This is a genomic window from Azonexus hydrophilus, from assembly GCF_001956855.1.
Taxonomy (GTDB): domain Bacteria; phylum Pseudomonadota; class Gammaproteobacteria; order Burkholderiales; family Rhodocyclaceae; genus Azonexus; species Azonexus hydrophilus_A.
On sequence record NZ_MTHD01000003.1, the window covers coordinates 282,074 to 338,187 of the forward strand.

Genomic DNA, 56,114 nt, shown 5'->3' on the forward strand with positions numbered 1-56,114 from the left:
CGTGTCCCGGCTTTCCCAGTCTGCCCGCCAGGCTTCGATGCTCCGGTTCAGGTCTTCGCGCTCTTTGGCCCAGTCGTCAAGCGACAGCCATTCGACGCTGTTGCTGATGATCACCGGCGTCAGCCCGACCTGCAGGTTGCTGCGGATGGCTTCCAGATCCTGGTTGGTGAGCACGACGCAGCCGTCGGACGCCAGCGGTGGCCGGGCAAAAGTGTCGGATGGCGTGCCATGCAGCCAGATGCCGCTGCCGCCGCGTCCCTGGCGCCGGTCCCACTCGTTTGGGTAATTGATTGGAAAGGCGCCGTTGCCGTAAAGGTCGGGCAGCTTCTGCCGGGAGAGATCGGCGGTGACGTGGTAAACGCCGATCGGTGTCTTCTTGTCGCCTTCGACGAACTTGTCGGCGCCGAGCTTGCCCTGGGTAATGTAGTAATCGGCGACGAAGCGTGGCCGGCCGCCATGGCTCAGGTCGTTCTCATACAGGTACAAGCGTGAGCGCGCGGTATCGACGACCACGGCGTAGCGCTGGTCCGGCCGCATCTGCAGCAGGTAGCGTGGGACAAAATCGGCCGGCGGCTTCTCGCGGTAGGCCTGCAGGCGTTTGAGCGCCTCGGCGCGCAGGTCGTTGATCTGTTCGGCGGAAGCGCCCTGGGCCGCACCGAATCCCTGGATGGGGCGGGCACGTGCCAGCAGCAGGTCACCCTTGATCAGGTGGGCAAGGCGGTAGTTCGGATATTGCAGCAGCAGGGATTCTGTCTGTTGCAGCGCATTGCCGAGATTGCGTCCCTCGATCTCGCGGAAAATGCGCGCCAGCTGTGCTTCCGGTCCGGCATCGGAGACGGTTGCGGGCAACGCATCGCCAGCGGGCTCGGTGGTGCCGCGTACCGGCCACACAGGTAGCGGGTCATTCGCAAGTTGCGTGACCGGTGCCGGTGCAGCAGGGGGTTCGCCCCGCCCGAGAAAAAATACCGCGGCAGCAACAACTGCCAGGCCAGCCAGGCCTGGCAGTACCAGCTTCAACTTGCGCATCAGCGGGCGTTTTCTTCCTTGATCAGCCACTTGCTGCCAGACCGCACGAAGACCAGGGTCTTGTTGCTCGAACTGTTCAGCCCCGGTGCCTTGTAGTGCTGACGGAAGCGAACCGTGGCGCGATCACCGTTAACCGAGATGCTCGGCTGGTCGTAAGTAACTGAAATCTTGCCGGGACGATCGCCGATCCGTTGCTGGCGCTCTGCTTCCCAGGCCTTGCGGCCAACACCCTTAGGGGTGTTGAAATCACTGGCGTAAGCAGCCAGGTAGGCCTTCATGTCCTTGCGCGTCCAGGCGCTGGCCCAGGCGGCGAGCGCCTTGGCCACGTCGTCGCTGGCGCCGTCCCTGGCCGGTGAGCTGGCTTGCACCGGTGCCGGCCGGGTTTCGCTGGCGATCGGCGCCGGGGTCGGCGCTGCTGCGCCAGGCGTGGTGGCGACGATGGTTGCGCTCGGGGTGGCGGCAGGTTTCGTCTGGGCCGGTGCGATCGTTGCTGCGACCGGGGCTGTGGCAACCGGGGCAGCTGCTGGGGTAGCAGCGACAGGCGGCATCGCCGGCGGCCTGACATTGCCCTTGCCGGAGGTGGTGATCAAGTCACGGATCAGGGCCAGCTTGTTCTGCGTCGTGGCGTTGGCACCATCCAGTTGCAGTGCCTTGTCGTAGGCCTGGCTGGCCAGCTTGGCGTAGACGTCGCCGAGGTTTTCGTAGGCGATGGCGTAGGACGGGTGCGTGCGGATGGCCATTTCAAGGGCGGTCCGGGCCTTGTCGTACTGCTTCTGCTGGGCGTAAAGGACGGCCAGGTTGTTGTAAGGCTCGGGCAGTTCCGGGTAATCCTCGGATAACTTGGTGAATACGCCGATGGCATCCGTCGGACGATTCATCTCGGTCAGGATCAGGCCCTTGAGGAAGCGCCCCTGGGCGTCCTTGGGGCGGCTGCTCAGGTAAACATCGACCTTTTCCAGGGCCTGTGCGTGCTGGCCCTGCTTGATCAGGCGCTGGATATCGGGCAGGTTGTCGGCAAAAACCGGAGCGGCAAAGCCGATGGACAGGCCGAAAGCCAGGGCGCGGAGCGTCCGGAAGCGAGGCTGGAGCAAGGATTTGGTGGTCATCGCCGTGCTATAATTTCCGAGATTTTTAATCGCCCAATTCTATCAAAGAAGCTGGCGAATCCATAGGTTTGCATGGGTTTCGTTCGCATCTTTTCATTCCGTCATGCTAAAGATATTCAACTCACTCAAGCGCGAAAAGCAGATATTCGAACCAATCGAAGCCAACAGGGTTCGCATGTACGTTTGCGGAATGACGGTTTATGACTACTGTCACCTCGGTCATGCCCGGGTCATGGTGGTTTTCGACATGGTCTATCGCTGGCTCAAGGCCTCCGGTTACGACGTGACCTACGTCCGCAACATCACCGATATCGACGACAAGATCATTCGTCGGGCGCAGGAAAACGGCGAGACGATCCTGCAGTTGACCGACCGTTTCATCGCCTTCATGCATGAGGATGCCGACGCCTTGGGCGTTCTCCGGCCGGATCACGAGCCGCGGGCGACCGAGTTCGTGCCGCAGATGCAGGACATCATCCGCCAGCTCGAAGCCAATGGCCTGGCGTATCAGGCTGCCGACGGCGACGTCAATTACGCGGTGCGCAAGTTCCCCGGCTACGGCAAGCTCTCGGGCAAGTCGCTCGACGACCTGCGCGCCGGCGAACGGGTCGAGGTGGACAACGCCAAGCAGGATCCGCTCGATTTCGTGCTGTGGAAAAACGCCAAGCCGGGCGAGCCGGCCTGGGAGTCGCCATGGGGCAACGGCCGCCCGGGCTGGCATATCGAGTGCTCGGCGATGAGTTCGTCGCTGCTCGGCAAGCACTTCGACATCCACGGTGGCGGCCAGGATCTGCAGTTCCCGCACCACGAGAACGAAATCGCCCAGTCCGAAGGTGCCAACTGCTGCAGCTACGTCAATTACTGGATGCACAATGGTTTTGTCAGGGTCGACAACGAAAAGATGTCGAAATCTCTGGGTAATTTTTTCACCATCCGCGAGGTGCTGCAGAAATTCGACGCCGAAGTCATCCGTTTCTTCATCCTGCGTGCCCACTACCGCAGTCCGCTGAACTATTCCGACACCCATCTCGACGATGCCAGGCGTTCGCTCGACAGTCTCTACTTCACGCTGCGCGACGTGCCGCCGCTGCCGGTCGACATCGACTGGACGCAGGATTTTGCTGCCCGCTTCGCCGCCGCGCTGAATGAGGATTTCGATTCGCATGGGGCAATTTCGGTACTGTTCGAACTGGCCGCCGAGGCCAATCGTCAGAAATCCGGCGAACTCTCCGGTCTGTTGAAGGCGCTCGCTGGTGTCATCGGTCTGCTCGAACGCGAGCCGCTGGTCTACCTGCGTGCCGGGCCGGCGACCGGTGGGCTCGACGAAGCAGCGATCGAGGCACTGATCGTGCAACGCGCCGAAGCCAAGAAGGCACGCGACTTTGCCACGGCCGACCGGGTGCGTGACGAATTGAAGGCGGCCGGCATCGTCCTCGACGACAGCGCACAGGGAACGAGCTGGCGCCGAGCCTGACTTGGCGCAGAAACAAAAACGGCCCGTGCAAACGGGCCGTTTTTGTTTGTATACCGCAGGATTTTCAGCGCAAGACCTTGCCGCCCGGGCCGATCACGGTCAGTTCGACAAAGCGCGAACCGTAGCGCGCCGTCGGCGAGTAATTCATCCGGTAACCGCCGAGGTCTATGTTGCTCAGCGTTTCCAGCGTGGTGACCAGCTTGTCGCGCGTCAGGTCCCGACCGGCACGGCGCAGGCCTTCGACCATGGTGCGCGCCGTGAGATAGGCTTCCAGGCCGTAGTAGGAGTAGCTGCCCGGTTTGGCGGCGATCTTCTGGTAATCGCGGACGACCGGCACGATATCGTTCCAGGGGTAGGGTACGACCTGCGAGATGCCGATGCCACGAGCCTCCGGGCCGAGTTCCTGGACCAGCTGCTCGGTGCCGACTGGCGACAAGGTCATGAACATCGGGTTCTGGCCGGCGCGTTTCATCGCCCGGACGAAGGCCGCGGTTGGTTTGTATAGCGTGACCATGACCACGGCTTGCGGATTGCTCTTGGCGATTGACTGGACCGCCGCATTGACGTCGAGCGAATTGCGCTCGATGGTGCCGACGGCGGAAGGGGTCAGGTTGTGCTTTTTCAGTGCTGCCGTTACCCCGTCCAGCCCGGCCTTGCCGAAACCGTCGTTCTGGTAGAAGACAGCGATGCTGCGCAAGCCGATCGACACCATCTGGTTGACGATGGCTTCGGTTTCGTCGGCGTAGCTGGCGCGCACGTGGAACATGTAGCGCGAGTTGGCGTTGGCCTGGATTGGCTGGCGCAAGGTGGCGGCACCGGAAATGGTGCCGACCAGCGGCACTTTTGCCGGTCCGAAGACGCTGTTCATGGCTTCGGTGGTCGGACTCGACCCGTAGAACGAGAGCAGCGCGAACGCGTTTTTATCGTTGATCAGGCTGCGCGTATTGGCCACAGCGCGTTCGGTCTCGTAGCCGTCGTCCAGCGCAACCAGCTGGAGCTTGCGACCATTGATGCCGCCGCCCTTGTTGATCTGCTCGAAGTAGGACTGGATGGTCTGTCGCATGTCTTCGCCGTAGGCCCCGTTGGGGCCTGAGAAGGGGGCGGACATGCCGAGGGTGATGGTGGTGTCGGTGACGCCGGGCTCTGCCCAGCAGGCGGTCGAAAGTGCGATGGCGCCGGCAGCCGCAAGTTTTCTGAGAACCTTCATTGTCGAGCCTCTCCCTGAAACATTGCCTGATTCTAGCAGTGGAAGGGCGATGCAGGGCAGTGGCGACGATACATTGTGACCAGCTGCCCTGTCTTTACAAGGAATCCGGCATCATTCGCCGAAGAAAGCCTTGACCTTGTCCATCCACGACTTGGCGCGGGGATTGTGCTTGTTGTCGGAATCCTTGCTCGATTCCTCCAGCTCGCGCAGCAGTTCCTTCTGGCGATCGGTCAGGTTGACCGGGGTTTCGACGACGACGTGACACATCAGGTCGCCATGGGTGTGGCTGCGCACCCCCTTGATACCCTTGCCGCGCAGGCGGAAGACCCGGCCGGACTGGGTTTCCGGTGGAATCTTGATGGCCGCGGCACCGTCCAGCGTCGGGATTTCGATTTCACCTCCGAGTGCTGCAGTGGTGAACGAAATCGGCATCTCGCAATGCAGGTCGTTGTGGTCGCGGGTGAAGACGGTGTGCTGTTTCAGATGAATCTGCACGTAGAGGTCGCCCGGTGGGCCGCCGTTGACACCATGCTCGCCTTCGCCGGCAAGCCGGATGCGATCGCCCTCATCGACCCCGGCGGGAATTTTCACGGCCAGCGTCTTGTGCTGCTTGATGCGCCCCGCACCGCCGCAACTCTTGCAGGGATCCGCAATGAAACGACCGGTACCGTGGCACTTGTGGCAGGTCTGCTGGATCGAGAAGAAACCCTGTTGCAGTCGGACCTGGCCGGAGCCACCGCAGGTCGGGCAGGTCTTTGGCTGGGTGCCGGCCTTGGCGCCGGTGCCGTGGCACGGCTCGCATTCTTCCATGGTCGGAATGCGGATCTTGGTTTCCGTGCCATGCGCTGCCTGTTCGAGCGAGATTTCCAGGTTGTAGCGCAGGTCGGCACCGCGGTAGATATTGGAACGACCACCGCCACCACCACCGCGTCCGCCAAATATTTCGTCGAAGATGCCGCCGAAGGCATCAGCAAAGCCGGCACCGTTACCACCGCCACCGAAGCCTCCCATGCCAGCCTGCGGATCGACGCCGGCGTGGCCGTACTGGTCGTAGGCCGCACGCTTCTGCGCATCGGAAAGGATTTCGTAGGCTTCCTTGGCTTCCTTGAATTTCTCCTCGGCTGCCGGATTGTCCGGATTGCGGTCCGGGTGGTGCTTCATGGCCAGCTTGCGGTAGGCCTTCTTGATTTCGTCGTCGGCCGCATCGCGGTTGACGCCGAGAATCTCGTAAAAATCGCGTTTAGACATGTCTTCTACCCGTCAAGTGACAAAGGCGCCGAGTACCGCCGGGAGTTCCGGAAGGCTCGGCGCCGGGCTGTTGCGTCAGGAAATTACTTCTTGTCCTTGTTCACTTCTGTGAATTCGGCATCGACGACATCGCCTTCAACGGTCTTCTCGCCACCTTCGGCTTGTGCACCGGCGGCGCCGGCTGCCGCGCCTTCGGCCTGCTGCTGGGCGTACATCTTTTCACCCAGCTTCTGCGCGGCGGCAGACAGTGCTTCGGTCTTGGCGGTGATGACATCCTTGTCGCCGTCACGCAGCACGTCTTCGACGTCCTTGATCGCGGCTTCGATGGCTGCCTTCTCGCCGGCGTCGAGCTTGTCGCCGTACTCGGTCAGCGACTTCTTGACCATATGCACCATGCCATCGGCCTGGTTGCGTGCATCAGCCAGTTCGTGCGCCTTCTTGTCGTCCTCGGCGTGCAGTTCGGCATCCTTCACCATGCGCTGGATTTCTTCCTCGCTCAGGCCGGAGTTGGCCTTGATGGTGATCTTGTTTTCCTTGCCGGTGGCCTTGTCCTTGGCGGTGACGTGCATGATGCCGTTGGCGTCGATGTCGAAGATGACTTCGATCTGCGGCGTGCCGCGCGGGGCCGGCGGGATGCCTTCCAGGTTGAACTGGCCGAGGCTCTTGTTGCCGGAAGCGACTTCGCGTTCGCCCTGGAGGACGTGGATGGTCACCGCGCCCTGGTTGTCGTCGGCGGTCGAGAAGACTTGCGAGGCCTTGGTCGGGATCGTCGTGTTCTTCTGGATCAGCTTGGTCATGATGCCGCCCAGGGTTTCGATACCGAGCGACAGCGGGGTCACGTCGAGCAGCAGCACGTCCTTGACTTCGCCCTGCAGCACGCCGCCCTGAATGGCGGCGCCGACGGCGACGGCCTCATCCGGGTTGACGTCCTTGCGCGGTTCCTTGCCGAAGATTTCCTTGACCTTCTCCTGCACCTTCGGCATCCGCGACTGGCCGCCGACGAGGATGATGTCGTCGATGTCAGTGATCTTGCAGCCGGCGTCCTTCAGGGCCATGACACAGGGGGCCATGGTGCGTTCGATCAGTTCATCGACCAGCGATTCGAACTTGGCGCGGGTGATCTTCAGCGCCAGGTGCTTCGGACCCGACGCGTCGGCGGTGATGTAGGGCAGGTTGACTTCGGTCTGCTGGCTGGACGACAGCTCGATCTTGGCCTTTTCGGCAGCTTCCTTGAGGCGTTGCAGCGCCAGCACGTCCTTCTTCAGGTCGACGCCGGATTCCTTCTTGAACTCGTCGATGATGTAGTCGATCAGGCGCTGGTCGAAGTCTTCGCCGCCGAGGAAGGTGTCGCCGTTGGTGGCGAGCACTTCGAATTGCATTTCGCCATCGACGTCGGCGATTTCGATGATCGAGATGTCGAAGGTGCCGCCGCCGAGGTCATAGACGGCGATCTTCTTGTCCTTGCCGGCAACCTTGTCCATGCCGAAGGCCAGTGCTGCAGCGGTTGGTTCGTTGATGATGCGCTTGACTTCCAGACCGGCGATGCGGCCGGCGTCCTTGGTCGCCTGGCGCTGGCTGTCGTTGAAGTAGGCCGGTACGGTGATGACGGCTTCGGTGACTTCTTCGCCGAGATAGTCTTCGGCGGTCTTCTTCATCTTGCGCAGCACTTCGGCGGACACCTGCGGCGGCGCGATCTTCTTGTCGCGCGCTTCGACCCAGGCGTCGCCATTGTCGGCCTTGACGATCTTGAACGGCATCAGCGCGATGTCCTTCTGCACTTCCTTCTCTTCGAAGCGGCGGCCAATCAGGCGCTTGACGGCGTACAGCGTGTTCTTCGGATTGGTCACGGCCTGGCGCTTGGCCGGCGCGCCGCACAGGATTTCGCCGTCTTCGGTATAGCCGATGACCGACGGGGTGGTGCGTGCACCTTCTGCGTTTTCGATAACCTTCGGCGTGCCGCCTTCCATGATGGCAACGCAGGAGTTGGTGGTGCCGAGGTCAATACCGATGATCTTGCCCATGATGTTTTTCCTAATGTGAATTGCTGATGTTCGTGAGTTGGGGACGGAGGCGCCCATTTCAAGTGATTTGTTGCGGTCGACCGCAATAAATCGTCAATTTTCGCTACTTGCCCTTGGCCACCATGACCAGCGCCGGACGCAGCACGCGGTCGGCGATCAGGTAGCCTTTCTGCAGCACGCTGACGACGGTGTTGGCTTCCTGCTCCGAGTCGACCATGCCAATGGCCTGATGCTTGTGCGGATCGAATTTCTCGCCGGCCGGGTTGATCTCGATCAGTGCGTTCTTGTCGAAGGCAGAGACGAGTTGCTTCAGCGTCAGTTCGACGCCGGCCTTGAAACTGTCGACGGTCTGTTCCGGCACGGCCAGCGCGGCTTCCAGGCTGTCCTTGACGGCCAGCAGTTCGCCGGCGAATTTCTCGACGGCAAATTTGTGCGCCTTGGAAATGTCTTCCTGGGCACGACGGCGGATGTTTTCGCCCTCGGCCTTGGCGCGCAGCCAGGCATCGTAATGTTCGGTGGCCTTCAGTTCGAGCTGACGGAACTGTTCCTCGATGCTCGGCAGGGTGTCGGTATGGCTTTCGGCGACAGTTTCGCCGGTTTGTTCATTTTCAGGCAGGTTTTCCTGCGGGATTTCCGGGTTGGACATGCACATTTCTCCAAAAAAGCTGCAGCAGTATCTGGGGGCGGAAAGCCTGCTTTCAAGAGCCCTTGCGGAACTTTTTCTCCACATTTGTTTACAGTTGTTTTTTACCTCGCGTGCTAGCATCGTCGAACGAGTTTTTCCGACATACCGGGCATGGAAACGATAGGAAAATACCGCGTCATTCGCGAACTGGGCAAAGGGGCGACCGCCACGGTCTACCTGTGCGATGACCCGGACAACAACCGGCAACTGGCGGTCAAGGTAATCCGTTTCGGACAGGATTGCGCGGCCATGTCGCGGCGCATGCGCAAATTGTTCCAGAACGAAGGGATGGTCTCGAGACGCCTGGATCACCCGAACATCGTGCGCGTCTACGATGCAGTGGTCGAGGACGAGTTCGCCTATCTGGCGATGGAGTTTGTCGACGGCTTCAGTCTCGAACAGCATTGCCGGATCGACAAGCTGCTGCCGATGCACCGGGTCATCGGCATCATTTTCAAGTGCTGCATGGCGCTCGATGCCGCCTACCGGCAGGGCATCATCCATCGCGACATCAAGCCAGCCAACATCATGGTGGCGGCCAACGACGAGGCGAAAATCGCTGATTTCGGCTTGGCCCTGAACATGAACAAGGACATGGACCGGGATTCGACCTTCATCATGGGTGTCGGCTCTCCTGCCTATATGTCGCCGGAGCAGATCAAGGGCTATCCGCTCAACCAGAAGACCGACCTCTATTCGCTCGGCGTCGTCATGTTCCAGTTGCTGACCGGGCGCCTGCCGTACCGGGCGAACAACCAGGCGACCCTGGTGTACAAGATCGTCAATACCGATGCGCCGGCGGTGACCTCGCTCAACCCCAACCTGCCGGAAGGGCTAAATGCCATTCTGCGGAAAGCGTTGGAAAAGGATCTGTACAGCCGTTACCGCAATGGGGCGGAAATGGCCAAGGACCTGTCGGCGGTGCGTTACCAGATCCTCGAAGAGGATGAAACGGCGCAGGACAATCGCCACTTCGAGCAATTGCGCCGTACCGATTTTTTCACCGAATTCGAGAATATCGAGCTGTGGGAGGTGCTGCGCGTTTCGGTATGGCGTGAGGTCGCCGCCAATGTGGCGCTGATCCGCGAAGGTACGAACAGCAAGTTGTTCGGTGTCCTGATTTCCGGTTGCGTGGAAGTGTCGATCGGCGGCAAGTCACTGTGCCGTCTCGGTGCCGGTGAGCCGGTCGGTGAAGTTGCCTTCCTGCACCCGTCCAGCGACTTGCGTCATGCCACCGTGGTGACGCTGGAGCCGACACTGTTCGTCGAGATCAATGCTTCGGCGCTGGCGCTGTCTTCGGAAGAGTTGCTCGAGCGCATGCGGAACGCACTGCTGTCACGGATGATCCGGCGTCTGCGCGAGGTCAGCAAGATCGCCGCCGGCCTGGGTCAGGCGGCCGTGAATCCGGCAACAAGCTCGCAGTACGGCAGCGGCATCAACCTGGAACTTTCACCCGACTAGCGCTGCCTGCGGTGCCATGGCTGGCGACCGCAGGTTCCTGTCCTCAGACCTTGAAGCGGCCGACCAGATTGGCCAAGCCTTCGGCCAGGCGTTTCAGGTCGTGCGCGGCGCCGGCCGTCTGTTCGACGGCACCGGTATTGTCGCGGGCCATGCCGGCTATGGCTTCGATGCTCGATTCGACATCGCTCGAGAAGCGACGTTGCTGATCCGTGGCGGCCGCGATGGCATCGAGTCCGTGGCCGACTTCGCTGACCGAGCCATTGGTTGCCTGCAACACGTTGGAGACCGAAGCGACGGCAGCCTGACTGCTTTCCAGATGATGCATGCCTTCCTCGATGCTGCGGCGGACGGCAACCGACTGGGCACTCAGGCTGGCAGTGATGGTGTCGATTTCGCTGGCCGAGCGGGACGACTTTTCTGCCAGCTTGCGGACTTCATCGGCGACCACCGCGAAGCCGCGCCCCTGCTCGCCGGCGCGGGCGGCCTCGATGGCGGCATTCAGCGCCAGCAGGTTGGTCTGCTCGGCGATGTCCTTGACCTCGCGGGTCATCAGCGTGATCGACTCGGTGTTCTTGACGAAATTGTTGACCGAGTCGGCCATTTCCTTCACCGCACGCTCGACGACATCCATTTCGCCGAGCAGCGTCTGCAGGTTGCGGCTGCCTTCATTGGCGCGGGCCAGGCTTTCCTGCGACTGATGCTGGACATGCTCGGCACTTTGGGCGATGGACGAGATGCTGGAGACCAGTTGCTCGACGGCCGTTGCCGCGTCGTTCGATTTTTCGTTTTGCTGATGCGAACTTTGCGAAACCTTGTCGGCGCTGTCCGACAGAGCGGCAACACGCGCTGAAACCTGGCTGGCTGAATCGCGGACCTGGCTGACCAGTTGCTGGAAGTTCCCCATCATCTCGTTGAATACCTGAGCGGCCTGACCGACTTCATCCTTGCCGCTGACCGGCAGGCGTCGGGTCAGGTCACCCTCGCCACGGGCGATGTCGCGCAGTCCCTGGCGCAGGTGGTCGAGCGGTTCGGTAACGAAGTGGTGGGTCAGGAAGTAAATGATCAGCAGCAGTGCGCCGAGGGCGCCCAGTGCGGCTCCGGCGATCTTCAGGCGGAAACTGGCCACTTCTGCTTCGACGGAATCGAGTGACACTTTCATGCTGACCAGGCCCAGCACCGTACCCTCAGGTACCTGGTGACAGACCAGGCAATCCTTGCCGAGGTAATTGGCCGAGGCATTGGTCGGGTTGATGACGCGCAGGAACGAACTGCCGCCTTCATGGCCGATCGCGACATATGGCTTGCCGTCAGACATCACCTGCTTTTCCAGCGGGTCCAGTTCGCGATTGCTCTTGGTGTCCGGACCGTACAGCTTGACCACCGCCTCGCTGCGGGCAACATGCAGATCCTTGATGATCGACAACTGCTTGATCTGGTCGAGGAAGACCTCACGCTGGCCGACGGTACCGGTGATCATCATGCCGGTCAGGCCGGCCATGGTCATTTCGTGAATGCTTTTCGAGAAATCCTGGGCCTGCTTGATTGCCGTATCGCGATTGACCTGGGTCATCCAGACGATTGCGCCGGCCCAGATCAGTGCGAGAACAACCCAGATGGCAGCAGTCAGACGAACCCATATTTTCAAGTCGGCAAAACGTGGCATGTCTCAAACCTTGTTATAAGAGTGTGGGACAGTCTGCGTCAGACTGTCAGGTCTATCTGCTGAATTGTGCCAGCCATCCCACTCTCTTGCAAAAATATTCCGGAACTACGAATCTGACCAAGCAGTTGGTTGTCATTTCCCTTCAGGTCGAAGGGGGTTGAAATATGGGCCAGCGAGATGGCGCCGACGCCGCTTTCCTGCAGCGTCCGGAGTTGTCCTTCGCCGTTGGCATCGGGCTGCCACAGTCGCAGTTCCGAGAAGGCACGGTCGTTTTCGTCGATCCAGCCGTTGCCGTCGTCGTCGAGGGCGGCGAGTTCGCTGAAGCCGTCGCCGCTGGTCGGTCCGAACATTTCCTTGCCGTCGTTGATCCGGCCATCGCTGTTGCGGTCGAAAACCAGGTAGGCGCTGCCGCTGGCCAGGCGGGCGATCTGTTCTTCCTTGCCGTCGGCGTTCAGGTCGAACGAGAAGCGCTGATCGACCAGGCTGGCGGCGTTACCGGAGAAATTGAGGACCAGCGGGTCGATCTTGCGTGCGGCATCGCCGAGACGCAGGCTGACCGAACTCTCTTCGTGGTAGAGACGCGACATTTCAAGTTCGAGGTTGAAGCTGATTTCCCGGCCGTCGGCGGTCTTTACCGTACCGCTGGCGGAAAAGCTCGTGGTTTCGGCCTCGGTGTACGATTCGTGGCGATCGTATTCGATGCCGAAGCCAGCCGGTCTGGCTGCCGCATCGGCGACATTGCCCCGGTTTCCCGCTGCCTGCACGTTGGCCTTTTCTCCCTCGCCAAGATCCTTCTGATCGAAGACACGGAATGATTTTCCAGTGAGCATTTCCAGCATCATGCGGATCAGTTTCGTGCGCGGATCGTTGTCGATTGCTTCAGCGATATCGTCGCTGGTTTCGGCTGCGGCTGCAGCCTTGCCGGCATCGGAGAGGACGACGCTGTCGCGCACGGCAGGGCTGGGCCGGGTGCCGCGGTTCTCGAAATCAGGCCGCTGCGGGCCGACCCACATCCTCAGTGATTCGCTGACTTCCCGGCGCTGCATGCTGCTGTGCGAGGACTCCATCTGCAATTCGGCGCTGGCGATTTTCATGGGGGCCTCCGGGTAATGTGGTTTGACACATTGTTAACGGCGGCCCGAAAGGAAAGTTAAGCCTTGCGGATATGTGGCTGCAGCCAGCGTTTCAGCGCGGCGAGATCGAGTGCGCCGCTTTGCCGGGCAATCTCGCGGCCCTGCAGGAACACCGCCAGCGTCGGAATGCTGCGGATGTTGAAGCGGGCAGCCAGTGCCTGTTCTTCCTCGGTATTGATCTTGATGAAGCGAAAATGTGGTTCGAGGTCGATCGCTGCCTGGTGGAAATTCGGTGCCATCATCCGGCAAGGCCCGCACCACGGTGCCCAGAAGTCGACGACCAGCGGCAGATCGCTGCGGGTCAGGTGGCGTTCGAACGCATTGCTGTCCAATTCGATGGGTTCGCCGTTGAACAAGGCCTGCTTGCACTGGCCGCAGTTGGGTGCGTCGGGCAATTTTGCCGCTGGAACGCGGTTGACCGCAGCACAGTGCGGGCAGACAAGGTGCAGGGATTCGCTCATTTTGCTCTCCGTTGTATCAGTAATTCCTGATATTTGGTCGAGTCGGCGGATTTCAAGTCCGGGCGCCGAATTTGAAGGCCTCGCGGGCCGAAGTCTCCAGTGCGTGCGGATCGAAAGCTGTCTTCGTCTCCCAGCCAGCCAGGTGGCGTTCGGCGATGTCGCCGAGCGCATGGATCCAGTCCGGGTCTTCGTTCAGCGCCGGGATGTAGTGATATTCCTTGCCGCCAGCGGCAAGGAAGTCGTCGCGGCCTTCCTGGGCAATTTCTTCCAAGGTTTCCAGGCAATCGGCAGAAAAGCCCGGGCAGATCACGTCGACCCGGCGAATCCCAGCGCCGCCCCAGGCGTGTAGTGTCGGCGCGGTGTAGGGTTGCAGCCATTCGGCCTTGCCGAAGCGCGACTGGAAGCAGATCTTGTATTGCTGCTCGGTGAGGCCGAGGCGCTCGGCGAGCAGGCGGCCGGTCTTGTGGCATTCGCAGAAATACGGGTCGCCGAGGTCGAGGCTGCGTTTCGGCAAGCCGTGGAAACTGATCAGCAGCCGGTCCTGGTCGCTGAGCGGGCCGTTGGCCTGCCAGTGACGACGCACCGATTTTTCCAGCGCGGCGAGGTAGCCGGCATCGTCGTGATAATTGCGCAGGAAGCGCATCTCCGGCTGGTTGCGGGTGCCCAGCAGCCAGCGTGCAGCCTCGTCGACGACGGTGGCGGTGGTGCTGGCAGCGTATTGCGGATACATCGGGATGATCAGGATGCGCCGCGCGCCTTCGGCTTTCAGGTGGTTGAGTACCGCCGGCACCGAAGGTTGACCGTAGCGCATCGCCCAAGTCACCGTGACCTGATGGCCGCGTTCGCCGAGCAGGCCCTTGAGCAGCTTGGCCTGGCGTTCGGTGTGCACGCGCAACGGCGAGCCTTCGTCCGTCCACACGGTAGCGTACTTGGCGGCGGATTTCTTCGGCCGGAGGTTGAGGATGATGCCGTTGAGGATCAGCCACCAGACAGGGCGGGGAATCTCGACGACGCGCGGGTCGGACAGGAACTGCTTGAGGTAGCGGCGCAGCGCCGGAGCGGTCGGTGCTTCCGGTGTGCCCAGGTTGACCAGGACGACGGCGGTGCCGGCGGGGTTGCCGTGACGGTGCGGCGGTTCAGGCTGGAAGCGGGGCATCAGTTCTCGTTCTTGAAGGACAAAGCGGAAGACAGCAGGCGGGCGGTGATGTCGACGATGGGAATGACCCGTTCGTAGGCCATCCGGGTCGGGCCGATGACGCCGACCGAGCCGACGATCTGGCCGTCGACGCTGTACGGCGCGGCGATGACGCTGCATTCGTCGAGCGTGGCGATGCCGGATTCGCCGCCGATGAAGATCTTGACACCTTCGGCACGGTTGGAGATGTCGAGCAGGCGCATCAGGCTGGAGCGTTGCTCGAACAGGTCGAACAGTTCGCGCAGGCGCTTCATGTTGGACGACAGTTCCTCGACATCAAGCAGGTTCTTTTCGCCCGAAATCACATAGGGCTTGGCGTTTTCCGACAGTGCGGCGTCGCCGGCTTCCAGCGCCAGTGTCATCAGCGGCTTGATGTCCTCGCGCAATTGCTGGATTTCGCCGGCCAGGCGCTGGCGGATCTGCTCGAAATCGAGACCGGCGAAGTTCTGGTTCAGATAATTGGCGGCGGTTACCAGCTCCGACGGCGTGTAGGTCTTGTCGCTGCTCAGGATGCGATTCTGCACGTCGCCGTCGGTGGTGACGATGATCAGCAGGATGCGTTTTTCCGACAGGCTGAGGAATTCGATCTGGCGGATGCGGTTGGCAGCACGCCGCGGGGCGATGACGACGCCGGCGAAATGGGTCAGGCTGGACAGCAGGTGCGAGGCATTGGCAATGATCTGGTTCGACGGCAGGCCATGCAGCGCTTCTTCCATTTCGCCGCGCTGGCGGGCCTCCAGCGGTTGCATCGTGAGCAGGCGGTCGACGAACAGGCGGTAGCCGCGCGCCGTCGGCACCCGTCCGGCCGAGGTGTGCGGGCTGGCGACGAAGCCGGCCTCCTCGAGGTCGGCCATGACGTTGCGGATCGTCGCCGGCGACAGGTCGAGGCCGGAAAGTTTGGACAAGGCGCGCGAGCCGACCGGTTGCCCGTCGGCAATATAATGTTCGACCAGGGCCTTGAGCAGGGTGCGCGAGCGTTCATCAAGCATGGCGCTGATTCTACCGAAAAGCGGCGGGAGCACGGCAAGGCGTTTTTTATGCAAGAATTCGCACCCATGAGTCGCCTGCGCCAACCTCGCACCATTGCCCTCGTCGGCAAGTACCACAGTCCGGAAATCGCGGAGTCCCTGCGTCGCCTGGCCGAGTACCTGCATGAGCGCGGCGTGTCGGTTTTCGTCGAGCGGGAAACGGCTGAACATATCGGCAAACTGGTCGACCTGTCGCGCTGGGTGACCTGCGGCTTCAACGACATCGGAGCCCACGCCGACGCCGCCATCGTCCTCGGCGGCGACGGTACGATGCTCAACGCGGCGCGCCGGCTGGCCCGCTACTGCGTGCCGCTGGTTGGCGTCAACCAGGGGCGTCTTGGCTTCATGACCGACATCGCCCGCCAGGACATGCTCAGTTGCATGGACGACCTGCTCGACGGCCGCTTCATGCGCGAGAACCGCATGCTGCTGGCCGCCGAAGTGATCCGCGACGGCAAGGAAGTGGCCACCAACATGGCGCTCAACGATGTCGTCGTGGACAAGGGGGCGATCGGCCGGATGATCGAGTTCGAGCTGTTCATCGACGGCGAATTCATCTACAACCTGCGTTCCGACGGCCTGATCGTGTCGACGCCGACCGGTTCCACCGCCTACTCGATGTCGGCCGGCGGCCCGATCCTGCACCCGACGCTGACTGGCATCGCGCTTGTGCCCTTATGTCCGCACGCGCTGACCAACCGGCCGGTGATCGTCAACGACAATGCCGACATCGAGTTGCGCATTGCCCATGCGGATGACCCGCGCGTGCACTTCGATGGCCAGTTGACGCTTGATCTGCAGACCGGCGACAGCGTCCGTCTGCGCCGTTCCGAATACACCATCTGTTTCCTGCATCCGCCGGGTTACAGCTATTTCGCCATGCTGCGGCAGAAGCTGCAGTGGAGCGAGCGGCCCAAGGGATGAACATGCTGCGACACCTGACCCTGCGCGATTTCGTCATCGTCGATCGGCTGGAGCTCGAGTTTTCTGCCGGTTTTGGCACGTTGACCGGAGAAACCGGAGCCGGCAAGTCGATCCTGATCGACGCGCTGGCGCTGGCGCTCGGCGAGCGCGGTGACGCCGGCGTCGTTCGCGCCGGTTGCGACAAGGCTGAGATCGCCGCCACTTTCGATGTCGGCGCCTTGCCCGAGGTCGCCGCCTGGCTCGACGAAAACGGCCTGGATGTCGGCGATGAACTGCTGCTGCGCCGCGTCGTCGATGCCGGCGGTCGTTCGCGCGCCTGGATCAATGGCTCGCCGGCGACCGTCCAGCAATTGCGCGAGGTTGGCGAATGGCTGGTCGACATTCACGGTCAGCACGCGCATCAGTCGCTGTTGCGCGCCGATGCGCAACGGCAATTGCTTGATGCCCATGCCGGCCAGGGCGATCTGGTGCGCGAAGTCGGCGTTGCCTGGAAAGCCTGGCGCGAGGCGGAGCAATCTTGGCGGACGGCGAGCGATGGCGCGGCGGCGCTGGTGCGTGAGCGCGAACAACTGGAATGGCAGGTCGGCGAGCTCAATGCGCTGGCTTTCACTGCCGACGAATGGAACGAGCTCGACATCGAGCAGCGGCGTCTTGGTCATGCCGCCAGCCTGATCGAGGGCGCGCAGTACGCGCTGTCGGTGCTGGCCGAGGACGAGGGCGCCTGCGAGCGTCAGATCGACCGGGTGGCGACGCGTCTGGCCGGACTGGCCGAATTCGACCCGGCGCTGGCCGATGTTGCCGGTCTGCTCGGTTCGGTGCAGGCTGAATTGTCGGATGCAATATCGACACTGCGTCGCTACACCGATCACGTCGATCTTGATCCGGCCAGGCTGGGCGAGGTCGAGCGTCGCATCGACGCGATCCTGGCGCAGGCGCGCAAACATCGTGTCCAACCGATTGACCTGCCGGGCTTGCTGGCCGGCTGGCAGCAGCGCCTCGGTGAACTGGTGGCGGCTGCCGACCTCGACGCCCTGCAGGCCCGCGTCGAAACCCTGCATGCTGCTTATCTGTCTGTTGCCAGCCGCTTGTCGGCCGGGCGTCGGCAGGCTGCGGACGACATGGGCGCGCGGGTCAGCGAAATCATGCGCCAGCTGGCGCTGTCGTCGGGACGTTTTGAAGTGGCCTTGTTGCCGGTTGAAAATGCTGCGGTCTACGGCCTGGAACAGGTCGAATTCCGCATCGGCGGGCTTGCCGGCAACGAAGCGAAACCGCTGGCCAAGGTTGCTTCCGGCGGCGAACTGTCGCGCATCAGCTTGGCCATCCAGGTGCTGACCTCGCGTTCGGCCAGCGTGCCGACGCTGATCTTCGACGAAGTCGATGTCGGCATCGGCGGCGGCGTCGCCGAGATTGTCGGTCGTCTGTTGCACGAACTCGGCCAGGAGCGTCAGGTGCTATGCGTCACCCATCTGCCGCAGGTGGCGGCGCGGGCTGACTGGCAATGGCAGGTGAGCAAGGCGAATCGGGATGGTGTCGTGCTGTCGGCGATCCAGCCGCTCGACGAGGATGGTCGCGTACGCGAGATCGCGCGAATGCTGGGCGGTGTCGAAATTACCGGGATCACCTTGCAGCACGCCCGCGAATTGTTGCGGTCGACCCCGGCAACAACGTAAAAACCGGGTTTACAGGCCGTCCTGGATCAGGCGGCTGAGCGCATAGGCGGCCAGCGCCAGGAAAAATGTGCCGCTGATCCGGTGTATCCACACCAGTGGCAGCCGATTGAGCAGGCGGCGCCCGGCGACGATACCGAGCAGCGAGGTTGTCGCCAGTGCCAGCGTGGCGCCCGTCCAGATCGCACCGGCGCTGCCGGTGCTGCCCAGGCCGGCAACGGCGATCTGGGTCTTGTCGCCGAATTCAGCGAGGAAAATCAGCAGGAAGGTCGTGGCAAAAATGCCGTGGCCCGGCTTTTCCTCGATCTCCTCATCCTCTTCTTCGTCCTGGTAGCGCAGCGCGCTCATGCCGAAAACGGCGAACAGCACGGCAACCGCCAGCGTGACGACCCAGCCGGGCAGCCAGGCGGCGACGGCGGCACCGAACAGCACGGCGAGCAGGTTGAGCACGGCAAAGGCGGCGATGGCGCCAAGCGCTACCGGCAGGCCGCGATGGCGGGAGGCAAGGGTCATGCAGACAAGCTGGCTCTTGTCGCCGAATTCGGCAAGGCCGATCACCAGAAAGCTGGTGCCGACCGACGAAAGCCAGGCGCCGCTACCCAGGGCAGCAAGTTCGGGCATCAACAGGAAGACTTATTCTTCAGCGTCGTGCAGTTCCGGACGGTTCCGGTTCGGACAGGCTTCCTTGGTGCATTGCGCGTAGAGATAGAGCGCGTGATCCTGGATCTTGAAGCCGCGGTCCTCGGCAATCATGTTTTGCCGACGCTCGATTTCCGGATCGTAGAACTCCTCGACTCGCCCACAATCGACGCAGACCAAGTGGTCGTGGTGTTTGCCGCGGTTGATTTCGAAAACTGCTTTGCCGGATTCGAAGAAGTGGCGTTCGAGCAGGCCGGCCTGCTCGAATTGCGTGAGTACCCGGTAAACGGTGGCCAGACCGATATCCATGTTTTCGGAGATCAGCATGCGGTAGACGTCTTCTGCCGTCATGTGGCGCATCGTGCCCTTTTCGAACAGCTCAAGAATCTTCAGGCGAGGAAAGGTGGCTTTCAGACCGATGTTCTTGAGGCTCTGGGGGTCGCTCATCGTGGTTGTTCCTGTTCTTGCGCGGGGCTGGGAGAGTGATTATTTCGGGTATGATATACCGCTTCACAGCCGATACGAAACCTCCGGAAATCCGCATGCGCCGTTCCCGCACCCTGTTCCTTGTCGCAGCCTGCGCGCTGCTTGCAGCTTGTGCCTACAAGCCAAGCTTCATCAACGAATACAAGATCGACGTCCAGCAAGGCAATGTGCTGACCCAGGACATGGTCGCCCAGCTCAAACCGGGGCAGACCCGGGAGCAGGTTCGTTTCATCCTTGGCAGTCCGCTGATCTCGGACATCTTTCACCGCCAGCGCTGGGATTACGTCTATCGCTTCCGCGAAGGACGTACCGGTGATGTCCAGTCGCGTCAGTTCTCGGTTTTCTTTGACACAGATGGTCGGCTGGAGCGTGTTTCGGGCGATGTGGATGTGGCTTCCGTCGAGGAGCTGACGGCGCCGGTGTCACGTACCCGTGTGGTCGATCTCGGATCGATTTCCGCGGAAGCCGCTGCCGAGCAGGCGCCGGCCATTGAAGAGCCGGGGTTTTTCCGGCGCATGATGAACAAGGTCGGGTTGTAAGCCATGAACAAAGCAAGAATCGGTATTGTCGGTGCGGGCGGTCGCATGGGCCGCATGTTGATCGAAGCCATTCTGAAGGATGATTCGGTGGTTCTTGGTGCCGCCTTCGATGTGCCCGGCAGCCCGGCGATTGGTGCCAATGCCGGGGTGCTGGTCGGCATGGTGAGCGATGTCGTGATTTCCGCCGATCTGGTGAACGGCATGAAGGATATCGACTGCCTGATAGATTTTACGCGTCCGGAAGGTACGCTCGAGCACCTCGAGATATGTCGCAAGGCCGGTGTCGGCATGGTGATCGGGACGACCGGTTTGGACGCCGGAGGCAAGGCGGCAATCGCCGAGGCCGCCAGGGACGTGCCGGTTGTTTTTGCGCCGAACATGGCGGTTGGTGTCAATCTGGTCTTCAAGTTGCTCGATACCGCAGCCCGTATTCTCAACGAAGGTTACGACATCGAGATTGTCGAGGCGCATCACCGGATGAAGGTTGACGCGCCTTCGGGTACCGCCTTGCGCATGGGCGAAGTCGTTGCTGCAGCGCTCGGGCGCGATCTCGCCGACTGCGCCGTGTACGGACGCGAAGGCGTCACCGGTGAGCGTGATCCATCGACCATCGGATTTGCCACGGTACGCGGCGGCGATATTGTCGGTGACCATACCGTCATGTTCTGCGGTCTTGGCGAGCGCGTTGAGGTCACGCACAAGGCCAGCAGCCGCCTGCCGTATGCGCATGGCAGCCTGCGTGCGGCTCGTTTCATTGCCGGCCGTGAAAACGGCCTGTTCGACATGCAGGACGTGCTCGGCTTCCGCTGACTCCGATGAAATCCCGTCTGCTGCAGCGCCAGCTCCAGGAGTTGTTCGGTGGCGAAGGCGAAGCCGGGTTTCAGCAACTGCTGGAGAGGGCAAGGGCGCAGGGGAGTGCAGACCTCGCGCAGGTGGTCGAGAAACTGATCGAGCGGGTTGATGCGTCATACGCTGCCTACGCCGGTCTCAGCAACTGGACCAGCGTGCTTTCAGGTGATGCGCTGGTTGACTGGAACCTGCGCAGCGGCAGTGTCGATTCCGGGCGCCAGTGGAAGGAAATGCTGGGTTACGCCCAGGTGGATATCGACGATACCATCGTCCAGTGGCAGCGCCTGCTGCATCCCGAGGATCTGCGCCTGCTGCAGTCGCGCATGGCCGTCCATATTGCCAACCGTGATCGCTGGTTCGAACTCGAGTGCCGGCTCCGGGCGAAGGACGCTACCTGGCGCTGGTTCATGGTGCGGGGCGCCGTTGCCGCTCGCGATGCTGGCGGCGAGCCGGCGCGCATGCTGGTGCTGCAGCGCGACATCAGCCAGATCAAGGCCGCCGAAGCAGACCTGATTGCGGCCAAGGAAAGCGCCGAATCGGCGAACAAGGCGCGTGGCGCCTTTCTGGCAAACATGAGCCACGAAGTCCGGACGCCGATGAACGGCATCATCGGGATGACCGAACTGGCGCTGGATACCGAACTGGATGCCGAGCAGCGGCATTATCTGAAAACCGTGAAATCGTCGGCAGAGTCGCTGCTGACCATCGTTAACGACATTCTTGATTTCTCGAAGATCGAAGCAGGGCGCATGGAAGTCGAGGCGGTTTCCTTTCTGGTGCATGATGTCGTGCTGGAGGCGGTGCGTGTCCTGGCGGTCAACGCCCACCGCAAGGGCCTGGAGCTGGTGGTCGATATCCGGCCGGAAGTGCCTGGACGCATGGTTGGCGATCCGACCCGGCTGCGTCAGGTGCTGATCAATCTGGTCGGCAATGCCATCAAGTTTACCGAGGCTGGCGAAGTCGTGGTCACGGTGGCGATCAGCCGGGCAGATGTTCGTGAAAGCGAATTGCACGTGGCCGTTCGTGATACCGGAATCGGTGTGCCCAGAGAAAAGCAGCAGTCGATTTTCGATGCGTTTTCCCAGGCCGACGTATCGACGACCCGGCGTTTTGGCGGGACCGGGCTGGGCCTGGCGATCTGCGCGAAGCTGGTGCAGTTGATGGAGGGGAAAATCTGGCTGGAAAGTGTCGAAGGCCAGGGTTCGGTGTTTCATTTTACGGTTTGTCTGCGCGTCGATCCCGGTAGTGCGCTTGTCGCCCAGGCGGCGCAGGCGACGTATCGTGGCCGTCGGGCGTTGATCATCGAAGACAGCCCGGTGGCCGGTCACTGCATGCTGGCGATGCTGGAAGGCTTTGGCGTGCAGGCATCGCTGGTGGCGGATGCCGCCCAGGCTGTTGCCGCGATGGATAACAGCCGGCGCATGGAATTCCCCTTCGATTATTTGTTTGTCGATGCCGCCATGGCCCCACCGGCTGGCATGGCGCTGGTTGAGAGCTGGCGCCAGGCGGGGCAGCGTGAGCGCCTGATGGTCATGCTGACAACCGAGAATCAGCGTCAGGATCTGGGTCGGCTGCGCGAGTTGGGGGTTACGGTTCATCTGGTAAAACCGGTTGGTGCCGGCGATCTAGAGGTTGCGCTGGGGTTGGCCGAGGTTTCCGGTGGCGGTGCGTCGGCAACGCTTGAGCTGGACGCCTTCGAGGTTGATGAGGTGGCGCAGGCCTCGGCGGTGCGAGGCTTGCGTGTTCTTCTCGTCGAGGACAATCCGGTCAATCAGGAACTGGCGCTTCGTCTTCTTGAACGTCGCGGACACCAGGTCAAGGTGGCGAACAACGGCGCCGAGGCGGTGGATATGTTCGATAGGGGCTCGTTCGAGGTCATCCTGATGGACATGCAGATGCCGGTGATGGGGGGCATCGAGGCGACCGAGGCGATTCGTTCGCACGAAATGCGCCGCAGCTGGGTCGTGTCGCACGAGATGAAGCCGATCTACATCATCGCGATGACGGCCAATGTCATGGAAAGCGATCGCGAACGTTGTCTGGCGGCAGGGATGAATGATTACGTTGCCAAGCCTTTGCGCCCGGAGGATCTCTTTGATGCCCTGGCGCGCGCATCCGGCGACGAGTCGGGAGCGATTTCGCTGGTGGCGCCGGTGGCTGTGCGAACGCATGCCTCAGGACTGGATCTGAAGGCGGCCCTGGACAATCTGGGCGATGTGGATCTGCTGGCAACGATGGCCGAGATGCTGCTCGGCGAGTGGCAGAGCCACCTGGATAACCTGAAACGCTCGCTTGATGCCCGGGATATCGTGGCGGTTCGCATGCACTCGCATACCCTGAAAAGCCTGGTGGCGATGTTCCACGCTGAAGGCGCTCGCCGGCATGCGCTTGCGATCGAGCATGCGGTCATGGCCGAAGAGCTTGACTGGTTGGCGTGCACCACAGCCTTTCAGGCGCTGGCTCTGGAGATGGAGCGGATTCGGCCGCACCTGCAGACCTTTGTCGAGACTCGCCTAATTCCTTGAATTTGCCTGAAAAGGCGGTTTTCAGCTAAAATGCGAAGGTTAAAAAAAGCACAAGCGGGGAGGCGCGAGCCTTCCCGCTTGGCACATGAACAAGCAGAAAATAACAGGAGAGCCGTCGTGTCGCTGCTGCCCTCATTCATACCCGCCATTCTCGCCCTCGCCGACGGAACGGTTTTCAAGGGCCAATCCATCGGCGCTGATGGTGTCACCAGTGGCGAGGTGGTGTTCAACACCGCCATGTCCGGTTACCAGGAAATCCTTACCGATCCTTCCTACTGCCGGCAGATCGTTACGCTGACTTACCCGCATATCGGCAACACCGGTTGCAATGCGGAGGATTTCGAGTCCGCCGCCAATCACGCCGCCGGCCTGGTCATTCGCGACCTGCCGCTGGTCGCCTCCAGCTGGCGTTCGCAGGAAGACCTGTCGTCGTATCTGAAAAAGCACGGCATCGTTGCCATTGCCGGCATCGATACGCGCAAGCTGACCCGCATTCTGCGCGAGAAGGGTGCGCAGGCTGGTTGCATCCTCGCAGGCGAAGTCGATGAGGCAAAGGCCCTGGCTGCTGCCCGCGCCTTCCCCGGGCTGGCCGGCATGGATCTGGCCAAGGTTGTTTCGGCCACCTCGGGCTATGCCTGGAGCGAAGCCGAGTGGACGCTGACCGGTTACAAGCAGGCCGCCGCGCCGCGCTTCCATGTCGTTGCCTATGACTTCGGGGTCAAGCGCAACATCCTGCGCATGCTCGCCGAGCGTGGCGTCAAGCTGACCGTCGTGCCGGCCCAGACGCCGGCTGCCGAAGTTCTGGCGATGAAGCCGGACGGTGTTTTCCTGTCCAATGGCCCGGGCGATCCGGAGCCTTGCGATTACGCCATCGCGGCGATTCGCGAGTTCCTTGACCGTGGTATCCCGACCTTCGGCATCTGCCTCGGCCATCAATTGCTGGCGCTGGCTTCCGGGGCGAAGACGCTGAAGATGAAGTTCGGTCACCACGGCGCCAACCATCCGGTCAAGGATATGGATACCGGCCAGGTGCTGATCACCAGCCAGAACCACGGTTTTGCGGTCGACGCCGATTCCCTGCCGAAAAACCTGCGGGCCACGCATGTCTCGCTGTTCGACGGTTCGCTGCAGGGGATTGCCCGTACCGACGTGCCGGCCTTCTCCTTCCAGGGACACCCGGAAGCGAGCCCCGGCCCGCACGACGTGGCTTACCTGTTCGATCGCTTCCTTGACACCATGACGCGGGGCGCGGTTGCGTTGTCCCCTGCGCTCAACAACGCGCAATAAGCGGCACAGAGAGAGATAAAGATGCCGAAACGTACAGACATCAAGAGTGTTTTGATCATTGGTGCCGGCCCGATCATCATCGGCCAGGCCTGCGAATTCGACTACTCCGGTGCCCAGGCCTGCAAGGCACTGCGCGAGGAGGGTTACAAGGTCATCCTGGTGAATTCGAACCCGGCGACGATCATGACCGACCCGGAAATGGCCGACGTCACCTACATCGAGCCGATCACCTGGCAGGTTGTCGCCAAGATCATCGAGAAGGAGCGCCCGGACGCGCTGCTGCCAACGATGGGCGGCCAGACCGCGCTGAACTGCGCGCTCGACCTCGACCGTGAGGGCGTCCTCGCCAAGTTCAACGTCGAGCTGATCGGCGCTTCCAAGGAAGCCATCGACAAGGCCGAGGATCGCCAGAAGTTCAAGGACGCGATGACCAAGATCGGTCTCGGTTCGGCCCGCTCGGCCACTGCGCACAGCATGGAAGAGGCTTACCAGGTGCAGGCGACGATCGGTTTCCCGACGATCATCCGGCCGTCGTTCACGCTCGGCGGTACCGGCGGCGGCATTGCCTACAACATGGAAGAGTTCGAGACCATCTGCAAACGCGGTCTCGAAGCCTCGCCGACCAACGAGCTGCTGATCGAAGAATCGCTGCTTGGCTGGAAGGAATACGAGATGGAAGTGGTCCGCGACAAGGCGGACAACTGCATCATCATCTGCTCGATCGAAAACCTCGATCCGATGGGCGTGCATACCGGTGACTCGATCACCGTTGCCCCGGCGCAGACGCTGACCGACAAGGAATACCAGATCCTGCGCAACGCCTCGATCGCCGTGCTGCGCGAAATCGGCGTCGATACCGGTGGTTCGAACGTGCAGTTCTCGATCAACCCGAAGGACGGTCGGATGATCGTCATCGAGATGAATCCGCGCGTGTCGCGTTCGTCGGCGCTGGCTTCCAAGGCGACCGGCTTCCCGATCGCCAAGATCGCCGCCAAGCTGTCGGTCGGCTACACGCTCGACGAACTCTCCAACGACATTACCGGCGGCAAGACGCCGGCGTCGTTCGAGCCGTCGATCGACTACGTCGTCACCAAAGTGCCGCGTTTCGCCTTCGAGAAGTTCCCGCAGGCCGATTCGACGCTGACGACGCAGATGAAGTCGGTCGGCGAAGTCATGGCCATCGGCCGCACCTTCCAGGAATCGCTGCAGAAGGCGCTGCGTGGTCTGGAAGTCGGTGTGGATGGCTTCAATCTGAAGACGGTCGATCCGGAAACCATCGACGAGCAACTGGCGCGTCCGTCGCCGGATCGCCTGTGGTACGTTGCCGATGCTTTCGGTGTCGGCATGTCGGTCGACAAGGTTTTCGAACTGACTAAGATCGATCCGTGGTTCCTCGAGCAGATCAAGGAAATCGTCGATCTCGAACTGGCCGTGGAAAAACGCGAATTTTCGTCGTTGACCGCAGAAGAGCTGCGTTTCCTGAAGCGCAAGGGCTTTGCCGACCGTCGTCTGGCCTATTTGCTGAAAACCAGCGAATCCGACTTCCGCAAGCGTCGTCATGAGCTGAATGTCCGTCCGGTGTACAAGCGCGTCGATACCTGCGCCGCCGAATTCGCCACCGGCACGGCCTACATGTACTCGACCTACGAGGACGAGTGCGAAGCCAAGCCGACCGACAAGAAGAAGATCATGGTCCTGGGTGGCGGTCCGAACCGCATCGGCCAGGGCATCGAGTTCGACTACTGCTGCGTGCATGCCGCCATGGCGATGCGCGAAGACGGTTACGAGACGATCATGGTCAACTGCAACCCGGAAACGGTTTCCACCGACTACGACACCTCCGATCGCCTGTACTTCGAGCCGCTGACGCTGGAAGACGTACTCGAAATCTGCGCCATCGAGAAGCCGGTCGGCGTCATCGTCCAGTACGGCGGCCAGACGCCGCTGAAGCTGGCGCTGGCGCTGGAAGCCAATGGCGTGCCGATCATCGGCACGACGCCGGAATCGATCGACATCGCCGAAGACCGCGAGCGCTTCCAGAAGCTGCTGCACGACCTCGGCCTGAAGCAGCCGCCGAACCGCACGGCGCGTACCGAAGAAGATGCGCTGCGCCTGGCACAGGAAATCGGCTACCCGCTGGTTGTCCGTCCGTCTTACGTGCTCGGCGGCCGGGCCATGGAAATCGTCCATGAGCAAAAGGATCTCGAGCGCTACATGCGTGAAGCGGTCAAGGTTTCCAACGATTCGCCGGTGCTGCTCGACCGCTTCCTCAACGACGCCGTCGAGTGCGACGTCGATGCGCTGTCCGACGGCGTGGAAGTGATCATCGGTGGCGTCATGGAACACATCGAACAGGCTGGCGTGCACTCCGGCGACTCGGCCTGCTCGCTGCCGCCGTACTCGCTGTCCGCCGCCGTCCAGGACGAACTGCGCCGGCAGACCCAGTTGATGGCCAAGGCGCTGAATGTCTGTGGCCTGATGAACGTGCAGTTCGCGATCAAGGACAACGACGTCTACGTGCTGGAAGTGAATCCGCGCGCCTCGCGGACCGTGCCCTACGTCTCCAAGGCGACCGGCCTGCAGCTGGCCAAGATTGCCGCCCGCTGCATGGCCGGCAAGAGCTTGAAGGCCCAGGGCGTGACCCGGGAAGTGGTGCCGCCGTATTTCTCGGTCAAGGAAGCCGTCTTCCCGTTCGTCAAGTTCCCGGGTGTCGATACCATTCTTGGCCCGGAAATGAAGTCGACCGGAGAAGTCATGGGGGTCGGTGTCACCTTCGCCGAGGCTTTCGTCAAGTCGCAACTGGCGGCCGGCGTCAAGCTGCCGTCGTCGGGCCGGGTTTTCCTGTCGGTCAAGGACAGCGACAAGCCGAAGGCGATCGAGATTGCCCGTCACCTGCATGAAGCCGGCTTCCAGCTGGTTGCCACGCGCGGTACGGCGCATGCCATCGAGGCTGCCGGCTTGCCGGTGCAGCCGGTCAACAAGGTGACCGAAGGTCGCCCGCACATCGTCGACATGATCAAGAACAACGAGATTTCGTTGATCATCAACACCGTCGAGGAAAAGCGCGGCGCGATCAACGACTCGCGTTCGATCCGGACCTCGGGCCTGCAGGCGCGGGTGACGATGTACACGACGATCTGGGGTGCCGAGGCCGCTGCCGAAGGTATCCGCAATCTTGGCGAACTCGTGGTATATCCGATTCAGGCGCTGCACCAGCAGCTTCACTGAGACCAACCAGAACCACCGCCGGGTCGTCCCGTTCGGGCGCCGGCGGTTTTGCTTTTGCAGGGAAAAACATGAGCAAAGTCCCGTTGACCGTAAAAGGTGCCGAGAAACTCCGCGAGGAGTTGCATCGCCTGAAAACCGTCGATCGCCCGTGGGTGATCGGCGCCATCGCCGAGGCGCGCGCGCACGGCGACTTGTCGGAAAATGCCGAGTACGATGCCGCCAAGGAGCGCCAGGGTTTCATCGAAGGACGCATCCAGGAAGTCGAGGGCAAACTCTCGAACGCCCAGATCATCGACCCGACGCTGCTTGATGCCGATGGCCGCTGTGTTTTCGGTGCCACCGTCGAGATCGAGGATCAGGATAGCGGCGACGTCGTCGTCTACCAGATCGTTGGTGAGGACGAGGCTGACATCAAGGCGAACAAGCTGTCCGTCAATTCGCCGATGGCCCGGGCGCTGATCGGCAAGTACGCCGGCGATATCGCCCAGGTGCAGGCGCCGGGCGGCATTCGCGAGTTTGAAATCATCGACGTCCGTTACGAGTAAGCCGCATGCGCCGGATTTCCGAAGCCCTCTACCTGTTCTCCATCACGCTGTGGGCCGGCGGATTGTGGGCGATCGGTTATCTGGCGGCGCCGGTGCTGTTTTCCCAGCTGGGTGACCGGCAACTGGCCGGCATGGTCGCTGGCAAGCTGTTTGCGCTGATCGGCTGGATCGGTCTCGGAGCGGCAGCCTATCTGCTGGTCTTCCTGGTCGGTCGCTGGGGCGCGCGGGTGTTCCGGCTGGCCGGTCTGTGGCTGGTGCTGCTGATGGCGGCGATGGCCGCCGTGCAGTTGTTCGGCATCCAGCCGCTGATGGAGCAGCTGAAGCTCGATGCCCTGCCGCGCGAGGTCATGGAAAGCGTGTTGCGCGACCGCTTTGCGACCTGGCACGGCGTGTCCAGTATTCTCTACCTGGTGCAGAGCGTGCTGGGACTGTGGCTGGTTGTCTGGAGCGGCCGCGGCCTGCGCTGATCAGCCCTGGTGGCTGCGCTTGGTGCGGCGGGGTTCCGAAGAACGGGATTTTTGTGCTTTCTTGCGGTCGACCGCAGAATTTTCAGGATTTTCCCGGTAAACAATGAGTAGTTTGCCGATGTGCTGGACCGCAGTGGCAGCCAGTTCGCTGCAGATGCGTTCCAGGTAGCTCAGGCGATTCTCGCGGCTGTCGCCGTAAACACGAATCTTGATGAGTTCGTGTGCCTTGAGGCTGACATCGATTTCCTTCAGGACGGCATCGGTGAGACCATTCTCGGAAATCGATACGACGGGGTTCAGGCCGTGGGCGCGGGCGCGCAGTTCACGAATCTGGGCAGACAATAATGGCGGCATGGAATACGCTTTCAAAAACAGGCATTTTACCGAATGAAAAGAACCAGAACCAGCAAGGCCTGGATGCGCGAGCATATAAATGATCAATACGTCCAGTTGGCAAAGAAGGAAGGCTGGCGTTCGCGTGCTGCTTTCAAGCTGATGGAGATCGACGACAAGGACAAGTTGCTGAAGCGCGGCGAGGTGGTGGTCGACCTCGGCGCGACCCCAGGCGGCTGGTCCCAGGTGGCAATCCAGCGGGTGGGCGGCGAAGGTCTGGTGTTCGCGCTCGACCTGCTGGAGATGGAGCCGATCCGCGGCGTGCATTTCATCCAGGGCGATTTTCGCGAGGATGAAGTGCTGCATCAACTGGAAGAAAAACTCGGCGATCGTCGCGTGGGGCTTGTAATGTCGGACATGGCCCCCAATATGTCTGGTGTACCCCTTGTCGATCAGGCGCGGGTCATGCATCTGGCGGAACTGGGCCTCGAGTTTTCGCGGCAGCATTTGAAACCGGATGGTGCTTTCCTGGTCAAAGTCTTTCAGGGCAGTGATTACGAAAAGTTCGTCAAGGCCCTGCGCGAGACTTTTCGTACCGTCGCCGTGCGCAAACCCGACGCTTCGCGAGATCGCAGCCCGGAGATTTACTTGCTTGGCCGCACATTGCGTTGATGGTTTTGTTTAGAATGGTGTTTTTATCGCTCGACGTAGCAGAAGGAGAGCAAGCTTGAACAACATGTTCAAAAACCTCGCGATCTGGATGGTGATCGGCCTCGTGCTGATGACCGTCTTCAACCAGTTCAGTACCCGCCAGGTGGCAACCGGCGCGGTCGAGTACTCCCAGTTTCTTGAAGAAGTGAAGCAGGGACGTATCTCCAAGGTGGTCATGGAAGGTCGCACCCTGAAGGCTACGACGAACGACGGCAAGCGGATCACCACCTACTCGCCGCCGGATCTCTGGCTGGTCTCCGATCTGCTCAAGTACGACGTCAAGATCGAAGCCAAGCCGGAAGAAGAGCCTTCGTTCCTGATGAACATCTTTGTCAGCTGGTTCCCGATGCTGCTGCTGATCGGCGTCTGGGTTTTCTTCATGCGCCAGATGCAGGGTGGAGGCAAGGGCGGTGCCTTCTCCTTCGGCAAGTCGAAGGCGCGGATGATGGATGAGTCCACCAATGTCATCACCTTTGCCGATGTCGCCGGTTGCGACGAGGCGAAGGAAGAGGTCCAGGAAATTGTCGATTTCCTGCGCGATCCTTCCAAGTTCCAGAAGCTCGGCGGCCGCATTCCCAAGGGCGTGCTGATGGTCGGCAACCCGGGTACCGGCAAGACCCTGCTCGCCAAGGCAATTGCCGGCGAGGCCAAGGTGCCGTTCTTCAGCATCTCCGGTTCCGATTTCGTCGAAATGTTCGTCGGTGTCGGTGCCGCGCGTGTCCGCGACATGTTCGAGAACGCCAAGAAGCACGCACCGTGCATCATCTTCATCGACGAAATCGACGCCGTCGGTCGCCATCGCGGTGCCGGCCTGGGTGGCGGTAACGACGAGCGCGAACAGACGCTGAACCAGTTGCTGGTCGAGATGGACGGTTTTGAAGGTCATTCCGGCACCATCGTCATCGCCGCCACCAATCGTCCGGACATCCTCGACCCGGCGCTGCTGCGTCCGGGCCGTTTCGACCGCCAGGTTGTCGTGCCCTTGCCTGACATCCGTGGTCGTGAGGAAATCCTCAAGGTACACATGCGCAAGGTGCCGATCGCCGGTGACATCAAGGCTGACGTCATCGCCCGCGGTACCCCCGGTTTCTCCGGTGCCGATCTGGCCAACCTGGTGAACGAAGCGGCGCTGTTTGCCGCCCGCCGGAACAAGCGCCTGGTCGATATGGACGACTTCGAAATGGCCAAGGACAAGATCATGATGGGTGCCGAGCGCCGCAGCATGGTCATGAACGAGGAAGAGAAGCGCAATACCGCCTATCACGAGTCCGGTCATGCCGTCGTCGCCAAGCTGGTGCCGAAGTCCGATCCGGTGCACAAGGTCACGATTATTCCGCGTGGCCGGGCGCTGGGCCTGACCATGCAGTTGCCGGAAGAGGATCGCTACGCCTACGACCGCCAGTACCTGATGAGCCGTATTGCCGTGTTGTTCGGTGGCCGCATTGCCGAAGAGCTGTTCATGAACCAGATGACCACCGGCGCTTCCAATGACTTCGAGCGGGCCACTGCGATGGCGCGTGACATGGTCACCCGCTACGGCATGTCGGATCTGGGCGTCATGGTCTATGGCGAGAATGAAGGCGAGGTTTTCCTCGGTCGCTCGGTCACGCAGCACAAGAACGTTTCCGAAGCGACGATGCAGAAGGTCGATCTGGAAATCCGTCGCATCATCGATCAGCAGTACGCGCTGGCGCGTCAGTTGCTGGAAGATAACCGCGACAAGGTCGAGGCCATGACCAAGGCCCTGCTCGAGTGGGAAACCATCGATGCCGACCAGATCGACGACATCATGGATGGCAAGCCACCGCGTCCGCCGAAACCGACCCAGGGCAGCAAGCGCCCCAGCGCTTCCGATGAAACCCCGGGGGCGGAACCCAGTGCGCCGGCAACGGCCTGAGTGAATCCAGCAGGCAAGCCGGGAGATTTCTCCCGGCTTTTTTCATGATGAAAAAAATCCAGTTCGGCAGTTACCACCTCGGGATTGAGCGCCCGCTGGTGATGGGCATCGTCAACCTGACACCCGACTCCTTTTCCGGGGATGGTCTGCTTGGCGATGTTGCAGCATCGATTGCTCATGCCCGCCGGCAGCTTGAAGCGGGCGCCGATATCCTCGATATTGGCGCCGAGTCATCCCGGCCGGGGGCGGTGCCGACACCTGAAGACGAGGAATTGCGCCGTCTGTTGCCGGTGTTGAAGGAAATTGTTGGCTGGGGGGTGCCGGTATCCGTCGATACCTACAAGCCGGGCGTGATGCGCGCGGCGATCGATGCCGGGGCCAGCATGATCAACGACATTGCCGGGCTGGCTTCGCCGGAATCGCTGGCAGCGGTTGCCGGTAGCGATTGTGCAGTGTGCGTCATGCACATGCAGGGGCAGCCCGGGGTGATGCAGCAGGCGCCGGCCTATGTCGACGTGGTTGCGGAGGTCGGGAGCTGGCTGCGTGCGGCGGCCGGTCGCTGTCTGGAGGCGGGTATCGCCGGCGAACGCATCGTGCTGGATCCAGGCTTCGGATTCGGCAAGACGCTGGCGCACAATTTGTCCTTGTTTCGCGCGTTGACCGCAGAAGTCTGGGACGATTTTCCGCTGTTGGTCGGGGTGTCGCGCAAATCGATGCTCGGCGGGATCACCGGGCGACCGGTGCAGGAGCGTCTGGCTGCGAGTATCGCGGCGGCTGTGCTGGCCGCCGAGAAGGGCGCTGCCATCCTGCGCGTGCATGATGTCGCAGAAACAAGGGATGCGCTGGCAGTGTGGTCGGCCATCAACAAAGGGGAGTTAAATGACTAGAAAATATTTCGGGACTGATGGTGTACGTGGACGGGTCGGGCAGTTGCCGATCACGCCGGATTTCGTCATGCGCCTGGGCTTTTCGGCCGGCAAGGTCCTGCTCGAGCGCAGCACGATGCCAGCAGGTGAGCGCCCTGGAGTTCTGATCGGCAAGGACACGCGGGTTTCAGGTTACATGCTGGAGTCGGCGCTGGAGGCAGGTTTTTCAGCTGCCGGCGTTGATGTCTGCCTGGTCGGACCGATGCCGACCCCAGCCGTTGCCTATCTCACCCGGGCGTTGCGCCTGCAGGCCGGGATCGTCATTTCGGCATCGCATAATCCCTATTACGACAACGGGATCAAGTTTTTCTCGGCACAGGGAACAAAGCTGCCCGACGAGATGGAGCATGAAATCGAGGCCGGCATCGATCAGGAAATGCTCTGTGTCCAGTCGGCCGATCTTGGCCGGGCTCGGCGTATCGACGATGCTCGCGGGCGTTACATCGAATTCTGCAAGAGCACATTCCCCAACGATTTCGATCTGCGTGGCCTGAAGATCGTTGTCGATTGCGCGCATGGTGCGGCCTATCACATCGCCGCCGATGTGTTTCACGAACTGGGCGCTGAAGTTGTGGCCATCGGGGTGCAGCCAAACGGACTGAACATCAACGCCGAGGTTGGGGCGACTGCACCGCAGGCGTTGCGTGAAGCCGTCCTGGCCAATCGTGCCGACCTTGGCATCGCGCTGGATGGTGATGCCGACCGTATCCAGATGGCTGATGCCGAGGGGAATCTGTACGACGGCGATCAACTGCTGCTCGCCATTGTGCGCAGTCGGGCGCTGAAGCAGCCTGTGCAGGGCGTGGTCGGTACGTTGATGAGCAATCTGGCGCTGGAGCACGCATTGGGGCGGATGGGTGTGCCTTTCGTGCGGGCAGCAGTCGGTGACCGGTATGTGGTGGAAGCCCTGCATCGTAACGGCTGGCTGTATGGTGGGGAGAATTCCGGTCATATTCTTGCCCTTGATCGGCATTCGACCGGGGACGGAATCGTCGCCGGCCTGCAGGTCCTGGCCGCGTTGCGCGAGTCTGGCGGCGATCTCAAATCCCTGCTTGGCTCGCTCGTGCTGTATCCGCAGAAGTTGATCAATGTGCCGGTTGCCAAAGGGTTTGCATGGCAGGATTGTCCGTCCATCATCGAGGTGCGGGATGCTGTTGAAGCCCGTTTGGCCGGGCGTGGGCGAGTGCTGCTGCGGCCGTCGGGAACCGAGCCCTTGTTGCGGGTGATGGTCGAGGGAGAGGATGTTGTCGAAGTGGTCTCCGCGGCTGAAGAAATTGCAGCCGTGGTCCGGAGTGCGGCCGCGGGCTAGTTGGTGCCCCCGGTCTGACATTGACCCGGAGCCGGCGGACTCGCTATAATCTTCAGGTTTTTGCCATCGGAATCACTGTGTTAATGCGTCGCAAGCTAGTCGCCGGAAACTGGAAGATGCACGGCAGCCTGTCCCGAAATGGCGAGCTGCTGGGTCAGCTTGCGGCACATGCGGGTGAAATGGCCTGTGAGATGCTTGTTTGTCCGCCGTTTCCTTACCTGGCTCAGGCGCAGCTTCTGCTTGCCGGGTCCGGGATTGGCCTTGGTGCTCAGAATCTGAGCGAGCATCCGGTCGGGGCTTTTACTGGCGAGGTTTCTGCCGACATGCTGGCAGATTTCGGTTGTCGCCATGTGTTGGTGGGGCATTCCGAGCGTCGCAGCCTGTTTGCCGAGTCGGATGTTCTTGTGGCTGCCAAATTCGAAGCTGCAAGGCGTGCTGGCTTGGTGCCGGTGCTTTGTGTTGGCGAAACCCTGGCAGAGCGTGAAGCGGGTCTGACGGGGGAGGTGGTGTCGCGGCAGTTGCTGGCGGTTTTGCAGCGTACTGGTGTTGCCGCGATGCGCGATGCGCTTGTTGCCTATGAGCCGGTCTGGGCGATCGGTACGGGTCGGACGGCGACGCCGGCCCAGGCTCAGGAAGTGCATGCGGCCATCCGTTCGTTGGTTGCTGGGTATGATGCGGATGTTGCAGGTGGGTTGCGCATTTTGTACGGTGGCAGTGTCAAACCGCAGAATGCGCTGGAATTGTTCGGGCAGCCGGATATCGATGGTGGTTTGATCGGTGGTGCTGCTCTTGTTGCAGAAGATTTTTTGGCGATTTGTCGCGCCGCGAACTGATAGGCATACAAGATGAGCTGGTTGTTTTCCGTAGTACTGACTGTCCATATTCTGGTGGCGCTGGCAATTATCGGCCTGGTGCTGATGCAGCATGGCAAGGGGGCTGACATGGGGGCTGCGTTTGGTAGCGGCGCTTCCGGCAGCTTGTTTGGTGCTTCCGGTTCGGCGAACTTTCTCAGTCGCACGACCGGGGTGCTGGCGGCCGTCTTTTTTCTGACCAGTCTTTCTCTTGCCTACATTGCCTCCGACAAGCCAAAAACGGCTGGTAGTCTGATGCAAGAATCTGTACAATCGCAGGCTGTTTCGCCGGCGGCTCCGGCTGTTGGCGAAGGGTCGAATGTTCCTGCTGGTGCGGGTTCCAAGGCTCAGGATATTCCTAAGTAACGCAAGGTGGTCTGTCCGGCATGAATCCCTCGCCGGGTAGTCCAAAAGATGTGCCGACGTGGTGAAATTGGTAGACACGCTATCTTGAGGGGGTAGTGGCGCAAGCTGTGCGAGTTCGAGTCTCGCCGTCGGCACCAAAAAACTGGGCTGGTCGTTGCAATCCGGCTGACCCGTATAAAAACTGACAACTTGGCGGCGGATTATGGAAGCGTACTTTCCGATCCTTATGTTCGTGCTCGTGGGGGTTGCAGTCGGCGTTCTGCCGGTTGCGATGGGCTTCATGCTCGCTCCGCGTCGCCCGGATCCTGAAAAGCTCTCGCCCTACGAGTGCGGCTTCGAGGCTTTTGAAGATGCGCGCATGAAGTTTGACGTGCGCTATTACCTGGTTGCAATCCTTTTCATCCTGTTCGATCTTGAAATCGCGTTCCTCGTTCCGTGGGCAACCGTTTTCTCGGACATGGTTGCCATCGATTCGCTGAAGGTTTTCGGCTTTGTCGAAATGTTGATCTTCATGGGCATTCTGGCGCTGGGCGATATCTACGCCTGGGCCAAGGGTGCCCTCGAGTGGGAATGAGGGCGTTAAATGGCAATCGAAGGCATTCTTCAGGAAGGCTTTGTCACCACTACGGCTGACAAGCTGATCAACTACATGCGCACCGGCTCGATGTGGCCGATGACATTCGGTCTGGCGTGCTGTGCCGTGGAAATGATCCATGCCGGCTGCTCGCGTTATGACCTCGACCGCTTCGGCATCGTTTTTCGCCCCAGCCCGCGTCAGTCGGACGTGATGATTGTGGCCGGTACGCTGACCAACAAGATGGCGCCGGCCTTGCGCAAGGTCTACGATCAGATGGCCGAGCCACGCTGGGTCGTCTCCATGGGGTCCTGTGCCAACGGCGGTGGTTATTACCACTATTCCTATTCCGTCGTACGCGGCTGTGACCGCATCGTGCCGGTCGATATCTATGTGCCAGGCTGTCCGCCTACCGCCGAGGCCCTGTTGTACGGGCTCATCCAGCTGCAGAACAAGATACGCCGCACCAACACCATTGCTCGCTAATTTTCGAGGCTGATCCTTATGTCTGCCAAGCTGGAAGCGCTTAGCCAAAAAATGCAGGATCGTTTCGGGGACAAGATCGCTTCGTCGAAGCTTGCCCTGGGCGAACTGACCGTCGAGGTGGCGGCTGCTGATTATCGTGAGTTCATGCAGGCGCTACGCGATGAGCCTGAATTCTCGTTTGAGGAGTTGATCGACCTGTGTGGCGTCGATTATTCGACCTGGGGTGATGGTGCGTGGCAGGGCAAGCGCTTTGCTGCGGTAGTGCACCTGCTGTCGATCGCCCATAATGTCCGTTTGCGGGTTCGTGTCTATGCCGATTCCGATGAGTTTCCCGCGGTCGACTCGGTCACCGCGCTGTGGACCAGTGCCAACTGGTTCGAACGCGAGGCTTTTGATCTTTATGGCATCGCTTTCGTCGGCCATGAAGACTTGCGCCGCATCCTGACCGATTACGGCTTCATCGGTCATCCCTTCCGTAAGGACTTTCCGATTTCCGGGCATGTTGAAATGCGTTATGACCCCGATCAAGGTCGGGTGATCTATCAGCCCGTTACCATCGAACCTCGCGAAAACACCCCGCGCATTGTCCGCGAAGATACCTACGGGGATCCGTCACATGGCTGATATCCGCAATTACACCCTGAACTTCGGTCCGCAGCACCCTGCGGCCCACGGCGTGCTGCGTCTGGTGCTCGAAATGGACGGCGAAGTCGTCCAGCGTGCCGACCCGCACATCGGCCTCCTGCACCGCGCCACCGAAAAGCTGGCCGAGACTCGCACCTGGGTTCAGTCGGTGCCGTACATGGATCGCCTCGACTACGTGTCGACGATGTGTAACGAGCATGCCTACTGTCTCGGTGTCGAAAAGCTGCTGCAGATCGAGGTGCCGGAGCGCGGCAAGTATATCCGCACGATGTTCGACGAAGTCACCCGCATCCTCAACCACCTGTTGTGGATCGGCTGTCACGCCCTCGACGTCGGTGCGATGACCATGGCGCTTTATACGTTCCGCGAGCGCGAAGACCTGATGGATGCCTACGAAGCTGTCTGTGGCGCCCGTCTGCATGCCGCCTACTATCGTCCGGGCGGCGTCTATCGTGATCTGCCGGATCGCATGCCGCAATACCGCGAATCGACCTGGACCAGCGCCAAGAAGGCCAAGGATCTCAACGACAATCGCAGTGGATCGCTGCTCGATTTCCTTGAGGACTTCACTGAGCGCTTCCCGAAATACCATGCCGAATATCACACACTGCTGACCGACAACCGGATCTGGAAGCAGCGTCTGGTCAATGTCGGTATCGTCAGTCCCGAGCGGGCGATGCAACTGGGTTTCACCGGTGCCATGCTGCGCGGTTCGGGGATTGCATGGGATTTGCGCAAGAAGCAGCCCTATGCTGCTTACGACAAGGTCGATTTCGACGTGCCGGTCGGTGTCAGTGGCGACAGCTACGATCGCTACCTGGTGCGCATGGAAGAAATGCTCCAGTCGAATCGCATCATCAAGCAGTGCATTGCCTGGCTGCGTGCCAATCCGGGTCCGGTGATCACTGACAACCACAAGGTTGCGCCGCCGGATCGCGAAAGCATGAAGTCGAACATGGAAGAGTTGATCCACCACTTCAAGCTGTTCACCGAAGGTATCCACGTACCGCCGGGTGAGGCCTATGCGGCAATCGAACACCCGAAGGGCGAGTTTGGCATCTACTTCATTTCCGATGGTGCCAACAAGCCTTATCGCATGAAAATCCGTGCGCCGGGTTTTGCCCATCTGGCTGCGATGGATGAAATGGCCAACGGCCACATGCTTGCCGACGTCGTTACGATCATCGGTTCCCAGGATGTTGTTTTTGGCGAGATTGACCGCTGATGTTTTCCGCTGACACCCTAGAGAAATTTGCCCGCGAGGTCGCCAAGTACCCCGCCGATCAAAAACAGTCTGCTGTCATGGCCTGTCTGGCGCATGCTCAGGAAGCGCTCGGCTGGTTGCCACCCGAGGCGATCGAAGGCGTTGCCAATTATCTCGGCATGCCACCGATTGCGGCATACGAAGTGGCCTCGTTCTACAACATGTACGATCTGAAACCGGTCGGCAAGTACAAGATCACTGTCTGCACCAACCTGCCGTGCGCGCTTTCCGGCGGCTATCACGCTGGCGAATACCTGCAGCAGAAGCTCGGTGTCGGTTACGGCGAAACGACTGCTGACGGCAAATTCACGCTGAAGGAAGGCGAGTGCATGGGCGCTTGCGGCGATGCGCCCGTATTCATCGTCAATAATCGATCGATGTGCAGTCACATGCACCCGGAACAGATCGACAAGCTGCTTGAGGAGTGCAAATAATGGCCATGCTCGGTGCAATCACCCCGGTGCTGATGGCCGGTCTGGATGGTGACAACAGCTGGAGCCTGAAGGATTACGTGGCCCGTGGCGGTTACGAACAGCTCAAGCGCATCCTGATCAACAAGATGACCCAGGAAGACGTCATTGGCGAGGTCAAGAAATCCGTGCTGCGCGGTCGTGGTGGCGCCGGTTTTCCGACTGGCCTGAAATGGTCGTTCATGCCGCGTTCGTTCCCGGGCGACAAGTACGTTGTCTGCAATACCGACGAGGGCGAACCGGGGACCTTCAAGGACCGCGACATCATGCGCTACAACCCGCATGCGGTCATCGAAGGCATGGCCATCGCCGCCTTCGCGATGGGTGCCAATCGCGGTTACAACTATGTGCACGGCGAGATCTGGGAACTGTACAAGCGTTTCGAAGCTGCCCTGGATGAAGCGCGTGCGGCAGGTTTCATCGGCCAGAACATCCTCGGCTCGGGTTTCAACTTCGAGTTGTTTGCTCATCATGGCTACGGCGCCTATATTTGCGGTGAGGAAACAGCGCTGCTCGAGTCGATCGAAGGCAAGAAGGGGCAGCCACGTTTCAAGCCGCCGTTCCCGGCCTCCTTCGGTCTCTACGGCAAGCCGACGACGATCAACAATACCGAGACTTTCGCCTCCATTCCCTTCATCCTGAAGATGGGTGGCGAGGAATTCCTCAACCTGGGCAAGCCGAACAACGGCGGGACCAAGCTGTTTTCGGTCTCGGGCCATGTCAATCGCCCGGGCAACTACGAGATTCCGCTCGGCACGCCGTTCGCCACGCTGCTGGAAATGTGTGGCGGCATGCGCGGCGGGCGCAAGCTGAAGGCGGTCATTCCCGGCGGTTCGTCCGCACCCGTGATGCCGGCCGACGTCATCATGGATTGCACCATGGATTACGACTCGATCAGCAAGGGCGGTTCGATGCTCGGCTCCGGTGCGGTCATCGTCATGGACGAGACGGTGTGCATGGTCAAGGCGCTGGAGCGCCTGTCCTTCTTCTATCACGAGGAATCCTGCGGTCAATGTACGCCCTGTCGCGAAGGGACTGCCTGGATGTACAAGGTCGTCCATCGCATCGAAAACGGCCAGGGGCGTCCGGAGGATATCGATCTGCTGAACAGCGTGCTCGGCAATATCGCCGGTCGCACGATCTGTGCCCTTGGTGATGCTGCAGCCTTCCCGGTGCAGAGTTTCCTCAAGCATTTTGGCAGTGAATTCGAGTATCACATCGAGCACAAGACCTGTCTGGTCCCGAAGGATGTTCAGTGGGCCGGCAGCGGCTTTCACAAGATCCCGGCCTGACGGCTTACGCGTTAGTTACGAAAGAACTGGCTACAAGGTAGCGACATGCTAGAAATCGAAATCGACGGCAAGAAGGCGCAAGTGCCCGATGGCAGCACGGTGATGGACGCCGCGCAGCAGTTGGGTGTCTATATTCCGCACTTCTGCTACCACAAGAAACTTTCCATTGCCGCCAACTGCCGGATGTGTCTCGTCCAGGTGGAAAAGGCGCCGAAGCCACTGCCCGCGTGCGCGACTCCGGTGACCAACGGCATGAAGGTATTCACGCACTCCGATCTGGCCGTCAAGGCGCAGAAGGGCGTGATGGAATTCCTGCTGATCAATCACCCGCTTGATTGTCCGATCTGTGATCAGGGCGGCGAATGCCAGCTGCAGGACATGTCGGTCGGTTACGGTCCGATGAAGAGCCGCTACACCGAAGAAAAGCATGTCGTCTTCCACAAGGATGTCGGCCCGCTGATTTCGATGCAGGAAATGAGCCGCTGCATTCACTGCACGCGTTGCGTCCGTTTCGGTCAGGAAGTCGCTGGCGTCATGGAATTGGGGATGGCCAACCGGAACATGCATTCGGAGATCATGACCTTCGTCGGTCGTACGGTCGACTCCGAATTGTCGGGCAATATGATCGATCTGTGCCCGGTCGGCGCGCTGACGTCCAAGCCCTTCCGCTACACCGCCCGCTCGTGGGAACTGCAACGGCGCAAGTCGATCAGCCCGCACGATTCGGTCGGTGCCAATCTGGTCGTCCAGGTCAAGCACGACAACGTGATGCGCGTGTTGCCGCGTGAAAACGACGCAGTCAATGAGTGCTGGATTTCCGACAAGGAACGTTTTGCCTACCAGGCCCTGAGCTCCGATGCCCGCCTGACGCGGCCGATGGTCAAACAGGGGGGGGGGTGGCGCGAGGTCGAGTGGAACGTTGCGCTCGATTATGTCGCCCACGGCCTCAAGGATGTCGCCCGTGAGCATGGCGGTGACGCTGTTGCCGCGCTGGCAGCCCAATCTTCCACCGTCGAGGAGCTTTACCTGCTCGGCAAGCTGATGAAGGGGCTCGGTAGCGGCAATATCGATTTCCGTCCGCGCCAGTCCGACTTCGGTTCCGATTTCAAGCGTGCCGGCGCACCGTGGCTGGGCATGCGCCTGGCCGACATCAAGGATCTCGATGCAGCGCTGGTGGTCGGTTCATTCCTGCGCAAGGATCACCCGCTGATCGCCCAGCGCCTGCGCCAGGCAGCAAAAAAATATACCAAGGTCAGCATGCTGTCGGTGACTGCCGACGATCAACTGATCAACCTGCACGCCAACCTGAGCGTCGCGCCGTCGCAATTGGTCTTTGCGCTGGCGGCCGTGGTCAGGGCTGCGGCCGAAGCCAAGGGCCAGGCCGTCCCGGCAGGTCTGGAAAATGTGCAGACGTGCGACACGTCCTGCCGGATTGCCGCCAGCCTGCTCGATGGGGAAAAACGTGCCGTCTTCCTTGGCAATGTCGCCACCCAGTCGGCTGACGCCACCCGGATTCACCTGCTGGCGCTCGAGCTCGGTCGTCTGACCGGTGCCAGCGTCGGTTTCCTTGGCGAAGGCGCGAACACGGTCGGTGCACACGTCGCCTGGGCCCTGCCGTCCGGCGCAAATGCGCGCACGATGTTCGAGCAGCCGCGCAAGGCCTACGTGCTGATGGGTATCGAGCCGGAATTCGACTGCGCCAATCCGCAGCTGGCGATCGCCGCACTCAGACAGGCATCGCTGGTGGTCTGCATGTCTGCCTTCAAGAACGATCCGGCACTTGAATACGCCGACGTGATGTTGCCGATTGCGCCCTACACGGAAACCTCCGGTACCTTCGTCAATATCGAAGGTCGCGTCCAGTCCTTCAACGGGGTGGTCAAGGCCCGCGGCGATGCACGCCCGGCCTGGAAAATCCTGCGCGTTCTTGGCAATGTGCTGAATTTCGAAGGTTTCGACTACCAGTCGAGCGAAGAGGTCCGCGATGCGGTGATCGGCCAGGGCGTTGAGTTCGTGCCCGGTCTGAGCAATGACGTCAATGATCTGCTGCTGTCCTTGCCGGCTGCGCCGGTGGCTGCACTGGAGCGGATTGCCGACGTGCCCATCCACTTTGCCGATCCCATGGCCCGGCGCGCGCCAGCGCTGTTGCAGACTGCTGATGCGCGGGCGCCCATGCTGCGTGCCAGTGCCGGGACCCTGGCCGCTCTCGGTCTGGTTGCCGGCGAACAGGCAAAGGTCCGTCAGGGAGAGGGCGTTGCCCAACTGATGGTGCAGCTTGACGACAAGGTGCCGGCGAACTGCGTTCGCGTGGCTGCCGCCCATCCGACAACCGCCATGCTGGGCGCGATGTTCGGCGAAATTACCGTGGAGCGTGCATAAATGGACGCACTGATGAATTTCGGACAGGGAATATTCGGTGGCGTCTGGCCGGCCGTCTGGACCCTGATCAAGATCGTTCTGATCGTGGCACCGCTGATGCTGGGCGTTGCCTACCTGACCTACTTCGAACGCAAGGTCATCGGTTACATGCAGCAGCGTATCGGCCCGAACCGGGTCGGACCCTGGGGCCTGATCCAGCCGATCGCTGACGGTTTGAAGCTGCTGCTCAAGGAAATCATTGTTCCCAGCGGTTCCAGCAAGGCGGTCTTCATCATCGCCCCGATGCTGGCCATCGCTCCGGCGCTGGCCGCGTGGGCGGTGATTCCCTTCACCGACAGCCTGGTGCTGGCGAACATTGATGCCAGTCTGCTTTACATCCTGGCCATCACGTCGATGGGCGTATACGGCATCATCCTGTCCGGCTGGGCGTCGAATTCCAAGTACGCCTTCCTTGGCGCGATGCGTTCAGCGGCGCAGATGGTGTCCTACGAAATTGCCATGGGTTTTGCCCTGATCACCGTCCTGATGGTGGCCGGCAGCCTGAATCTGGTCGAGATCGTCAACGGCCAGTCGCGCGGACAGTTCGCTGACATGGGGCTGGGCTTCCTGTCCTGGAACTGGCTGCCGCTGCTGCCGATGTTCCTGGTTTACCTGATTTCGGGGACGGCCGAACTGAACCGGGCACCGTTCGACATCGCCGAAGGCGAATCGGAAATCGTTGCCGGCTTCCACGTTGAATACTCCGGCATGGCCTTCGCGCTGTTCTTCCTGGCCGAATACGCCAACATGATCCTGATTGCGGCGCTGACGTCCATCCTCTTTCTCGGAGGCTGGCTGTCGCCGGTGGGTTTCCTGCCGGACGGCATCCTCTGGATGTTCGCGAAGATGTCCTTCGTGCTGCTGCTGTTCCTCTGGTTCCGTGCCACGTTCCCGCGCTATCGCTACGATCTGCTGATGCGTCTTGGCTGGAAGGTCTTCCTGCCCCTGTGCTTCTTCTGGGTCATCATCGTCGGCGTGTGGATGATCACACCGCTGAACATCTGGAATTGAGGAGAGAACAATGGGTTCGATGAAGGAAGTCTTCAACAGCCTCTTCCTCAAGGAGTTGCTGAAGGGCATGTCGGTCACGGGCAAGTATTTCTTTGCCCGCAAGATCACCGTCCAGTATCCGGAAGAGAAGACGCCGCAGAGTTTCCGTTTCCGCGGCCTGCATGCCTTGCGCCGTTATCCGAACGGGGAGGAGCGCTGCATTGCCTGCAAGTTGTGTGAGGCGATCTGTCCGGCCATGGCCATTACCATCGAGGCCGAGCCACGCGACGACGGTTCGCGGCGCACGACGCGTTACGACATCGATCTGACCAAGTGCATCTTCTGCGGGTTCTGCGAAGAAGCCTGTCCGGTCGATGCCGTTGTCGAAACGCGGGTGTTCGAATATCACGGCGAGAAGCGCGGTGATCTTTACTACACCAAGCAGATGCTGCTGGCCAACGGCGACCGCTACGAGGCGGAAATCGCCGAAGATCGCGCGCTCGACGCGCCTTACCGCTAACAGGTGCCTGTAATGGATTTTCAAACCGCAGTTTTCTTCTTCCTCTCGGCGATCCTGATTTTCGCCGCCTTGCGCGTGATCACTGCCCGCAACCCGGTCTATGCGGCACTGCACCTGATGCTGGCCTTCTTCACCACCGGTGGTCTCTGGCTGATGTTGCAGGCGGAGTTTCTGGCCATCGCGCTGATCGTTGTCTACGTCGGCGCGGTTATGGTGCTCTTCCTCTTCGTCGTGATGATGCTGGACATCAACATGGACCGGATCCGCGAGGGCTTCTGGAACTATCTGCCGCTGGGCGCCGTTCTCGGCCTGCTGATGGTCCTGGAAATGGGCCTGGTGCTGGGCAGCAAGTACTTCCAGGTGCCGATCAGTGAAGCCGTCGTGCCGAGCGGTGTTTCGAACACCAAGGAAATCGGCGCACTGTTGGTGACCGACTACGTATTCCCCTTCGAGCTGGCGGCGGTGATCCTTCTGGTCGGCATGATCGCTGCGGTGGTCCTGACTTTCCGCGGGGTCAAGAAGTCGAAGATCTCGAATCCCAACCAGCAGGTTTTCGTCAAGGCCAAGGATCGCATGCGCGTCCTGCAGATGCCTGTTGAAAAAGATTGATCCCGGGGCGGCCAATGCTAACTCTTTCCCTCTCGCATTTCCTGATCCTCGGCGCAATCCTGTTTGCGATTGCCGTCGTCGGCATCTTCCTCAACCGCAAGAACCTGATCGTGCTGCTGATGGCTATCGAGTTGATGCTTCTTGCGGTCAACATGAATTTCGTGGCCTTTTCGCACTTCCTCGGCGATCTCTCCGGGCAGGTCTTCGTTTTCTTCATTCTTGCAGTGGCCGCAGCCGAAGCAGCCATCGGTCTGGCCATCCTGATCGTGTTGTTCCGCAACCTCAAGAGCATCCATGTGGATGACCTGGGCAGCCTGAAGGGTTAATCATGGAAATGCAAAAGCTCTATCTGCTCATCCCGCTGGCGCCGCTGATCGGCGCCATGATCGCCGGCCTGTTCTGCCGCATCATCCCCCGCTGGGTTGCTCATACGGCCACCATCGCCGGTGTCGCCATTTCGTTCATCGCCTCGGTCCTGGTTTTCCAGGACGTCATGGCCGGCAATACCTTCAACGGTACGGTTTACACCTGGATGACCAGCGGCGAATACACCTTCGAGGTCGGTTTCCTGATCGATACGCTGACTGCGACGATGATGCTGGTCGTCACCTTCGTCTCGCTGATGGTGCATATCTACACCATCGGTTACATGCAGGAAGACCCGGGTTACAACCGCTTCTTCAGCTACATTTCGTTGTTCACCTTCTCGATGCTGATGCTGGTGATGGCCAACAACTTCATGCAGCTGTTCTTCGGCTGGGAAGCAGTCGGCCTGGTTTCCTACCTGCTGATCGGCTTCTGGTACACCCGGCCGACGGCGATCTTCGCCAACATGAAGGCCTTCCTGGTCAACCGCGTCGGCGACTTTGGCTTCATCCTCGGCATCGGCCTGGTGCTGGCCCACTTCGGTTCGCTCGACTACGCCACCGTGTTCGCCAAAGCGCCGGAGTTCGCCAGCGCCACGATCAACATCTGGGGTGATCAGCAGTGGTCGCTGATGACGGTCACCTGCATCTGCCTGTTCATCGGTGCCATGGGCAAGTCGGCGCAAGTGCCGCTGCACGTCTGGCTGCCGGACTCGATGGAAGGCCCGACGCCGATCTCGGCACTGATCCACGCGGCAACCATGGTTACCGCCGGCATCTTCATGGTCGCCCGTACTTCGCCGCTGTTCGAACTGTCGACGACGGCCCTGTCCTTCGTCATCATCATCGGGGCGATCACCGCGCTGTTCATGGGTTTCCTCGGCATCATCCAGAACGACATCAAGCGCGTCGTTGCCTACTCGACGCTGTCGCAGCTCGGCTACATGACCGTCGCCCTCGGTGCTTCGGCCTACTCGGTGGCGATCTTCCACCTGATGACGCACGCCTTCTTCAAGGCACTGCTGTTCCTTGCCGCCGGCTCGGTGATCATCGGCATGCACCACGACCAGGACATCCGCAACATGGGCGGCCTGCGCAAGTACATGCCGATCACCTGGATCACCTCGCTGATCGGTTCGCTGGCCCTGATCGGCACGCCTTTCCTGGCTGGGTTTTATTCCAAGGATTCGATCATCGAGGCGGTGAAGTTCTCGAACATCCCGGGTTCCGGTTTCGCCTATTTTGCTGTGCTGGCTGGTGTTTTCGTCACCGCGTTCTATTCCTTCCGGATGTACTTCCTCGTGTTCCACGGCGAAGAGCGTTTCGGCAAGGCAGCCCACGGCCACGATGCGCACCATGACGACGATCATGGCGATCATCACCATGGTCTGGCGCCGGGTCAGAAGCCGCACGAAACCCCCTGGGTGGTGACGCTGCCGCTGGTGCTGCTGGCGATACCGTCGGTGATCATCGGTTATATCGGTATTGGCCCGATGGTGGCTGGCGACTATTTCAAGGGTGTCATCCACGTCGATAGCGTGGCCCACCCGGCGCTGTCGCAATTCCTCGAACATTTCCATGGTGCCGCCGCGATGGGCCTGCACGCCTTCTCGACGCCGCCGTTCTATCTGGCGCTGGCCGGCGTGGTGCTGTCGTGGTTCTTCTACATGAAGCGTCCGGACATCCCGGCAGCCATCCAGCGTCGTTTTTCTGCGGTCAACACGCTGCTGGAGAACAAATACTATTTCGACAAGATCAACGAGTTCGTCTTTGCCGGTGGCGCACGCGTACTGGGCAAGGCCCTGTGGCGCGGTGGCGACGTCGGGATCATCGATGGCCTGATCGTCAATGGGTCGGCCAGGCTGGTTGGCTGGGTGGCTACGATCAGCCGCCTGTTCCAGACCGGTTTTGTTTATCACTACGCATTCGCGATGATCATCGGCCTGCTCGGGCTGATGACCTTGTGGATCAACCGCGCATAGCCTGAATAGCTCGTAGAACAGCAAGGAATAACATGTCGAATTACCCGCTGCTATCTCTCGCCATCTGGATTCCCATCGTCGCAGGCTTCATTGTCCTGCTGACCGGTGGTGACCGGAATGCGCCGTTGGCCCGAATGCTCGCGCTGTTTGGCGCAGTCGCCGGCTTTCTTGTCACCATTCCGCTCTGGGCCGGTTTCGATGTCGCCCAGGGGGGCATGCAGTTCGTCGAATTGCATGGCTGGATTCCCCGCTTCAACATCAACTACCACCTCGGCGTCGATGGTATCTCGATGCTGTTCGTGATCCTGAATGCCTTCATCACGATCATCGTCGTTGTCGCCGGCTGGGAAGTGATCCAGAACAAGGTTGCCCAGTATATGGCCGCTTTCCTGATCATGTCCGGTCTGATGAACGGCATCTTCAGCTCGCTCGACGGCATCCTGTTCTACGTCTTCTTCGAGGCCTCGCTGATCCCGCTTTACCTGATCATCGGTGTGTGGGGCGGTGCCAACCGCGTCTATGCCGCGTTCAAGTTCTTCCTCTACACGCTGTTCGGTTCGCTACTCTTCCTGGTCGCCCAGATGTACCTGTTCTTCCAGTCCGGCGGCAGCTTCTCGATCCTCGACTGGCACAAGCTGCCGATCGATCTGGTGCCGCAGATCTGGATCTTCCTGGCCTTCCTGATCGCTTTCGCCGTGAAGGTGCCGATGTGGCCGGTGCATACCTGGTTGCCGGACGCCCACGTCGAAGCGCCGACCGGCGGTTCCATCGTGCTCGCGGCGATCGGTCTGAAGCTTGGTGCCTACGGTTTCCTGCGCTTCTCGCTGCCGATCGCACCGGATGCCTCGCATGAACTGTCCGGTCTGGTCATCGCGCTGTCGCTGATCGCTGTCGTCTACATCGGCTTCGTTGCCCTAGTCCAGGCCGACATGAAGAAGCTGGTCGCTTATTCCTCGATCGCCCACATGGGTTTCGTGACGCTGGGCTTCTTCATGTTCAGCGCGCTGGCCATCGAAGGTGCGCTGGTCCAGATGATCTCCCACGGCTTCGTTTCCGGTGCCATGTTCTTCTGTATCGGTGTCATGTATGACCGCATGCACAGTCGCCAGATCGCCGATTACGGCGGTGTGGTCAACACCATGCCGAAGTTCGCCGCGCTGTTCATGCTGTTCTCGATGGCCAACGCCGGTCTGCCGGCGACTTCAGGCTTTGTCGGTGAATTCATGGTCATCCTGGCCGCGGTCAAGTTCAACTTCTGGGTTGCCGTCCTGGCAGCAACCTCGCTGATCCTCGGTGCCGCCTATTCGCTGTGGATGTACAAGCGCGTGATTTTCGGCGACGTGGCCAACAAGCACGTTGCCGACCTGACGGATATCAATGGACGCGAGTTCGCCATACTTGGCGTGCTGGCGCTGTGTACGCTGTGGATGGGCCTGTATCCGCAACCTTTCACCGAAGTCATGCACGCCTCGGTCAACGACCTGCTGCGTCACGTGGCCGTCAGCAAGATTCAATAAACGGTAGCCGACATGTTCGACAATTTCGTTATTCCTGACTTCCTGCCCGCTGCGCCGGAGATTTTTCTGGCGACGATGGCCATGGCCATCTTGATGATCGACCTGTTCGTCAAGGACAACCGACGCACTGCGACCTTCGTGCTGACCCAGCTGACGCTGATCGGCTGTGCGGCGATCCAGATCTATACCAGCAGTGGCGAGATCACCTACACCTTCAGCAACATGTTCGTCGATGACATGATGTCGGATCTGCTGAAGCTGTTCGTATACATGACGATGATTGTCGTCCTGTTCTACTCGCGTACCTATCTCCTCGACCGGCCGAACATGAACAAGGGTGAGTACTACGTGCTCGCACTGTTCGCGACCTTGGGCATGATGGTGATGATCTCGGCGAACAACTTCGTTACCATCTACGTCGGTCTCGAACTGCTGTCGCTGTCGCTGTACGCAATGGTCGCGATGAACCGCGACTCGCTGGCGTCGACCGAGGCCGCAATGAAGTATTTCGTACTCGGCGCGTTGGCATCCGGCATGCTGCTCTACGGCATGTCGATGATCTACGGTGCCACCGGCACGCTGGAAATCACCGAACTGGCCGAAACGTTGTACAACGGCGAGAGCAACAAGATGGTCCTGATCTTCGGACTGGTCTTCCTGGTCTCCGGTCTGGCGTTCAAGCTGGGTGTCGTGCCCTTCCACATGTGGATTCCGGACGTCTATCACGGCGCCCCGACGCCGGTGACGCTGCTCATTGGCTCCGCCCCGAAGCTGGCAGCCTTCGCCATCGTCATGCGCCTGCTGGTCAGCGGCCTGATCACGCTGGCCCAGGACTGGCAGGGCATGCTGATCATCCTGTCCGTGCTGTCGATGGCCATCGGCAACCTGGCTGCCATTGCCCAGACCAATCTCAAGCGCATGCTGGCTTACTCTGCAATCTCCCATATGGGTTTCATGCTGCTTGGCATCGTCACCGGCGTGGTTGGCGGTGATGCCCGCTACGCGCTCAATGCCTACAGTTCCTCGATGTTCTACGTCATCGCCTATGTGCTAATGACGACGGGCGCCTTCGGCATGATCCTGCTGATGTCGCGCGCCGGCTTCGAAGCCGAGAACCTCGATGATTACAAGGGCCTGAACAAGCGCAGTCCGTGGTTTGCCGGCATCATGCTGATGATCATGTTCTCGATGGCCGGTGTGCCGTTCTTCATCGGTTTCTTCGCCAAGTTCTCGGTGCTGCAGGCCGTTGTTGCTGCTGATTACCTCTGGCTGGCAATCGTGGCGGTGCTGTTCTCGCTGATTGGCGCCTTCTACTATCTGCGCGTCGTCAAGCTGATGTATTTCGATGTACCGGAAGACGAGACGCCGATTTCGGCCAGCATGAACATGCGTATCCTGATCTCGGCCAACGGTCTGGCCGTTGCTGCGCTCGGTCTGTTTCCGCAGGTGATCATGTCGCTCTGCGCCTACGCCTTGCTGCGTTCGCTCTGAGGTCGGAACATCTTTGCCAGAAACGCCCCGCACTGTCGGGGCGTTTTCATTTGAGGAGTGAGCGAATGTCCCACGATGATCATCTGATCGAGTCCGAAATTACGTCCGAATCCGTATTCCAGGGGGTTCTGCTGAATGTCCGGAAGGATCGTGTACGACTCCCTGATGGCAAGGAGTCGGTGCGGGAATACATCCTCCATCCCGGTGCGGTGGTCGTGCTGGCATTCCTGCCCAATGGCAATCTGCTTTTCGAACGGCAGTTCCGTTACCCGCTGCGTCAGGTCTTTCTCGAATTGCCGGCGGGGAAGATCGATGCCGGCGAGGCGCTGATCGATACGGCAAAGCGGGAATTGCGTGAGGAGACAGGTTATGTCGCCGATACCTGGGAGCATCTCGGGGTCATGCACCCATGCATTGGTTATTCCGACGAGCGGATAGAAATATTCCTTGCGCGCGACCTGCATGTGGCAGGTACGCAGGAGTTGGATCACAACGAATTCCTGGAACTGATCGAGATGTCACCGGAGGCAGCCCGACAGGCGGTATTCGATGGGCGCATCACCGATGCCAAGACGATTGCCGCATTGTTCTGGCTGAGCCGGGAATAAGCGCAAAAAAATCCCGCCGTGAGGCGGGAAGAGGAGGGGTTCAGTGTTCGTTGCGTTGTCGTTTGTGCAGCCAGCGACGGACGATGAAGATGGCGATGCCGGAAGCGAGCGCAATGGCCAGGGCATTGAAAAGCTCGGTGCGGCCCTCGGTCAGCCATTCAAAACCGGTCACGCCAAAGAATACGGCCAGGCTCTGGCTGATCGGAAGATCGTCCGGCAGGGACATCAGTGCCGGTTTCGAACGGGAATCGTTGCGAGGCGGGCTTGCGGCGCCGGCATCAGTTCCAGCAGGTAGGTGCGGGCGGCGGCCATGAATGCCTTGATATTCATTTCAATCATTTTGTTCTCCTCTTCTCGGGCTTGTTGCGTTGTCATGACCCGAATTCTAGGGAGGAAGGCACAATCTGACTGTTGCGCAAGCGTGGCTCGCGGGTAACTGCGCTGCGCGGTTAAATGACGTTGTGTAACGTCAGACTTACTGGTGCGCTTGCCAGCGCAGCGTGAAGCGTGCGCCACCCAGTGGCGAGCTGCCGGCAACTGCCGTACCGCCATGCAGTTCGAGAACTCGCCGGGCAATGGCCAGGCCCAGGCCGTAGCCACCGGTGGAGCGGTCGCGCGAGCGGTCGAGGCGGGTGAAGGCGGAGAACACGTGTTCGCGTTCGTCTTCGGGAATGCCGATACCGTCATCATCAACATGGATGGCAATCTGCTCGCCGAGCAGTTCGGCGCTCACCCTGATCTCCTGGCTCGCGTATTTGAAGGCATTGCGCAACAGATTGCGCAGGGCGTAGGGCATGGCCTTCCGGTCGAGATCGACGCACAGGTTTTCCGGCAATTGAGTGGTGTCGACCGTGACATTGAGTTGTCGTCCGAGCAAGCGCACCGAATCGACTTCGTCGCTCAGCCAGTCGGCGAAGCGGACGCTGGAGAAATGGGCTTCCGGTGCTTCGCGCTCGAAGCGCGCGTAGGTCAGGCTGGTGTCGATCAACTGGTCGAGTTCATCGAGATCGGCTTCCATCATCGCCCACAGGCGTTGCCGTTCTGCCAGTTCGTCGGTTCCGGAGAGCATTTCCAGGGCAAAACGCATGCGCGCGATCGGCGTACGCAATTCATGGGAAATGCCGCAGGAGAGCTCGCGATGAGTGGCCAGCAACTGGCGGACGCGCTCAGTCATGCTGTTCAGGGTATCGGCCAGAGGTGCGAACAACTGGGTGTGAACCGCAGGTGTGGGGGCGTCGAAATTGCCATCACCCAGGTCGCGGGCGGTTTGCCGCAGCGTCTCCAGGTCGCGCCATACCGGCCGAACCCAGAACCACAGGGCGATGGCGAAAATGACGCCGATCAGGCTCCAGGTGAGCAGGCGCAGGCGCAGGTCGAGCGGCAGGCGCTCCTTGTGTTCGTCGGGATTGCGGCTGGCCGACAGTGGCCCGACCACGAGCACCTTGCTGCTGGTTCCCAGACGGCTGTACATCACGTCATGGTCGTGGGCGATGGCGATATCGCCGGCGTCGAGTTTCTCGACCTGGGCACTGGTCAGCCGGGTGTCCAGCGAGCGGCGTTCGACGATGCCCAGCTTGTAATAGAACTTGCCGTCGATTTCCTTGATCTTGCTTTCCCACTGGCGACGCGGGTAGCGGAAAAGTTCATCTTCAATCAGCGTGATCGTGCCGCGCATGAAGCGGCGTGCGTAATCGTCGGTGATGCCCTGCTGGGCCGTCGAGATGATGAAGTCGGCAATGAAGGCGATGGCGACGAAGGAGCCCATCGCCAGCAGGTAGAAATTGAAGAACAGCTTGGACAGGCTGTAGCGGCCACCGCGCCAGCGCGGTAGCGAGACGCGGAAAAAAGAGCGGGCGAGTCCCTGGTTGGCTGGCTTTCCAGCTTTATCCGCGGCCGGATCAGTTCCAGTCATGCTTGCTGAACAGGTAGCCCTTGCCGCGTACCGTCTTGATCCGGGTGGGGTTTTCCGGATCGTCGTTCAGTTTCTTGCGCAGTCGGGAGATACGGGCATCGATCGAGCGATCCAGACCGTCGAAGCCGATACCACGCAGTTCCTGCAGCAGATCGTCGCGTGACAGGACATTGCCGGCATGCGAGGCAAGCAGCCATAGCAGGTCGAATTCGGCAGTGGTCAGGTCGATCGGCTGCGTGTTCAGCGTTGCCGTGCGCGTGGATTGGCTGATGCGGAACTGTCCGAAAGTCTGTGATTCACTGTCGCCGGATTCGTTTTCGCCTGGCGCCGGCAGTCTTCTGAGCAGTGCCTTGATGCGGGCAAGCAGGACGCGTGGCTGAACCGGTTTGGCGATGTAGTCGTCGGCGCCGAGTTCGAGCCCGAGAATCTGGTCGAAGTCCTCGTCACGGGCCGTCAGCATCAGGATCACGCCGCGGTATTGCTGGCGAACTGCCCGGCAGACTTCGAAACCGTCCTTGCCCGGCAGCATCACGTCGAGGATCACCAGGTCGGGCTGTTCCGTCAGGATGCGGGCTTCCGCGGCGTCGCCGCGCGGCTCGATGCTGACGCTCAGGTCATTGCGGGTGAGGTATTCGGCCGTCAGTTCGGCCAGGCGTTCGTCGTCTTCGACAAGCAGGATGCGCGTAGTCATCCGTGCAGTTTAGCGAGCCAGGCGACGGCGGTCCAGTGCCGCCTGCGACTCGCAGCTGACAATCAGCGCATTGCCGTCGGGCAGCGCGATGACCAGTGTTTCCTCGCGGCCGGCGAGGCAGCGGTAGATGTGGCTGCCATCACTCGCTTCAGCCGAGAGAATTTCGTGCTGGCCGAGGTAGACCGCAAGATTCTTGCGGTCGACGTGCTCGTAATGGAGTTTTTTCTTCATGTGTCGGCGAGGTCGGCCAGTGACCGCCCCTGCTTCAGCATCAGTGTGAATTCCTCGACCGGCACCGGCCGGCTGAAGAAGTAGCCCTGCAATTCATCGCAGCCGAATTCTCGCAGCAGATCGAGTTGTGCCGCGCACTCGACGCCTTCGGCGATGACCTTGATCCCCAGTTTGTGCGCCATCGCAATGACTGCATGGGCAATGGCCGAATCGTCGTTGTCGTGGTGGATGTCGCGGACGAAACTGCGGTCGATCTTCAGGGTGTCGATCGGGAAGCGCTTGAGGTAGGAGAGACTGGAGTAGCCGGTACCAAAGTCGTCGAGCGAAATGGTGGCGCCCAGCGTCTTCAACTCACGCAGGGTGTCGAGCGTATTCTCGACATCGTGCATGACCATGCTTTCGGTCAGTTCGAAGGCCAGCAGGTGGCCGTCCACGGCCATTTCGTCGAGTACTTCGCGGATGGTTGCGGACAGGTCGTCCTGGCGGAACTGGCGGGCAGACAGGTTGAGGGATATCTTCACCGGCGGCAGGCCGAGGGCTTGCCAGGCCTTGATGTCAGCACATGTCTGGCGAAGGACCAGTTGTCCGAGAGGAATGATCAGGCCGGTATCTTCAGCCAGCGGAATGAACTCGCTCGGCTGGATCATGCCGATGCGCGGATGTTGCCAGCGTACCAGTGCTTCGGCGCCGACTATCCGGCCGGTCGTGAAATCAACCAGCGGTTGGTAATAGACCAGCAGTTCATCGCGTTCGAGCGCGCGTCGGAGATTCCCTTCCATGTCCAGTCGGTCGATGGCCATGTGGGTCATTTCCGGCGTATAGAAGCGATAGTTATTGCGGCCATGCTCCTTGACCCGGTACATCGCCACATCGGCGTTGCGCAGCAGGATTTCACCGTGGTCGCCGTCGCGGGGGTAAAGTGCAGCACCGACCGAGGCGGTGACGAATATTTCCTTGCCCTCCATGATGAAAGGCTGGTTCAGCGAGCGCAGGATCTTGCCGGCAACAATCGACAGGTCATCGGCGGATTGCAGGCGACCAATGACCACGACAAACTCATCGCCCCCCAGGCGGGCGACCGTATCGGTATCGCGCACGCTCTGGTTCAGACGCTGGGCAACAGATTTGAGCAGTTCGTTGGCTGGCGAATGGCCAAACCCGTCATTGATCAGCTTGAAGCGGTCGAGGTCGAGCAGCAGCACGCCGACCAGCAGGCTGTCGGCACGTGCCTGGGCGAGCGCCTGGGTGATGCGGTCATTGAGCAGGTTCCGGTTGGCCAGTCCGGTCAAGGCGTCGTGGTTGGCCTGGAATTCGAGTTGCTGTTCGTAGCTGATGCGTTCGCTGACATCGTTCAGGATGCTGACGAAATGCGTGGTCATGCTGCCGCCTTCGTCACGTACTGGGGCAATGAACAGTTCGTTCCAGAACAGTGAGCCGTCCTTGCGGTAGTTACGCAGGACGGCGTGCGCTTCACGGCGCATGCGCAAGGCCTCGCGGATCGAGCCCAGGCCGCGCTGATTGAGGTCGTCGCGGACGAGAAAGCGCCCGCTCATGCCGATGACCTCGTCGGCTGAATAGCCGGTGATCCGTTCGAAGGCCGGATTGACGTATACGATGGGATGATCAAGTTGCGTGGATGAGGTGATCATGACCCCGTTCAGACTTGATTCGAGTGCCCGGGAGAGCTGACGCAGGCGGGATTCGAGGTGTCCGTTGGCGACGGCATGGCGCAAATGGTTCAGCGTCTCGCCGATGTTTTTCGCGATGATGCCGAGAGCGACCCGTTCATCGGCGGTAAAATCTTTCGCGCGCGTCTCGATGCGCAATTCGCCAACGGAGTGGTCGCCATCTCCGAGCGGCAAATTCAAGGTCACGCCTGGAGTTGTTCGGTTTTTGCCTTTGGCTGCCGGTTGACCGCAGGCGGGATGCGCCGCTACCTGCTGCAGTGGCTGCATTGGCTGGTCTTCTGCACGCGTTGGTAAATTGATGCAGGCACGCTGGTAGCCGCCGGTTTCGACCAGCGTCTGGCATTGTTGCTGCAACATTGTCGCTTCGTCGCCGGCATGCCGGCGCAGGTGGCTGCAGGCCTCAAGCAGGGCGAGCAGGCGCGCAGTATCCGGTTGGTTGGATGGGGTGGGCAAAACTCGTCTCCGCAATATTATTTGCCGTCTCGCGGCTTTTTGTGACATTTTGCCGGGTAGTGTCGAGGTTTTGCAAGGAATTTGTGAGATGTTTAGTCGTGTTGTTAATTTTGGAGGTTTTTTTGATGTCCGCGTTCCTGTCCGCGTGTATTTCGCGTTATCCGATTCGGGCCTGGTTTGCCGCACTTGGGGTGGGTTGTCTGGGGGTTGCCGTTGCCGGCATGCAGCTTCAGCATTTGCTTAGTCTTGCCCCCTGTCCCTATTGCATTTTCCAGCGTTTGCTCTACATGGTCATCGGTACCTTGGCGCTGCTTGGTTTCCTGTTGCCGGTGGCCGGGCCGTTCTGGGCCGTGGCAATCATCGTCCTCGCGCTGCTTGGTGCAGGCGTGGCGGGTTTTCAAACTTGGATGCAGGCCTATCCGGATCTGGCGCCGGAGTGCAGTTTCACCGATCCCAACCTGATCGAGCGCCTGGTTGACCTGCTCGGCATGCAGTGGCCTTCGCTGTTCTTGGCGACGGGATTCTGCACGAGCAAGGAGTGGATATTTCTCGGCCTGTCGATGGCCAACTGGTCGTTTCTGGTGTTTTCAGGGGTCGTGATTTACTGCGTGTTGCTGCTGCAGGTGAAGCGCTTGCCTGAGTGACGCGGTA

Annotated in this window: 52 protein-coding genes and 1 tRNA gene (1 of these 53 cut by a window edge); 34 read left to right on the forward strand and 19 right to left on the reverse strand. The window is 60.7% G+C overall.

Annotated features, from left to right (window positions below; all coding sequences use genetic code 11):
• Nucleotides 1–1,026: the 5' portion of a L,D-transpeptidase family protein gene (locus tag BJN45_RS10050; RefSeq protein ID WP_083651189.1), read on the reverse strand. 279 nt of this gene lie to the left of the window's left edge; the window shows 1,026 of its 1,305 coding nt (coding positions 1–1,026); the start codon lies at nucleotides 1,024–1,026; the stop codon falls past the left edge of the window.
• Nucleotides 1,026–2,132 (reverse strand): L,D-transpeptidase Cds6 family protein, encoded by a 1,107-nt coding sequence (locus BJN45_RS18180; RefSeq protein WP_076094795.1) that lies wholly within the window; start codon nucleotides 2,130–2,132, stop codon nucleotides 1,026–1,028. Before BJN45_RS18180 ends, BJN45_RS10050 begins: the two co-directional genes overlap by 1 nt.
• 103 nt (nucleotides 2,133–2,235) lie before the next feature.
• Here BJN45_RS18180 and cysS point away from each other — a divergent pair, with 103 nt between their 5' ends.
• Nucleotides 2,236–3,606: a cysteine--tRNA ligase gene (cysS, locus tag BJN45_RS10060; RefSeq protein ID WP_076094797.1), complete on the forward strand. Its 1,371-nt coding sequence runs from the start codon at nucleotides 2,236–2,238 to the stop codon at nucleotides 3,604–3,606.
• Between the two features lie 64 nt (nucleotides 3,607–3,670).
• On the opposite strand, the gene BJN45_RS10065 is transcribed toward cysS, so the two are convergent.
• The 4 genes from BJN45_RS10065 to grpE all read right to left on the reverse strand — a co-directional run bounded on the left by BJN45_RS10065 (nucleotide 3,671) and on the right by grpE (nucleotide 8,728).
• A complete protein-coding gene (locus tag BJN45_RS10065; RefSeq protein ID WP_076094799.1) occupies nucleotides 3,671–4,813 on the reverse strand; it encodes an ABC transporter substrate-binding protein in 1,143 nt (380 codons plus the stop codon).
• Between the two features lie 111 nt (nucleotides 4,814–4,924).
• Entirely contained in the window at nucleotides 4,925–6,061 is a 1,137-nt protein-coding gene (dnaJ, locus tag BJN45_RS10070; RefSeq protein WP_076094801.1) for a molecular chaperone DnaJ, read from the reverse strand.
• An 83-nt stretch (nucleotides 6,062–6,144) separates the two neighbouring features.
• Nucleotides 6,145–8,082 (reverse strand): molecular chaperone DnaK, encoded by a 1,938-nt coding sequence (dnaK, locus tag BJN45_RS10075; protein ID WP_076094803.1) that lies wholly within the window; start codon nucleotides 8,080–8,082, stop codon nucleotides 6,145–6,147.
• A 103-nt stretch (nucleotides 8,083–8,185) separates the two neighbouring features.
• Nucleotides 8,186–8,728: a nucleotide exchange factor GrpE gene (gene grpE, locus BJN45_RS10080; RefSeq protein ID WP_076095262.1), complete on the reverse strand. Its 543-nt coding sequence runs from the start codon at nucleotides 8,726–8,728 to the stop codon at nucleotides 8,186–8,188.
• Nucleotides 8,729–8,878: 150 nt separating this feature from the next.
• Between grpE and BJN45_RS10085 the strand changes: the two genes are divergently transcribed.
• Complete coding sequence (locus BJN45_RS10085; protein ID WP_076094805.1) at nucleotides 8,879–10,228, forward strand: protein kinase domain-containing protein; 1,350 nt, start codon at nucleotides 8,879–8,881, stop codon at nucleotides 10,226–10,228.
• Nucleotides 10,229–10,271: 43 nt separating this feature from the next.
• Here BJN45_RS10085 and BJN45_RS10090 read toward each other — a convergent pair whose 3' ends face one another.
• Genes BJN45_RS10090 through hrcA form a run of 5 tightly spaced genes read right to left on the reverse strand, consistent with a single transcriptional unit; the run spans nucleotide 10,272 to nucleotide 15,669 of the window.
• On the reverse strand, nucleotides 10,272–11,891 hold the full coding sequence (locus BJN45_RS10090; RefSeq protein ID WP_076094807.1) for a methyl-accepting chemotaxis protein: 1,620 nt from the start codon (nucleotides 11,889–11,891) through the stop codon (nucleotides 10,272–10,274).
• Between the two features lie 38 nt (nucleotides 11,892–11,929).
• On the reverse strand, nucleotides 11,930–12,985 hold the full coding sequence (locus tag BJN45_RS10095) for a hypothetical protein (protein WP_076094809.1): 1,056 nt from the start codon (nucleotides 12,983–12,985) through the stop codon (nucleotides 11,930–11,932).
• A 56-nt stretch (nucleotides 12,986–13,041) separates the two neighbouring features.
• Complete coding sequence (gene trxC / locus BJN45_RS10100; RefSeq protein WP_076094811.1) at nucleotides 13,042–13,485, reverse strand: thioredoxin TrxC; 444 nt, start codon at nucleotides 13,483–13,485, stop codon at nucleotides 13,042–13,044.
• 52 nt (nucleotides 13,486–13,537) lie between these two features.
• Nucleotides 13,538–14,641: a ferrochelatase gene (gene hemH / locus BJN45_RS10105; protein WP_076094813.1), complete on the reverse strand. Its 1,104-nt coding sequence runs from the start codon at nucleotides 14,639–14,641 to the stop codon at nucleotides 13,538–13,540.
• Nucleotides 14,641–15,669: a heat-inducible transcriptional repressor HrcA gene (gene hrcA / locus BJN45_RS10110; protein ID WP_076094815.1), complete on the reverse strand. Its 1,029-nt coding sequence runs from the start codon at nucleotides 15,667–15,669 to the stop codon at nucleotides 14,641–14,643. Before hrcA ends, hemH begins: the two co-directional genes overlap by 1 nt.
• A 48-nt stretch (nucleotides 15,670–15,717) precedes the next feature.
• Here hrcA and BJN45_RS10115 point away from each other — a divergent pair, with 48 nt between their 5' ends.
• Complete coding sequence (locus tag BJN45_RS10115; RefSeq protein WP_170873070.1) at nucleotides 15,718–16,632, forward strand: NAD kinase; 915 nt, start codon at nucleotides 15,718–15,720, stop codon at nucleotides 16,630–16,632.
• 2 nt (nucleotides 16,633–16,634) lie between these two features.
• Nucleotides 16,635–18,302 (forward strand): DNA repair protein RecN, encoded by a 1,668-nt coding sequence (gene recN / locus BJN45_RS10120; RefSeq protein ID WP_076095265.1) that lies wholly within the window; start codon nucleotides 16,635–16,637, stop codon nucleotides 18,300–18,302.
• A gap of 9 nt (nucleotides 18,303–18,311) precedes the next feature.
• Here the strand turns inward: recN and BJN45_RS10125 are convergent, their stop codons facing one another.
• Together BJN45_RS10125 and fur are read right to left on the reverse strand one after the other, a co-directional pair.
• Nucleotides 18,312–18,920, reverse strand: coding sequence for a TMEM165/GDT1 family protein (locus BJN45_RS10125; protein WP_076094821.1), 609 nt, complete (start codon nucleotides 18,918–18,920; stop codon nucleotides 18,312–18,314).
• A 12-nt stretch (nucleotides 18,921–18,932) separates the two neighbouring features.
• The gene (gene fur / locus BJN45_RS10130) at nucleotides 18,933–19,385 is read right to left on the reverse strand and encodes a ferric iron uptake transcriptional regulator (protein WP_076094823.1); all 453 of its coding nucleotides are present in this window, start codon (nucleotides 19,383–19,385) and stop codon (nucleotides 18,933–18,935) included.
• A gap of 95 nt (nucleotides 19,386–19,480) precedes the next feature.
• Between fur and BJN45_RS10135 the strand changes: the two genes are divergently transcribed.
• From BJN45_RS10135 to BJN45_RS10165, 7 genes are all read left to right on the forward strand, one after another.
• Nucleotides 19,481–19,963 (forward strand): outer membrane protein assembly factor BamE, encoded by a 483-nt coding sequence (locus BJN45_RS10135; RefSeq protein ID WP_076095267.1) that lies wholly within the window; start codon nucleotides 19,481–19,483, stop codon nucleotides 19,961–19,963.
• 3 nt (nucleotides 19,964–19,966) lie between these two features.
• A complete protein-coding gene (dapB, locus tag BJN45_RS10140) occupies nucleotides 19,967–20,773 on the forward strand; it encodes a 4-hydroxy-tetrahydrodipicolinate reductase (protein WP_076094824.1) in 807 nt (268 codons plus the stop codon).
• A 5-nt stretch (nucleotides 20,774–20,778) separates the two neighbouring features.
• Entirely contained in the window at nucleotides 20,779–23,337 is a 2,559-nt protein-coding gene (locus BJN45_RS10145; protein ID WP_083651191.1) for a response regulator, read from the forward strand.
• A gap of 126 nt (nucleotides 23,338–23,463) precedes the next feature.
• Entirely contained in the window at nucleotides 23,464–24,624 is a 1,161-nt protein-coding gene (gene carA, locus BJN45_RS10150; RefSeq protein ID WP_205750576.1) for a glutamine-hydrolyzing carbamoyl-phosphate synthase small subunit, read from the forward strand.
• A 21-nt stretch (nucleotides 24,625–24,645) separates the two neighbouring features.
• Nucleotides 24,646–27,852, forward strand: a complete 3,207-nt coding sequence (carB, locus tag BJN45_RS10155) for a carbamoyl-phosphate synthase large subunit (RefSeq protein WP_076094827.1) — start codon at nucleotides 24,646–24,648, stop codon at nucleotides 27,850–27,852.
• Between the two features lie 68 nt (nucleotides 27,853–27,920).
• Nucleotides 27,921–28,397: a transcription elongation factor GreA gene (gene greA / locus BJN45_RS10160; RefSeq protein WP_076094829.1), complete on the forward strand. Its 477-nt coding sequence runs from the start codon at nucleotides 27,921–27,923 to the stop codon at nucleotides 28,395–28,397.
• Nucleotides 28,398–28,402: 5 nt separating this feature from the next.
• Complete coding sequence (locus tag BJN45_RS10165; RefSeq protein WP_076094832.1) at nucleotides 28,403–28,864, forward strand: DUF4149 domain-containing protein; 462 nt, start codon at nucleotides 28,403–28,405, stop codon at nucleotides 28,862–28,864.
• Here the strand turns inward: BJN45_RS10165 and BJN45_RS10170 are convergent, their stop codons facing one another.
• Nucleotides 28,865–29,218 (reverse strand): YhbY family RNA-binding protein, encoded by a 354-nt coding sequence (locus tag BJN45_RS10170; RefSeq protein ID WP_076094835.1) that lies wholly within the window; start codon nucleotides 29,216–29,218, stop codon nucleotides 28,865–28,867.
• Between the two features lie 33 nt (nucleotides 29,219–29,251).
• On the opposite strand from BJN45_RS10170, the gene rlmE reads away from it, so the two are divergent.
• The 22 genes from rlmE to BJN45_RS10280 all read left to right on the forward strand — a co-directional run bounded on the left by rlmE (nucleotide 29,252) and on the right by BJN45_RS10280 (nucleotide 50,488).
• Complete coding sequence (gene rlmE, locus BJN45_RS10175) at nucleotides 29,252–29,869, forward strand: 23S rRNA (uridine(2552)-2'-O)-methyltransferase RlmE (RefSeq protein ID WP_076094837.1); 618 nt, start codon at nucleotides 29,252–29,254, stop codon at nucleotides 29,867–29,869.
• Between the two features lie 55 nt (nucleotides 29,870–29,924).
• Nucleotides 29,925–31,805, forward strand: a complete 1,881-nt coding sequence (gene ftsH / locus BJN45_RS10180) for an ATP-dependent zinc metalloprotease FtsH (protein WP_076094839.1) — start codon at nucleotides 29,925–29,927, stop codon at nucleotides 31,803–31,805.
• A gap of 47 nt (nucleotides 31,806–31,852) precedes the next feature.
• Nucleotides 31,853–32,692: a dihydropteroate synthase gene (gene folP / locus BJN45_RS10185; RefSeq protein ID WP_083651228.1), complete on the forward strand. Its 840-nt coding sequence runs from the start codon at nucleotides 31,853–31,855 to the stop codon at nucleotides 32,690–32,692.
• Nucleotides 32,685–34,040 carry a phosphoglucosamine mutase gene (gene glmM / locus BJN45_RS10190; RefSeq protein WP_076094843.1) on the forward strand — a complete coding sequence of 452 codons (1,356 nt, stop codon included), beginning with the start codon at nucleotides 32,685–32,687 and terminating at the stop codon, nucleotides 34,038–34,040. Before folP ends, glmM begins: the two co-directional genes overlap by 8 nt.
• A gap of 83 nt (nucleotides 34,041–34,123) precedes the next feature.
• Entirely contained in the window at nucleotides 34,124–34,873 is a 750-nt protein-coding gene (gene tpiA, locus BJN45_RS10195; protein WP_076094845.1) for a triose-phosphate isomerase, read from the forward strand.
• Between the two features lie 12 nt (nucleotides 34,874–34,885).
• Entirely contained in the window at nucleotides 34,886–35,257 is a 372-nt protein-coding gene (gene secG, locus BJN45_RS10200; protein ID WP_076094847.1) for a preprotein translocase subunit SecG, read from the forward strand.
• A gap of 52 nt (nucleotides 35,258–35,309) precedes the next feature.
• A tRNA-Leu gene (locus BJN45_RS10205) sits at nucleotides 35,310–35,394 on the forward strand.
• Nucleotides 35,395–35,456: 62 nt separating this feature from the next.
• On the forward strand, nucleotides 35,457–35,831 hold the full coding sequence (gene ndhC / locus BJN45_RS10210; RefSeq protein WP_076094849.1) for an NADH-quinone oxidoreductase subunit A: 375 nt from the start codon (nucleotides 35,457–35,459) through the stop codon (nucleotides 35,829–35,831).
• 9 nt (nucleotides 35,832–35,840) lie between these two features.
• Entirely contained in the window at nucleotides 35,841–36,317 is a 477-nt protein-coding gene (locus BJN45_RS10215) for a NuoB/complex I 20 kDa subunit family protein (protein WP_076094851.1), read from the forward strand.
• Nucleotides 36,318–36,335: 18 nt separating this feature from the next.
• On the forward strand, nucleotides 36,336–36,941 hold the full coding sequence (locus tag BJN45_RS10220; protein WP_076094852.1) for an NADH-quinone oxidoreductase subunit C: 606 nt from the start codon (nucleotides 36,336–36,338) through the stop codon (nucleotides 36,939–36,941).
• Nucleotides 36,934–38,187, forward strand: a complete 1,254-nt coding sequence (locus BJN45_RS10225; protein WP_076094854.1) for an NADH-quinone oxidoreductase subunit D — start codon at nucleotides 36,934–36,936, stop codon at nucleotides 38,185–38,187. The genes BJN45_RS10220 and BJN45_RS10225 overlap by 8 nt, the downstream gene beginning before the upstream one ends.
• Entirely contained in the window at nucleotides 38,187–38,660 is a 474-nt protein-coding gene (gene nuoE / locus BJN45_RS10230) for an NADH-quinone oxidoreductase subunit NuoE (RefSeq protein ID WP_076094856.1), read from the forward strand. The genes BJN45_RS10225 and nuoE overlap by 1 nt, the downstream gene beginning before the upstream one ends.
• The gene (nuoF, locus tag BJN45_RS10235; RefSeq protein ID WP_170873071.1) at nucleotides 38,660–39,988 is read left to right on the forward strand and encodes an NADH-quinone oxidoreductase subunit NuoF; all 1,329 of its coding nucleotides are present in this window, start codon (nucleotides 38,660–38,662) and stop codon (nucleotides 39,986–39,988) included. The genes nuoE and nuoF overlap by 1 nt, the downstream gene beginning before the upstream one ends.
• A 45-nt stretch (nucleotides 39,989–40,033) precedes the next feature.
• The gene (gene nuoG, locus BJN45_RS10240; RefSeq protein ID WP_076094858.1) at nucleotides 40,034–42,367 is read left to right on the forward strand and encodes an NADH-quinone oxidoreductase subunit NuoG; all 2,334 of its coding nucleotides are present in this window, start codon (nucleotides 40,034–40,036) and stop codon (nucleotides 42,365–42,367) included.
• Nucleotides 42,368–43,417 (forward strand): NADH-quinone oxidoreductase subunit NuoH, encoded by a 1,050-nt coding sequence (gene nuoH / locus BJN45_RS10245; protein ID WP_076094860.1) that lies wholly within the window; start codon nucleotides 42,368–42,370, stop codon nucleotides 43,415–43,417.
• Nucleotides 43,418–43,427: 10 nt separating this feature from the next.
• Nucleotides 43,428–43,916 (forward strand): NADH-quinone oxidoreductase subunit NuoI, encoded by a 489-nt coding sequence (nuoI, locus tag BJN45_RS10250; RefSeq protein WP_076094862.1) that lies wholly within the window; start codon nucleotides 43,428–43,430, stop codon nucleotides 43,914–43,916.
• A gap of 12 nt (nucleotides 43,917–43,928) precedes the next feature.
• Nucleotides 43,929–44,525, forward strand: coding sequence for an NADH-quinone oxidoreductase subunit J (locus BJN45_RS10255; protein ID WP_076094864.1), 597 nt, complete (start codon nucleotides 43,929–43,931; stop codon nucleotides 44,523–44,525).
• Nucleotides 44,526–44,539: 14 nt separating this feature from the next.
• Nucleotides 44,540–44,851 (forward strand): NADH-quinone oxidoreductase subunit NuoK, encoded by a 312-nt coding sequence (nuoK, locus tag BJN45_RS10260; protein ID WP_028994591.1) that lies wholly within the window; start codon nucleotides 44,540–44,542, stop codon nucleotides 44,849–44,851.
• A 2-nt stretch (nucleotides 44,852–44,853) separates the two neighbouring features.
• Nucleotides 44,854–46,872, forward strand: a complete 2,019-nt coding sequence (gene nuoL / locus BJN45_RS10265; protein WP_430793421.1) for an NADH-quinone oxidoreductase subunit L — start codon at nucleotides 44,854–44,856, stop codon at nucleotides 46,870–46,872.
• 32 nt (nucleotides 46,873–46,904) lie between these two features.
• Nucleotides 46,905–48,389: an NADH-quinone oxidoreductase subunit M gene (locus BJN45_RS10270; protein WP_076094870.1), complete on the forward strand. Its 1,485-nt coding sequence runs from the start codon at nucleotides 46,905–46,907 to the stop codon at nucleotides 48,387–48,389.
• 12 nt (nucleotides 48,390–48,401) lie between these two features.
• Nucleotides 48,402–49,880, forward strand: a complete 1,479-nt coding sequence (nuoN, locus tag BJN45_RS10275) for an NADH-quinone oxidoreductase subunit NuoN (RefSeq protein ID WP_076094872.1) — start codon at nucleotides 48,402–48,404, stop codon at nucleotides 49,878–49,880.
• 65 nt (nucleotides 49,881–49,945) lie between these two features.
• Nucleotides 49,946–50,488: an NUDIX domain-containing protein gene (locus tag BJN45_RS10280; RefSeq protein ID WP_076094874.1), complete on the forward strand. Its 543-nt coding sequence runs from the start codon at nucleotides 49,946–49,948 to the stop codon at nucleotides 50,486–50,488.
• A gap of 40 nt (nucleotides 50,489–50,528) precedes the next feature.
• Here BJN45_RS10280 and BJN45_RS10285 read toward each other — a convergent pair whose 3' ends face one another.
• The 5 genes from BJN45_RS10285 to BJN45_RS10305 form a co-directional block, all read right to left on the reverse strand.
• Entirely contained in the window at nucleotides 50,529–50,714 is a 186-nt protein-coding gene (locus tag BJN45_RS10285; RefSeq protein ID WP_076094876.1) for a hypothetical protein, read from the reverse strand.
• 249 nt (nucleotides 50,715–50,963) lie between these two features.
• Nucleotides 50,964–52,400, reverse strand: a complete 1,437-nt coding sequence (locus BJN45_RS10290; protein WP_076094879.1) for an ATP-binding protein — start codon at nucleotides 52,398–52,400, stop codon at nucleotides 50,964–50,966.
• On the reverse strand, nucleotides 52,387–53,091 hold the full coding sequence (locus tag BJN45_RS10295; RefSeq protein WP_076094881.1) for a winged helix-turn-helix domain-containing protein: 705 nt from the start codon (nucleotides 53,089–53,091) through the stop codon (nucleotides 52,387–52,389). The genes BJN45_RS10290 and BJN45_RS10295 overlap by 14 nt, the downstream gene beginning before the upstream one ends.
• Before the next feature lie 9 nt (nucleotides 53,092–53,100).
• Nucleotides 53,101–53,322: a hypothetical protein gene (locus tag BJN45_RS10300; RefSeq protein WP_076094883.1), complete on the reverse strand. Its 222-nt coding sequence runs from the start codon at nucleotides 53,320–53,322 to the stop codon at nucleotides 53,101–53,103.
• A complete protein-coding gene (locus tag BJN45_RS10305; protein WP_076094886.1) occupies nucleotides 53,319–55,463 on the reverse strand; it encodes a putative bifunctional diguanylate cyclase/phosphodiesterase in 2,145 nt (714 codons plus the stop codon). The genes BJN45_RS10300 and BJN45_RS10305 overlap by 4 nt, the downstream gene beginning before the upstream one ends.
• 98 nt (nucleotides 55,464–55,561) lie before the next feature.
• Between BJN45_RS10305 and BJN45_RS10310 the strand changes: the two genes are divergently transcribed.
• Nucleotides 55,562–56,107 (forward strand): disulfide bond formation protein B, encoded by a 546-nt coding sequence (locus tag BJN45_RS10310; protein WP_240494544.1) that lies wholly within the window; start codon nucleotides 55,562–55,564, stop codon nucleotides 56,105–56,107.
• The last annotated feature ends 7 nt before the right edge of the window (nucleotides 56,108–56,114 follow it).

What these genes read in the sequence shown, in the direction of transcription:
- trxC (WP_076094811.1), bottom strand. Translation starts at nt 13,485, where the DNA reads ATGAGCGAATCCCTGCACCTTGTCTGCCCGCACTGTGCTGCGGTCAAC.
- nuoL (WP_430793421.1), top strand. Translation starts at nt 44,854, where the DNA reads ATGGAAATGCAAAAGCTCTATCTGCTCATCCCGCTGGCGCCGCTGATC.
- cysS (WP_076094797.1), top strand. Translation starts at nt 2,236, where the DNA reads ATGCTAAAGATATTCAACTCACTCAAGCGCGAAAAGCAGATATTCGAA.
- BJN45_RS10090 (WP_076094807.1), bottom strand. Translation starts at nt 11,891, where the DNA reads ATGCCACGTTTTGCCGACTTGAAAATATGGGTTCGTCTGACTGCTGCC.
- nuoG (WP_076094858.1), top strand. Translation starts at nt 40,034, where the DNA reads ATGCTAGAAATCGAAATCGACGGCAAGAAGGCGCAAGTGCCCGATGGC.
- hemH (WP_076094813.1), bottom strand. Translation starts at nt 14,641, where the DNA reads ATGCCCCGCTTCCAGCCTGAACCGCCGCACCGTCACGGCAACCCCGCC.
- dapB (WP_076094824.1), top strand. Translation starts at nt 19,967, where the DNA reads ATGAACAAAGCAAGAATCGGTATTGTCGGTGCGGGCGGTCGCATGGGC.
- BJN45_RS10255 (WP_076094864.1), top strand. Translation starts at nt 43,929, where the DNA reads ATGGATTTTCAAACCGCAGTTTTCTTCTTCCTCTCGGCGATCCTGATT.
- hrcA (WP_076094815.1), bottom strand. Translation starts at nt 15,669, where the DNA reads ATGCTTGATGAACGCTCGCGCACCCTGCTCAAGGCCCTGGTCGAACAT.
- secG (WP_076094847.1), top strand. Translation starts at nt 34,886, where the DNA reads ATGAGCTGGTTGTTTTCCGTAGTACTGACTGTCCATATTCTGGTGGCG.
- BJN45_RS10300 (WP_076094883.1), bottom strand. Translation starts at nt 53,322, where the DNA reads ATGAAGAAAAAACTCCATTACGAGCACGTCGACCGCAAGAATCTTGCG.
- nuoK (WP_028994591.1), top strand. Translation starts at nt 44,540, where the DNA reads ATGCTAACTCTTTCCCTCTCGCATTTCCTGATCCTCGGCGCAATCCTG.
- tpiA (WP_076094845.1), top strand. Translation starts at nt 34,124, where the DNA reads ATGCGTCGCAAGCTAGTCGCCGGAAACTGGAAGATGCACGGCAGCCTG.
- BJN45_RS18180 (WP_076094795.1), bottom strand. Translation starts at nt 2,132, where the DNA reads ATGACCACCAAATCCTTGCTCCAGCCTCGCTTCCGGACGCTCCGCGCC.
- BJN45_RS10215 (WP_076094851.1), top strand. Translation starts at nt 35,841, where the DNA reads ATGGCAATCGAAGGCATTCTTCAGGAAGGCTTTGTCACCACTACGGCT.
- BJN45_RS10095 (WP_076094809.1), bottom strand. Translation starts at nt 12,985, where the DNA reads ATGAAAATCGCCAGCGCCGAATTGCAGATGGAGTCCTCGCACAGCAGC.
- recN (WP_076095265.1), top strand. Translation starts at nt 16,635, where the DNA reads ATGCTGCGACACCTGACCCTGCGCGATTTCGTCATCGTCGATCGGCTG.
- nuoN (WP_076094872.1), top strand. Translation starts at nt 48,402, where the DNA reads ATGTTCGACAATTTCGTTATTCCTGACTTCCTGCCCGCTGCGCCGGAG.
- glmM (WP_076094843.1), top strand. Translation starts at nt 32,685, where the DNA reads ATGACTAGAAAATATTTCGGGACTGATGGTGTACGTGGACGGGTCGGG.
- carB (WP_076094827.1), top strand. Translation starts at nt 24,646, where the DNA reads ATGCCGAAACGTACAGACATCAAGAGTGTTTTGATCATTGGTGCCGGC.
- rlmE (WP_076094837.1), top strand. Translation starts at nt 29,252, where the DNA reads ATGAAAAGAACCAGAACCAGCAAGGCCTGGATGCGCGAGCATATAAAT.
- grpE (WP_076095262.1), bottom strand. Translation starts at nt 8,728, where the DNA reads ATGTCCAACCCGGAAATCCCGCAGGAAAACCTGCCTGAAAATGAACAA.
- BJN45_RS10225 (WP_076094854.1), top strand. Translation starts at nt 36,934, where the DNA reads ATGGCTGATATCCGCAATTACACCCTGAACTTCGGTCCGCAGCACCCT.
- fur (WP_076094823.1), bottom strand. Translation starts at nt 19,385, where the DNA reads ATGAGCGACCCCCAGAGCCTCAAGAACATCGGTCTGAAAGCCACCTTT.
- BJN45_RS10065 (WP_076094799.1), bottom strand. Translation starts at nt 4,813, where the DNA reads ATGAAGGTTCTCAGAAAACTTGCGGCTGCCGGCGCCATCGCACTTTCG.
- greA (WP_076094829.1), top strand. Translation starts at nt 27,921, where the DNA reads ATGAGCAAAGTCCCGTTGACCGTAAAAGGTGCCGAGAAACTCCGCGAG.
- BJN45_RS10135 (WP_076095267.1), top strand. Translation starts at nt 19,481, where the DNA reads ATGCGCCGTTCCCGCACCCTGTTCCTTGTCGCAGCCTGCGCGCTGCTT.
- nuoF (WP_170873071.1), top strand. Translation starts at nt 38,660, where the DNA reads ATGGCCATGCTCGGTGCAATCACCCCGGTGCTGATGGCCGGTCTGGAT.
- dnaJ (WP_076094801.1), bottom strand. Translation starts at nt 6,061, where the DNA reads ATGTCTAAACGCGATTTTTACGAGATTCTCGGCGTCAACCGCGATGCG.
- BJN45_RS10170 (WP_076094835.1), bottom strand. Translation starts at nt 29,218, where the DNA reads ATGCCGCCATTATTGTCTGCCCAGATTCGTGAACTGCGCGCCCGCGCC.
- BJN45_RS10165 (WP_076094832.1), top strand. Translation starts at nt 28,403, where the DNA reads ATGCGCCGGATTTCCGAAGCCCTCTACCTGTTCTCCATCACGCTGTGG.
- BJN45_RS10115 (WP_170873070.1), top strand. Translation starts at nt 15,718, where the DNA reads ATGCAAGAATTCGCACCCATGAGTCGCCTGCGCCAACCTCGCACCATT.
- folP (WP_083651228.1), top strand. Translation starts at nt 31,853, where the DNA reads ATGAAAAAAATCCAGTTCGGCAGTTACCACCTCGGGATTGAGCGCCCG.
- nuoE (WP_076094856.1), top strand. Translation starts at nt 38,187, where the DNA reads ATGTTTTCCGCTGACACCCTAGAGAAATTTGCCCGCGAGGTCGCCAAG.
- BJN45_RS10285 (WP_076094876.1), bottom strand. Translation starts at nt 50,714, where the DNA reads ATGTCCCTGCCGGACGATCTTCCGATCAGCCAGAGCCTGGCCGTATTC.
- nuoI (WP_076094862.1), top strand. Translation starts at nt 43,428, where the DNA reads ATGGGTTCGATGAAGGAAGTCTTCAACAGCCTCTTCCTCAAGGAGTTG.
- BJN45_RS10290 (WP_076094879.1), bottom strand. Translation starts at nt 52,400, where the DNA reads ATGACTGGAACTGATCCGGCCGCGGATAAAGCTGGAAAGCCAGCCAAC.
- nuoH (WP_076094860.1), top strand. Translation starts at nt 42,368, where the DNA reads ATGGACGCACTGATGAATTTCGGACAGGGAATATTCGGTGGCGTCTGG.
- BJN45_RS10270 (WP_076094870.1), top strand. Translation starts at nt 46,905, where the DNA reads ATGTCGAATTACCCGCTGCTATCTCTCGCCATCTGGATTCCCATCGTC.
- BJN45_RS10280 (WP_076094874.1), top strand. Translation starts at nt 49,946, where the DNA reads ATGTCCCACGATGATCATCTGATCGAGTCCGAAATTACGTCCGAATCC.
- BJN45_RS10125 (WP_076094821.1), bottom strand. Translation starts at nt 18,920, where the DNA reads ATGCCCGAACTTGCTGCCCTGGGTAGCGGCGCCTGGCTTTCGTCGGTC.
- BJN45_RS10085 (WP_076094805.1), top strand. Translation starts at nt 8,879, where the DNA reads ATGGAAACGATAGGAAAATACCGCGTCATTCGCGAACTGGGCAAAGGG.
- BJN45_RS10145 (WP_083651191.1), top strand. Translation starts at nt 20,779, where the DNA reads ATGAAATCCCGTCTGCTGCAGCGCCAGCTCCAGGAGTTGTTCGGTGGC.
- BJN45_RS10295 (WP_076094881.1), bottom strand. Translation starts at nt 53,091, where the DNA reads ATGACTACGCGCATCCTGCTTGTCGAAGACGACGAACGCCTGGCCGAA.
- dnaK (WP_076094803.1), bottom strand. Translation starts at nt 8,082, where the DNA reads ATGGGCAAGATCATCGGTATTGACCTCGGCACCACCAACTCCTGCGTT.
- BJN45_RS10220 (WP_076094852.1), top strand. Translation starts at nt 36,336, where the DNA reads ATGTCTGCCAAGCTGGAAGCGCTTAGCCAAAAAATGCAGGATCGTTTC.